52 protein-coding genes are annotated in these 57,671 nt (G+C 61.5%); 32 read left to right on the top strand and 20 right to left on the bottom strand.

The window, feature by feature from the left end; genetic code table 11:
* Nucleotides 1–86 precede the first annotated feature (86 nt).
* Nucleotides 87–284: a DUF6199 family natural product biosynthesis protein gene (locus tag HGSM_RS00965; protein ID WP_019146866.1), complete on the bottom strand. Its 198-nt coding sequence runs from the start codon at nt 282–284 to the stop codon at nt 87–89.
* A 264-nt stretch (nt 285–548) separates the two neighbouring features.
* Here HGSM_RS00965 and HGSM_RS00960 point away from each other — a divergent pair, with 264 nt between their 5' ends.
* The 3 genes from HGSM_RS00960 (at nt 549) to HGSM_RS00955 (ending at nt 2,974) form a co-directional block, all read left to right on the top strand.
* On the top strand, nt 549–1,829 hold the full coding sequence (locus HGSM_RS00960) for a glycoside hydrolase family 43 protein (protein WP_019146865.1): 1,281 nt from the start codon (nt 549–551) through the stop codon (nt 1,827–1,829).
* A gap of 111 nt (nt 1,830–1,940) precedes the next feature.
* Nucleotides 1,941–2,108, top strand: a complete 168-nt coding sequence (locus HGSM_RS15025) for a LacI family DNA-binding transcriptional regulator (RefSeq protein WP_407635101.1) — start codon at nt 1,941–1,943, stop codon at nt 2,106–2,108.
* Nucleotides 2,072–2,974 carry a LacI family DNA-binding transcriptional regulator gene (locus tag HGSM_RS00955; protein WP_019146864.1) on the top strand — a complete coding sequence of 301 codons (903 nt, stop codon included), beginning with the start codon at nt 2,072–2,074 and terminating at the stop codon, nt 2,972–2,974. The genes HGSM_RS15025 and HGSM_RS00955 overlap by 37 nt, the downstream gene beginning before the upstream one ends.
* An 87-nt stretch (nt 2,975–3,061) precedes the next feature.
* Here HGSM_RS00955 and HGSM_RS00950 read toward each other — a convergent pair whose 3' ends face one another.
* The 5 genes from HGSM_RS00950 to HGSM_RS00930 all read right to left on the bottom strand — a co-directional run bounded on the left by HGSM_RS00950 (nt 3,062) and on the right by HGSM_RS00930 (nt 8,606).
* On the bottom strand, nt 3,062–3,751 hold the full coding sequence (locus HGSM_RS00950; RefSeq protein ID WP_019146863.1) for a YesL family protein: 690 nt from the start codon (nt 3,749–3,751) through the stop codon (nt 3,062–3,064).
* The gene (locus tag HGSM_RS00945; protein ID WP_019146862.1) at nt 3,751–5,181 is read right to left on the bottom strand and encodes an arabinan endo-1,5-alpha-L-arabinosidase; all 1,431 of its coding nucleotides are present in this window, start codon (nt 5,179–5,181) and stop codon (nt 3,751–3,753) included. Before HGSM_RS00945 ends, HGSM_RS00950 begins: the two co-directional genes overlap by 1 nt.
* A 78-nt stretch (nt 5,182–5,259) precedes the next feature.
* Nucleotides 5,260–6,219 (bottom strand): carbohydrate ABC transporter permease, encoded by a 960-nt coding sequence (locus HGSM_RS00940; RefSeq protein ID WP_019146861.1) that lies wholly within the window; start codon nt 6,217–6,219, stop codon nt 5,260–5,262.
* 11 nt (nt 6,220–6,230) lie between these two features.
* On the bottom strand, nt 6,231–7,169 hold the full coding sequence (locus HGSM_RS00935) for a carbohydrate ABC transporter permease (RefSeq protein ID WP_019146860.1): 939 nt from the start codon (nt 7,167–7,169) through the stop codon (nt 6,231–6,233).
* Nucleotides 7,170–7,256: 87 nt separating this feature from the next.
* Nucleotides 7,257–8,606 carry an ABC transporter substrate-binding protein gene (locus tag HGSM_RS00930; protein WP_019146859.1) on the bottom strand — a complete coding sequence of 450 codons (1,350 nt, stop codon included), beginning with the start codon at nt 8,604–8,606 and terminating at the stop codon, nt 7,257–7,259.
* Nucleotides 8,607–8,961: 355 nt separating this feature from the next.
* Between HGSM_RS00930 and HGSM_RS00925 the strand changes: the two genes are divergently transcribed.
* Genes HGSM_RS00925 through HGSM_RS00915 form a run of 3 tightly spaced genes read left to right on the top strand, consistent with a single transcriptional unit; the run spans nt 8,962 to nt 13,849 of the window.
* Nucleotides 8,962–10,269, top strand: a complete 1,308-nt coding sequence (locus HGSM_RS00925; protein ID WP_326549999.1) for an alpha-galactosidase — start codon at nt 8,962–8,964, stop codon at nt 10,267–10,269.
* Entirely contained in the window at nt 10,266–11,408 is a 1,143-nt protein-coding gene (locus HGSM_RS00920) for an arabinan endo-1,5-alpha-L-arabinosidase (protein WP_019146857.1), read from the top strand. Before HGSM_RS00925 ends, HGSM_RS00920 begins: the two co-directional genes overlap by 4 nt.
* 29 nt (nt 11,409–11,437) lie before the next feature.
* The gene (locus HGSM_RS00915; RefSeq protein WP_019146856.1) at nt 11,438–13,849 is read left to right on the top strand and encodes a family 43 glycosylhydrolase; all 2,412 of its coding nucleotides are present in this window, start codon (nt 11,438–11,440) and stop codon (nt 13,847–13,849) included.
* A gap of 148 nt (nt 13,850–13,997) precedes the next feature.
* On the opposite strand, the gene HGSM_RS00910 is transcribed toward HGSM_RS00915, so the two are convergent.
* The 3 genes from HGSM_RS00910 to HGSM_RS13975 are packed head-to-tail and all read right to left on the bottom strand — an operon-like array spanning nt 13,998 to nt 17,807.
* A complete protein-coding gene (locus tag HGSM_RS00910) occupies nt 13,998–15,044 on the bottom strand; it encodes a LacI family DNA-binding transcriptional regulator (RefSeq protein WP_051009542.1) in 1,047 nt (348 codons plus the stop codon).
* A gap of 28 nt (nt 15,045–15,072) precedes the next feature.
* On the bottom strand, nt 15,073–15,432 hold the full coding sequence (locus tag HGSM_RS00905) for an EF-Tu/IF-2/RF-3 family GTPase (protein ID WP_019146854.1): 360 nt from the start codon (nt 15,430–15,432) through the stop codon (nt 15,073–15,075).
* Nucleotides 15,433–15,491: 59 nt separating this feature from the next.
* The gene (locus HGSM_RS13975) at nt 15,492–17,807 is read right to left on the bottom strand and encodes a beta-L-arabinofuranosidase domain-containing protein (RefSeq protein WP_230197458.1); all 2,316 of its coding nucleotides are present in this window, start codon (nt 17,805–17,807) and stop codon (nt 15,492–15,494) included.
* 214 nt (nt 17,808–18,021) lie between these two features.
* On the opposite strand from HGSM_RS13975, the gene HGSM_RS00895 reads away from it, so the two are divergent.
* The 5 genes from HGSM_RS00895 to mmsB all read left to right on the top strand — a co-directional run bounded on the left by HGSM_RS00895 (nt 18,022) and on the right by mmsB (nt 25,885).
* Entirely contained in the window at nt 18,022–19,560 is a 1,539-nt protein-coding gene (locus tag HGSM_RS00895; protein ID WP_019146852.1) for an alpha-N-arabinofuranosidase, read from the top strand.
* A 444-nt stretch (nt 19,561–20,004) separates the two neighbouring features.
* Nucleotides 20,005–21,141: a multiple monosaccharide ABC transporter substrate-binding protein gene (gene chvE / locus HGSM_RS00890; protein ID WP_019146851.1), complete on the top strand. Its 1,137-nt coding sequence runs from the start codon at nt 20,005–20,007 to the stop codon at nt 21,139–21,141.
* A 590-nt stretch (nt 21,142–21,731) separates the two neighbouring features.
* Complete coding sequence (chvE, locus tag HGSM_RS00885) at nt 21,732–22,877, top strand: multiple monosaccharide ABC transporter substrate-binding protein (protein ID WP_019146850.1); 1,146 nt, start codon at nt 21,732–21,734, stop codon at nt 22,875–22,877.
* A 297-nt stretch (nt 22,878–23,174) separates the two neighbouring features.
* Nucleotides 23,175–24,701 (top strand): multiple monosaccharide ABC transporter ATP-binding protein, encoded by a 1,527-nt coding sequence (gene mmsA, locus HGSM_RS00880; protein WP_019146849.1) that lies wholly within the window; start codon nt 23,175–23,177, stop codon nt 24,699–24,701.
* Nucleotides 24,702–24,706: 5 nt separating this feature from the next.
* Nucleotides 24,707–25,885, top strand: coding sequence for a multiple monosaccharide ABC transporter permease (mmsB, locus tag HGSM_RS00875; RefSeq protein WP_019146848.1), 1,179 nt, complete (start codon nt 24,707–24,709; stop codon nt 25,883–25,885).
* Between the two features lie 302 nt (nt 25,886–26,187).
* Here the strand turns inward: mmsB and HGSM_RS00870 are convergent, their stop codons facing one another.
* Together HGSM_RS00870 and HGSM_RS00865 are read right to left on the bottom strand one after the other, a co-directional pair.
* Entirely contained in the window at nt 26,188–26,868 is a 681-nt protein-coding gene (locus tag HGSM_RS00870) for a potassium channel family protein (protein WP_040594380.1), read from the bottom strand.
* 79 nt (nt 26,869–26,947) lie between these two features.
* Nucleotides 26,948–28,309 carry a TrkH family potassium uptake protein gene (locus tag HGSM_RS00865; protein WP_195891343.1) on the bottom strand — a complete coding sequence of 454 codons (1,362 nt, stop codon included), beginning with the start codon at nt 28,307–28,309 and terminating at the stop codon, nt 26,948–26,950.
* Between the two features lie 364 nt (nt 28,310–28,673).
* Between HGSM_RS00865 and HGSM_RS00860 the strand changes: the two genes are divergently transcribed.
* Both HGSM_RS00860 and HGSM_RS13970 read left to right on the top strand, forming a co-directional pair.
* Nucleotides 28,674–29,792, top strand: a complete 1,119-nt coding sequence (locus HGSM_RS00860; protein ID WP_326549997.1) for an acetoin utilization protein AcuC — start codon at nt 28,674–28,676, stop codon at nt 29,790–29,792.
* 206 nt (nt 29,793–29,998) lie between these two features.
* Nucleotides 29,999–30,097 (top strand): 30S ribosomal protein bS22, encoded by a 99-nt coding sequence (locus tag HGSM_RS13970; protein ID WP_003792170.1) that lies wholly within the window; start codon nt 29,999–30,001, stop codon nt 30,095–30,097.
* 69 nt (nt 30,098–30,166) lie between these two features.
* On the opposite strand, the gene HGSM_RS00855 is transcribed toward HGSM_RS13970, so the two are convergent.
* On the bottom strand, nt 30,167–31,000 hold the full coding sequence (locus tag HGSM_RS00855) for an HAD family hydrolase (protein WP_230197457.1): 834 nt from the start codon (nt 30,998–31,000) through the stop codon (nt 30,167–30,169).
* Nucleotides 31,001–31,036: 36 nt separating this feature from the next.
* Between HGSM_RS00855 and HGSM_RS00850 the strand changes: the two genes are divergently transcribed.
* The gene (locus tag HGSM_RS00850; protein ID WP_019146843.1) at nt 31,037–31,318 is read left to right on the top strand and encodes a glutaredoxin family protein; all 282 of its coding nucleotides are present in this window, start codon (nt 31,037–31,039) and stop codon (nt 31,316–31,318) included.
* Here HGSM_RS00850 and HGSM_RS00845 read toward each other — a convergent pair.
* Both HGSM_RS00845 and HGSM_RS00840 read right to left on the bottom strand, forming a co-directional pair.
* Nucleotides 31,315–32,583 carry an APC family permease gene (locus HGSM_RS00845; protein ID WP_019146842.1) on the bottom strand — a complete coding sequence of 423 codons (1,269 nt, stop codon included), beginning with the start codon at nt 32,581–32,583 and terminating at the stop codon, nt 31,315–31,317. The two genes, HGSM_RS00850 and HGSM_RS00845, sit on opposite strands and share 4 nt — an antisense overlap.
* Nucleotides 32,584–32,706: 123 nt before the next feature.
* Nucleotides 32,707–33,252, bottom strand: coding sequence for a YceI family protein (locus HGSM_RS00840; RefSeq protein WP_019146841.1), 546 nt, complete (start codon nt 33,250–33,252; stop codon nt 32,707–32,709).
* 435 nt (nt 33,253–33,687) lie between these two features.
* Between HGSM_RS00840 and HGSM_RS00835 the strand changes: the two genes are divergently transcribed.
* From HGSM_RS00835 to ccsB, 6 genes are all read left to right on the top strand, one after another.
* Nucleotides 33,688–34,167 carry a MarR family winged helix-turn-helix transcriptional regulator gene (locus tag HGSM_RS00835; protein ID WP_040594377.1) on the top strand — a complete coding sequence of 160 codons (480 nt, stop codon included), beginning with the start codon at nt 33,688–33,690 and terminating at the stop codon, nt 34,165–34,167.
* Nucleotides 34,168–34,345: 178 nt separating this feature from the next.
* On the top strand, nt 34,346–34,990 hold the full coding sequence (locus tag HGSM_RS00830; RefSeq protein WP_019146839.1) for a histidine phosphatase family protein: 645 nt from the start codon (nt 34,346–34,348) through the stop codon (nt 34,988–34,990).
* Nucleotides 34,991–35,138: 148 nt separating this feature from the next.
* A complete protein-coding gene (locus HGSM_RS00825) occupies nt 35,139–35,744 on the top strand; it encodes a TlpA family protein disulfide reductase (RefSeq protein ID WP_081581309.1) in 606 nt (201 codons plus the stop codon).
* 5 nt (nt 35,745–35,749) lie between these two features.
* Nucleotides 35,750–36,793: a cytochrome c biogenesis CcdA family protein gene (locus tag HGSM_RS00820; RefSeq protein WP_019146837.1), complete on the top strand. Its 1,044-nt coding sequence runs from the start codon at nt 35,750–35,752 to the stop codon at nt 36,791–36,793.
* Complete coding sequence (resB, locus tag HGSM_RS00815; RefSeq protein ID WP_081581244.1) at nt 36,794–38,494, top strand: cytochrome c biogenesis protein ResB; 1,701 nt, start codon at nt 36,794–36,796, stop codon at nt 38,492–38,494.
* A 131-nt stretch (nt 38,495–38,625) separates the two neighbouring features.
* Nucleotides 38,626–39,615, top strand: a complete 990-nt coding sequence (gene ccsB, locus HGSM_RS00810; protein ID WP_019146836.1) for a c-type cytochrome biogenesis protein CcsB — start codon at nt 38,626–38,628, stop codon at nt 39,613–39,615.
* Nucleotides 39,616–39,671: 56 nt separating this feature from the next.
* On the opposite strand, the gene HGSM_RS00805 is transcribed toward ccsB, so the two are convergent.
* Nucleotides 39,672–40,127 (bottom strand): PLD nuclease N-terminal domain-containing protein, encoded by a 456-nt coding sequence (locus HGSM_RS00805; protein WP_019146835.1) that lies wholly within the window; start codon nt 40,125–40,127, stop codon nt 39,672–39,674.
* 30 nt (nt 40,128–40,157) lie between these two features.
* On the opposite strand from HGSM_RS00805, the gene HGSM_RS00800 reads away from it, so the two are divergent.
* The gene (locus tag HGSM_RS00800) at nt 40,158–40,439 is read left to right on the top strand and encodes a DUF4229 domain-containing protein (protein WP_019146834.1); all 282 of its coding nucleotides are present in this window, start codon (nt 40,158–40,160) and stop codon (nt 40,437–40,439) included.
* A gap of 107 nt (nt 40,440–40,546) precedes the next feature.
* On the opposite strand, the gene HGSM_RS00795 is transcribed toward HGSM_RS00800, so the two are convergent.
* The 3 genes from HGSM_RS00795 to HGSM_RS14535 form a co-directional block, all read right to left on the bottom strand.
* A complete protein-coding gene (locus tag HGSM_RS00795) occupies nt 40,547–41,416 on the bottom strand; it encodes a 1,4-dihydroxy-2-naphthoate polyprenyltransferase (RefSeq protein ID WP_019146833.1) in 870 nt (289 codons plus the stop codon).
* A gap of 13 nt (nt 41,417–41,429) precedes the next feature.
* A complete protein-coding gene (locus HGSM_RS00790; RefSeq protein WP_195891315.1) occupies nt 41,430–42,578 on the bottom strand; it encodes an AMP-binding protein in 1,149 nt (382 codons plus the stop codon).
* Nucleotides 42,579–42,715: 137 nt separating this feature from the next.
* Nucleotides 42,716–42,934, bottom strand: a complete 219-nt coding sequence (locus HGSM_RS14535) for a hypothetical protein (protein ID WP_195891314.1) — start codon at nt 42,932–42,934, stop codon at nt 42,716–42,718.
* A gap of 40 nt (nt 42,935–42,974) precedes the next feature.
* Here HGSM_RS14535 and HGSM_RS00785 point away from each other — a divergent pair, with 40 nt between their 5' ends.
* Nucleotides 42,975–43,856, top strand: coding sequence for a DUF3048 domain-containing protein (locus tag HGSM_RS00785; RefSeq protein ID WP_019146831.1), 882 nt, complete (start codon nt 42,975–42,977; stop codon nt 43,854–43,856).
* Between the two features lie 622 nt (nt 43,857–44,478).
* Here HGSM_RS00785 and HGSM_RS00780 read toward each other — a convergent pair.
* Nucleotides 44,479–45,432, bottom strand: a complete 954-nt coding sequence (locus HGSM_RS00780; RefSeq protein ID WP_019146830.1) for a 1,4-dihydroxy-2-naphthoyl-CoA synthase — start codon at nt 45,430–45,432, stop codon at nt 44,479–44,481.
* A 94-nt stretch (nt 45,433–45,526) separates the two neighbouring features.
* On the opposite strand from HGSM_RS00780, the gene HGSM_RS00775 reads away from it, so the two are divergent.
* The 3 genes from HGSM_RS00775 (at nt 45,527) to HGSM_RS00765 (ending at nt 50,021) form a co-directional block, all read left to right on the top strand.
* On the top strand, nt 45,527–46,519 hold the full coding sequence (locus HGSM_RS00775; protein WP_019146829.1) for an o-succinylbenzoate synthase: 993 nt from the start codon (nt 45,527–45,529) through the stop codon (nt 46,517–46,519).
* A gap of 48 nt (nt 46,520–46,567) precedes the next feature.
* Nucleotides 46,568–48,397 (top strand): 2-succinyl-5-enolpyruvyl-6-hydroxy-3-cyclohexene-1-carboxylic-acid synthase, encoded by a 1,830-nt coding sequence (gene menD / locus HGSM_RS00770; RefSeq protein WP_019146828.1) that lies wholly within the window; start codon nt 46,568–46,570, stop codon nt 48,395–48,397.
* An 88-nt stretch (nt 48,398–48,485) separates the two neighbouring features.
* Nucleotides 48,486–50,021, top strand: a complete 1,536-nt coding sequence (locus tag HGSM_RS00765; RefSeq protein ID WP_019146827.1) for a S1C family serine protease — start codon at nt 48,486–48,488, stop codon at nt 50,019–50,021.
* A gap of 141 nt (nt 50,022–50,162) precedes the next feature.
* Here the strand turns inward: HGSM_RS00765 and HGSM_RS00760 are convergent, their stop codons facing one another.
* Complete coding sequence (locus HGSM_RS00760; RefSeq protein WP_019146826.1) at nt 50,163–51,518, bottom strand: isochorismate synthase; 1,356 nt, start codon at nt 51,516–51,518, stop codon at nt 50,163–50,165.
* A 53-nt stretch (nt 51,519–51,571) separates the two neighbouring features.
* Between HGSM_RS00760 and HGSM_RS00755 the strand changes: the two genes are divergently transcribed.
* From HGSM_RS00755 to HGSM_RS00725, 7 genes are all read left to right on the top strand, one after another.
* Complete coding sequence (locus HGSM_RS00755) at nt 51,572–52,270, top strand: demethylmenaquinone methyltransferase (RefSeq protein WP_081581243.1); 699 nt, start codon at nt 51,572–51,574, stop codon at nt 52,268–52,270.
* A gap of 828 nt (nt 52,271–53,098) precedes the next feature.
* Nucleotides 53,099–53,461, top strand: coding sequence for an NADH-quinone oxidoreductase subunit A (locus HGSM_RS00750; protein WP_019146824.1), 363 nt, complete (start codon nt 53,099–53,101; stop codon nt 53,459–53,461).
* 13 nt (nt 53,462–53,474) lie between these two features.
* Nucleotides 53,475–54,026, top strand: a complete 552-nt coding sequence (locus HGSM_RS00745) for an NADH-quinone oxidoreductase subunit B (protein ID WP_019146823.1) — start codon at nt 53,475–53,477, stop codon at nt 54,024–54,026.
* Nucleotides 54,027–54,073: 47 nt separating this feature from the next.
* On the top strand, nt 54,074–54,751 hold the full coding sequence (locus HGSM_RS00740; RefSeq protein ID WP_051009589.1) for an NADH-quinone oxidoreductase subunit C: 678 nt from the start codon (nt 54,074–54,076) through the stop codon (nt 54,749–54,751).
* Nucleotides 54,748–56,088, top strand: coding sequence for an NADH-quinone oxidoreductase subunit D (locus HGSM_RS00735; protein WP_019146821.1), 1,341 nt, complete (start codon nt 54,748–54,750; stop codon nt 56,086–56,088). The genes HGSM_RS00740 and HGSM_RS00735 overlap by 4 nt, the downstream gene beginning before the upstream one ends.
* Nucleotides 56,085–56,888, top strand: a complete 804-nt coding sequence (nuoE, locus tag HGSM_RS00730) for an NADH-quinone oxidoreductase subunit NuoE (protein WP_019146820.1) — start codon at nt 56,085–56,087, stop codon at nt 56,886–56,888. Before HGSM_RS00735 ends, nuoE begins: the two co-directional genes overlap by 4 nt.
* Nucleotides 56,885–57,671 (top strand): complex I 51 kDa subunit family protein (locus HGSM_RS00725; RefSeq protein WP_019146819.1); only part of this gene is annotated, 787 nt, incomplete at its 3' end. The genes nuoE and HGSM_RS00725, both read left to right, overlap by 4 nt.

Below are 57,671 nucleotides of genomic sequence, written 5' to 3'. Positions count from 1 at the left end.
GGGCCGGCTGTTTTGTTTTCCTGGGTGGGAGTGGAAGATGATTTTCGACGATTGTGCCCCGGCTTCCAGCCGCGCGTTTCGCCGATCTAGAGCCAGACAACCCACACCACGAGTCCTGCCAGAACAAGCAGGATGCCTTGGACTCGGTACAGGGCGAGCGAAAGGTTAGATGGTTCGGCTCGATCCTCAAACTTCCAGAAGTTCGAGAGCGTCCACGAGAAGTCGGGTCGGATCGTGAACAAGAGCCCAAACGTAACTAGGGCGATGGCGAGCGCAACTGTCATGGTTGATCTTTCACCTTTGCTGGGTGCGGAAGTTCCACGTTGATCGGATCGTACCAAGTGGAGGGCGCTTTGGGTCAGCGGGTAGAACTACCGATTTCTCGAGAGTGCCGGTGGAACGGGACAGGGGCAAAAGGTCCTTGCAACTCTTCTACATCGATGTAAAAATGGAGGCAGAAAGTGCAAGCAAACGCCCGTGTGCGCGCGGGCGTTATTTTTGGCCGATGATTACATCGATGTAGGAGGCCAGAAGGAAGGTAGGTCCCAGTGACTTCAAACGTCATTTCCCGCGTGGTTCCACGCAACCCGCTGGTGGAACAGCGTGCTGACCCGTGGATCCTCAAGGATGGAGGAACCTACTACTTCACCGGTTCGTATCCTCAGTTCGACCGAATTGTTGTCCGGGGATCATCAACCCTTGCCGGGCTCAGCGATGCCGAGGAAGTCACCATCTGGAACCGCCCACTGGTGGGGGAGATGGGCGGAAACATCTGGGCACCGGAACTCCACAAGATCAACGGCAAGTGGTACTTCTACTTCACTGCTGGGCACGCCGACAAACCGTTCCGAATCCGTATGTACGTGATCGAAGGCATTGGTGAGGACCCCCGCACCGCCGTGTGGGGAGAGCCTCGCAGGATCGCAACCAAGTGGGACGAGTTCTCGCTCGACGCCACCGTGTTTGAGCACCGCGGGGACCTGTACTACGTGTGGGCTCAGCGTCCCATCCAGGAACCGGGTCTCCCGGATGGCGTGGTCATCAACTCCGACATGTACATCTCCAAGATGGCAGACCCTTTCACACTGACCGGACCGACTGTTCTACTAACCCGCCCGGAAGCGGACTGGGAGATCGTGGGTTTCAAGGTCAACGAGGGGCCAGCGGTAGTGGTCCGCAATGGCCGCGTGTTCATCACCTTCTCTGCCAGCGCGACCGATCATCACCACGCAATGGGTCTGCTGTGGGCGGACGAGAACGCGGACCTGCTTGACCCTGCAAGCTGGAGCAAGTCCGACGTGCCTGTCTTTGAGTCGAACGATCTGACCAAGGCCTACGGGCCGGGACACAACTCGTTCACGGTGGACGAGGACGGACGTGACATCATCGTCTTCCATGCCCGTTCGTACCGCGATATCGTGGGAAATTCCCTCTTCGACTTCAACCGCCACGGGCGAGTTGCTCCTTACTACTGGAATGCGGAAGGTTTCCCAGTGTTCGGCTTCCCTCTCGGAGACGGCCCCATTGCTTACCGCATCGTGGGCACTAACGGTCTCTTGGCCGTCACCGAAGACTCGATCGCACCTCATAACCGCGGGGCTCACGTCAACGATGAGTCATGGGAACCAGTGATCGCCGAACCGGTACTCGAAGTCATCTCCGAGGATCAAGCGACGGCCAGCCCGCAGGACGTGTCGCGCACTCTGTTCCGAGTTCTCGCAGACAACGGGGCTGAGCTCGTGCTCGAGCCGATAGTGAGCCCCGGCCGTTCGATCAACGTGGCCCGCGAGGGTGACTTGTTGCTGGGAAGCGTACTGAGTCTTTCCTAAGTTCTTCTGGAACGATGTACATTTGCACCAGAGCGAACTGCGGAAGTCGGCCGGAGTGAAGTCTCCGGCCGACTTTTCCTGTTATCGGCACGAGCCGGTTCGCGCCACGCGATGAGTAGAACAGAGGCTGAGTTCATGTCTGCCACCATGCAGGACGTTGCCAAACTGGCGGGTGTTTCCGTCAAGACTGTCAGCAACGTAGTTACGGGTATCCCTATATCCGCGAGACCACCAAGGAAAAGGTGCTCTCGGCGATCTCTGAACTCGGCTACCAGATGAACGTGAACGCGCGCTCGCTCCGCTCGGGCAAGACCGGAATCATCGGCCTTGCGGTTCCTGAACTCTCACTGCCGTACTTTGCTGAGCTTGCTGACGCCGTGATCAAGTACGCCGAGTCGCTCGGACTAACGGTCCTCATTGAGCAGACTAACTCCGACCCGGAGCGCGAAAAGGAATCACTGCATGGCCAGCGCCGCAGCCTGACCGATGGACTCATCATTTCTCCGCTGGCGTTGGGCCCCAACGACATCGCTGAGTTTGACGTCAACTATCCGCTGGTGATCCTTGGTGAGCGAGTGTTCGGTGCCAAGGCGGACCACGTGACCATGGCAAATGTCGAGGCGTCCAAAGCCGCTACCAAGCACCTCATTGACCTTGGGTGCAAGCGCATTGCCGTGGTGGGAGACCACGCGGGCGAGGTTATCGGTTCGGCCCAGCTCCGTACCTCCGGCTACGTGAAGGCGATCCAAGAGGAGGGCTGGGAGGTTGACCCAGCGCTCATCCGCGAGGCGGGCCTGTGGCACCGTTCTACGGGTGCTCAGGCGACCTTTGACATGATCGCCGAGGGTGTGGAGTTCGACGCTGTGTTCGCGCTCAACGACGCCATGGCGCTCGGTGTCCTCTATGCGCTCCAGGCCTCTGGGCTTCGCGTCCCTGAAGACGTCAAAGTCATTGGATATGACGATGTTGACGACGCCCAGTACTCGTTCCCCACCTTGACCTCCGTGGAGCCAGGAAAGGCCCAGATTGCGCGCACGGCAGTGGACCTGCTCAAGGAGCGCATCGACGGCCTTGCCCAGGACCCCGGTCCGCGCAAGGTTGTGGCGGACTTCAGCATCTCGCAGCGCGAGTCCACTCGCGTCTGACCGGGCCGCAGCGCGCTGGACCAGCCTGATTGGACTGCTGCGCGCTGGACAGAAGGGTAGATCCTACAAGCCGCCCACGCACCGCACTCAGTCCGACGCGTGCTTGGCTTCCCACACCGCATTTGCCTCGACAAGGAGTACGTCCTCGCGCCTAAATCCAGGCGAGTATGCCCTGTCGATCGCGCTTCCCGCCACCACGATGGAGAACCCGAGTGGGATGGAGAATCCCACGAGCAGTGCCGCCAGCGGGAGCTGCCACGTGAGCATCAAGAACGCGACGTTGACTAGCAGGATCGCGATCGTGGCGGGCAGGAACGTGAGCGGCGCGGCAAAGGCGAACTTGAGGGTTGCTCCCCAGGAGTCACTGAACCTCAGCAGCGAGGCGTGGAAGTAGGCGTGCGCGATCAGGCAGAGCAGCGTGACCACAACGAACGCCGGGAGGAGCGCAGTGGCCCCACCCCAGCCGTTGATCGTTGAGATACGAAAGGCTGCGAGGTCCGCGACCGCGAGCAGCGCAAGGACCGTGAACGGCCAGGCCTTGCGGTTGGACTCCTTGAATCCGCGGGCATAGCCACGCCAGAACTCGGTCCACAGGTTAGGGGAGGGCGAGCCGAGCGTCAGCGCTGTAAACAGGCGCCCGAGCGAATGTGTCGCCGGGGCGATCCCCAGCACAATGCCGCCTGCGAGCGTCCCCAAAACCCACAGGAAGTTCAGCACGACGATGTGGGTTGCGTAGGTCAAAAAGACCATGACGCGCCCGGCCCAGCCCGTTTCCATTACGCCTCCAGGTCCCTTGCCGCGTCCGCGTGCTTCACACCGAACACGGCCACCGTGCGGGTGACTCCATCTCGTTCTACGCGAGCATAACCCGTGAAGGCCGGGACGGTCCGCGCGTCCGCGCCTTCGCCAGCGCCCGGGACAACCGCCTGGCACAGCACTCCCTCGAATGCGCCAAGTGCCGCGAGGGTGCCGTCGCCATGGATCGTTTGTGCAGGTACCACAGGCGCACCCGACTCGGGTAGGTGTTCATGGGCCAGATACGTGGGCTCCCAGCCAAAGTTCACCACGTCCCACGCGCCCTCAAGTTCCGGCCGCACGTCGTGCGCGCCGAGCTCATCGAACGCTGCGGGTTCGCCGCCATACGGCTGCGGGGAAACCACCGGCCAGCCAGACGAAAGCCAGAACATGCGGCGGATCTGGGCGGTGTGCGATCGGGGCTGATCCCCAAACCGAACGTGGTGGACCATGAAACTGGCACCATCGTCGTTAATAAAAACGGAGTTGTGGCCGGGCGCGATCAGCGGCCGTTGGCCGCCAAAGTGGTGACCGGCAAGCACCAGCGTGCCCACGTGGTCAGGATTTTCGACGATTGAGGTGCCGTCCAGCGTTGAACTCACCATGGGAGAGTGGTCGCGGTCCGTGTACGGCCCTTCGGGCCGTGGGGCGTGCGCTACGCGGACGTCGTAGGTGTTGATCAGGGAATCGAAGCTGACGAACAGCACGAGCGGGTTCTGGCTGGAGCCCGCGCAGCGGGCGGGCCGGGAGGTCAGGAACGGACCTTCGAGTGCGCCCTCAACCGAGCGCGGACGCGAGGCGATCCGGGTGCCGAGGTCACCTGGGATGGCCGTGAAACCGGTCTCGCGGTCGAGCGGCAGCACGTACAGACCGGAGAAGAATGAGCCGTAGGTGAACCAGGGCTGCCCCTGCTCGTCCCAGTGGACCTGGGCGTCGATCGCGTTATGGGTGTTGGTCTCATGCTCGGTGCGCACCACGATCCCGCGGTCGGTCCACGGGCCCTTCGCGGTGGGCGCGGTGGCCAGCCCGATGGCAGAGGTTTTGGAACCAAAGCTGGAGGCAGAGTAGTACATGCGCCAGCGCTGTTCGGACGACCCAACGGGCCAGCGCACGACCTCGGGAGCCCACAGCCCAACGGCGTTCGACCACTCGCGGACTGGGGCCGGGACTTCACCCAGCGCGGTTCCCGCCCATTCCCACGTGATCAGGTCCGTGGAGGTGCGCATGTGGGCACCGGCAGGGGCGGGGCCGTCCGCGTACGCGTCAGTGGTGAACATGACGTAGGTGCCGTCATCGTCCCTGACGATCGAGGGGTCGTGTGCGTGGTTCAGACCCCAGGTGGCGGGGTCCGCGGAGGTCGTGGGGGCAGTTGCAGGCGGGGAAGCAGGTGCGGAAGTTGGAGAGGCGTTCATGGAGGACATCCAAAGTGCGTGGGGATATGACAGCGGGCCGGGCCACGTGGCCCGGCCCGCTAGCGGAACAGAAGGTGATCAGCCCTTGGAGCCGGTCAGCGCAATCGACTCAATGATCTGGCGCTGGAAGATCAGGAAGATCGCGAGCACAGGGACCAGAGCGATGACGGAGGCCGTCATGATCAACGGGTAGTCAGTCTGGATCGCGTATTGCGCGTTGAAGGTCGCAATGACCAACTGCAGCGTCTGCTTCTCTGGCGAGTTCAAGTAAATGATCGGAGCGAGGTAGTCGTTCCAGATCGCCATGAACCACAGGATGAACTGAGCGGCAATAGCGGGTTTGATCAGCGGAACGATCATGGTGCTGAATGTCCGGAGATAGCCCGCGCCATCGATCTTGGCTGCCTCGAGCATAGAGTCGGGGACCGAGCTCAGGTACTGCCTCAGGAAGAAGATCATCATGATGTTTCCGAACAGTCCCGGAACGATCAAAGGCAGAAGGGTGTCCACCCAGCCCCAGTTCGAGAACATGATGAACTGCGGGATCATGAGGGTCGGGAACGGAATCATCAGGCCCGAGAGCAGGAGCAGGAAGAACCCGTTACGCCACGGCACGCGGAGCTTGGCAAAGGCGAACGCCGCAAGTGCCGAGAAGACCGTTCCAACGATCGTGACCGAGCAGGCCACGATGAGGGAGTTCTTGATACCGGAGAGAAGCGGTCCGGCAGTCCACACGCGGATGTAGTTCTCCCAGACAAACGGATCGGGGATCCACTGTGGTGGCAGGTCGAACACGCCTTGCTGAGTCTTAAGCGAGGTTGACACGGTCCATAGGAGCGGGCCAATCATGATGACCGAACCAAGTGTCAGCACAAGCCCAACAATGATGTTGCCGATCTTGTAGCGCTTCTTGGCGGAGCCGAGAGGACGCTGTGGGGCCTTGTCCAGCTTAGGTAGCTTGGAGTTGGTGAGAACGGGGCTCAGACCCGGGTCCTCGACGGTCTCGGAGGGGGTGGAAGAAGAGACTTGAGTAGACATTTTCCTATACCTCACTCAACCGAGAACGAGTTCTTGGAGTTCACGCGGAACTGGATGGCGGTCACGATGAACACGAGCAGACCGAGCACGATCGACATTGCGGTGGCGTAGCCCATCTGCAGGTTGTCAAATGCCTTTTGCCAGATGTACCAAACGATCGTGGCGGAGCTGAACTCGGGGCCACCGGTCGGGGTCATGATGTTGACCTCGATGAACACCTGGGCTCCACCGATGATGTTGGTGACCACAAGGAAGAACGTGACGGGGCGGACCATGGGCAGGGTGATGGCCTTGAACTTCTGGAACGCGTTCGCGCCGTCAAGGGAAGCCGCCTCGTACAGAGATGCGGGGACCGACTGGATGGCGGCCAAGTAGAGGAGCATCGAGTAGCCGACACCCTTCCAGACCGACATGATGATGATCGCCGGCTTGACGGTGGCCGTGTTTTGCAACCAGTTCGGGCCGTCGATGCCAACCAGGTCGAGGACCTGGTTCACCAGACCGAAGTCACCGTTGTAGGCCCACTGCCACATGATTGCGATAGCTGCGAGAGAGGACACCACGGGGATGTAGTAGATCGTGCGGAACACCGTGGTTCCACGCATCTTGCGGTTCATGGCGAGAGCAAGGAGAAGGGAGATGACCAGGCCTATTGGAATGCCGATCATCAGGTAGAGGGTGTTCCACATTGCCTTGTGGAAGTAGGGGTCGTTGATCAGCTTGATGTAGTTATCGATGCCCACAAAGTTCATGGGGCCGATGCCGTTCCAGCTTGTCAACGATGTGTAGATGGAAAAGCCCAACGGGTACAGCGTGAACACGAGGAACCCGATGACTGGCACCGCGATGAAGGCTAGGCCAACCTTGCGTTCGTGCGAGTGGAGCTTCGACTTCTTGCGCACATTCCCAGGTGCTTGTGTGGGTGGTGTGGCGACGTCGGTGGCTGCCATCCCCTTCTCCCTTGTCAGTTGTGTGGTTGGGGCCGCGAGGTGCTCGCGGCCCCAACCAGTGCGGTGTGTGGTACCTAACCCAGGAGGTTAGTTTCCAGCGGATGCCTGCTCGGCCTGCTGGTTTGCCTCGTCCAAGAAGGCTTGCATCTTGGGCTGAGCTTCCTTGAGGTACTCGGCGGCGGTTACCTTGCCGTCGAGGACTGGCTGAATGTTTGTGAAGAACTCGTCGTACCACTCGGCCGAGTAGGTCTTGTTGGCTGGCAGTGGGCGGCCGTAGGTCTCGGCGATGTCGATGAACTCTTGCTTGTTCTCTGGCTTGGTCGAGGTGTCCTTCGCCCATTCGGTGGCGACCGACTTGAGGTTTGGAATCTGGATTCCGGCGTCAACGAGGGCCTGCTGAGAGGTCTCGTTTGCGGTGAGGTAGGTGATCAGATCAACTGCCTCTTGTGGGTGCTTGGTCGATGCGGAGGCCGCAATGCCAAGTGTTCCGATCCAGGTCGCCGATTCGCCGGTCTTACCTGCCGGGTAAGGAATGAGGTCCCAGTCGAAGTCGAGTTGCGAGTAGGTGGAGACATCCCATGGTCCCACTGGGAAGAACCCGATCTCGCCCTTCATCCAGCGCTGATAGGTGTCGAGGGTCTGCGCCTCGGCGATGGATGGGGTGGTCTCGTACTTGTTGGACAGGTCCGCGAAGAACTGGAGGGCTTCTGCCATCTCCGGGGTGTCCACGGTGACGGTCTTGCCATCTTCTGAGATCCAGTCTGCGCCATTCGACCACGCGAGTGCCTGGATGTTCCAAGTGACGTTGAGGCCGGTGCCCCACTGGTCGAGTTTGCCGTCGCCGTCAGTGTCCTTGGTGAGTTCTTGGGCTACCTTGACGAACTCGTCCCAGGTGTATGGCTTGTCCTTGTCAGGAAGCGGAATGCCGGCTTCCTCGAACATGGTCTTGTTGTAGCCAAACGAGAATGGGCCGATGTCCTTTGGCAGTGCGTAGATGCCGCCCTGGCCTTGGACCTTGCCGTCGTATCTGTAGGAGTCAACGCCGTACTCCCAGATGTCCGCGATGTCGAAGCCGGACTTCTCTACGTAGTCGGTGATGTCCATGATGACGCCGCCATTGGCGTACGCCTGAACCGAGCCTGGGTCGATGTAGAACACATCAGGAACCTGGCGGCCGGTGATGGCTGCCTTGAGCTTGGTGGAGTACTCGTCCGGGGTGGTCGAGATGACCTTGACCTTGACGCCGGTTTCCTCCGTGTACTCAGCAATGGCGGTCTCGTAGGCCTTCCGTTCGTCCTCGTTACCTCGGAACATGAAGGTGATCTGCTTCTCGCCGTCCTTGCCGGACTCAGAGGAGGTGCCGCCGGAGCATGCGGAGAGCAGCATGGTTGCTGCCAGCACTCCGGTGGTTAGGGCTGTGAGACGTGACTTCCTCATCACGGTTCCTTCCGTATCTCGATCGACTCAGTCTGGCGGGAGAAGTGCGGTGCACGTCTTGCCCAGGTGGGTGTGTGCCTTAGTGCACACCTCGTAGCGACCGGCCGATGAATCGTCATCGATTCGAGTTTCTACATCGATGGAAATAGAGTTACATGCCCATTCACATCCGGTCAAGAGGTTCGACGCAACTATTTTACATCGATGGAGAATCGTAACAATCGATTTCGATAATCTTGCGGATGGCGGCCTTGACGGGCCGCCTCGGCTGACGCAATAATCAACTCTACATCGTTGTAGAAACGTGCGGGGTTCCCAAAGGTCCCGCATTCTCGCTGTGCAAAGGAGCCACGTGGTGAACCCACCAACTATCCCCGCTACACCGCCAATGGGCTGGAACTCGTGGGACTGCTACGGCACCACCGTGACTGAAGACGAGGTCCTCGCAAACGCCAAGTTCATGGCGCGCCACCTCCTGCCCTTCGGCTGGGACACCGTGGTCGTAGACATCCAGTGGTACGAACCCAATGCCCGCGCCGGTGGCTACAACGACAATGCTCACGTGCTTCTCGACGATTTTGGTCGCCAACTGCCCGTACCGTCCCGCTTCCCCTCGGCTGAGCTGGGAGACGCCGGCAATGCCGGCTTCACCCGACTGGCCTCCCAAGTCCATGAGCTCGGACTCAAGTTTGGCCTGCACGTGATGCGAGGAATCCCGCGCCGAGCAGTCGAGGCAAACCTGCCAGTGTTCGGTACGCAGTACACCGCGGGGGACATCGCCGACCAGGGCTCAACCTGCCCGTGGAACTCAGATAACTTTGGGCTGAACCACGAACACCCCGGCGCTCAGGCCTACTACGACTCCCAGGTGGCGCAGTTTGCCAGTTGGGGCGTCGACTTCATCAAGATCGACGACATGCTCGCGCCCTTCCATGCTGCGGAAATCGCAGCCTACGCCCGAGCCATCCAACGCAGTGGCCGCAGCATCGCGCTCAGTCTCTCGCCTGGCACGCACGTGTCGCTCGAGCGCCACGCCTACCTCGCCGAGCACGCCACCATGTGGCGGATCTCGGATGACCTGTGGGACCGCTGGGAGGATGTGCGCGACCAGTTCGACCGCCTCGCCCAGTGGGCTCCGCGCCAGCGTGCCGGATCCTGGGCGGATGCCGACATGCTTCCGCTCGGACGCATCGGTATTCGCGCCGAACGAGGGGAGCCGCGCGAAACACGCCTCACCTTGGATGAGCAGCGCACCCTCATGTCGCTATGGACTCTTGCCAAGTCCCCACTCATGTTTGGTGGCGATCTGCCCTCCTCCGGACCGCACACCATCGAGCTCCTCACCAACCCTGCGCTGATGGAGATGTTCCGATCCGCTCCTGGGGCCACCCAGCTCCTTGCGGAGCCGGGTAAGCGTCTGTGGGCGACCCCGTACCGTGAGGGTGAACTCCAGTACGTGGCCCTATTCAACATCTCCGACGATCCAGCCCAGTTAGTCCTCGACCTTGCGGACCTGGGCCGGCCGAGCTCCGTAAAGGTGTCGGCGCGGGACGTCTGGCATGACCTAGATGTTGAGGTGGCTGGGCGCAACAGCACTCACCCGTACCCGCACATTGTGACGAACGTTCCAGCTCACGGTGTGCGCCACCTGGTGATCTCATGAACCTTGAAACTCGGTGGGCTTGGTGCACCGCCAGGCCTGTCGTCGCAGCGCTGACTGCCGTGGTAGTGCTGTTCGGCCTGACAGCGTGCGGCACAGCGGCGCCAGCCGCTACGGAAATAGAGGTCAGCGGGTCGATAGATACCCACGATCCTGCGTTAATCGTCGATAATCTGGGCACGGACAGTGCCCAAGACGATGTCTGGTATGTCTATTCCACGGGCGACGGCGCGGTGGGGCTGGGGTCGCCGCTGGTGCGGCGGTCAACGGACCAGGGTAGGACCTGGGAGAAGATCGGCCCAGCGTGGACTGCGGCCGACGAGCCGTACTGGTCGCGCCAACTCATCGAGGGAGTCGACAACTTCTGGGCGCCCGAAGTTTACGAGCACGACGGCACGTTTTACATGTACTACTCGGCCTCCACATTCGGCTCCAACACGAGCCTGATCGGCCTGTACACCAACACTACGCTGGACGTGGACAGCCCGGACTACCGGTGGGTGGACCAGGGCGAGGTGCTGCGCTCCACGTGGAAGAGCCCCTTCAACGCGATTGACCCGGGTATCACCGAGGACGAGGAAGGTAACCCGTGGATGGTCTACGGATCGTTCTGGGACGGGCTGTACATGGTGCCGCTCGAGTGGCCTTCGGGGAAACTGCCGGGGCAAGACAAGGTGAGTGATGATCCGCTCGCGGCCTCGGGCGTGGAGCCCGTACAGGTGGCCGACCGTGGTTCATCTGTGAACCCAATCGAGGCCGGATTCATTTACAAGAAGGATGAGTACTACTACCTGTTCTTCTCCCGAGACTCGTGCTGCAAGGCGCTCGATTCCACCTACAACATGGCGGTTGGCCGCTCCACGAGCGCGAGCGGACCATACGTCGACGCGAACGGCGTCTCCCTGCTCGACGATGGTGGCACGCCCGTGTTGTCAGCCACCGGAAACATCGTGGGTCCGGGCGGGCAGTCCGTTGCGCGTGTGGGCGACAAAGACATCCTCGCGTTCCACTACTACGCCGTGGACCAGGGCGGGATGTTCCAACTTGGCCTGCGCGAACTTGCGTGGAACGAGGACGGCTGGCCCGTGGCATTCACGGCGGCCGAACTGGACACCGAAGAAACCGGTAGCCCAGAGCAGTAAAACAACTCAACAAAGCAACAGGAGTTCAGATGCAAAGACGCACCATACGAACCGCGCTCGGGAGTACTCTTGCGGGTGCCCTCACGCTCAGCGCTCTCGCGGTGGCGGCGCCTGCTGGGGCTAAGCCGCCCTCGCAGGACCTCGATACCCCAACCTTCACCAACGTGACGGTTCACGACCCGTCCGTTGTGACCAGCGGAGACGATATTTGGGTGTTCGGATCACACGGCGCGTCCGCGCACACCACTGATCTGCTGAACTGGACACAGAACACTGTGGACCTGTCTCAGGACCGCCAGAACCAACTGTTCGAGGACATCTACGAGGAACTCAAAGAAACGTTTGACTGGGCTCAGAGTGACACCCTGTGGGCTTCCGATGTCATCGAGCTCCCGAATGGCACCTTCGCCATGTACTACAACGCGTGCAAGGGCGATTCCCCGCGCTCCGCGCTCGGGCTCGCCATTGCAAAAACCGTGGACGGTCCGTACAAGGACCAAGGCATTCTGCTGAAGTCTGGCATGTGGGGCCAAGAGTCAGAGAACGAGGGCGAGGTTTACGACGCACTCAAGCACCCCAACGCGGTGGACCCCGACGCCTTCTTCGACGCCAATGGAAAACTCTGGATGGTGTACGGCTCGTACTCTGGCGGAATCTTCATTGTGGAGATGGACGCGGAGACGGGCCTACCAATTGAGGGCCAAGGCTATGGGAAGCACCTTCTTGGTGGAAACCACAGCCGTATCGAGGCACCAGTCATCCAGTACAACGCGGACACGGGCTACTACTACATGTACACATCGTTCGGCGGACTGGACTCGACTGGTGGATACAACATGCGCGTTGCCCGCTCAAAGTCTCCGGATGGGCCATACCTCGACGCAAACGGCGTGGACATGGCTACGGTCAAGTCCGACCCCACACTTCCGCTGTTTGATGACGCTTCGATCGAACCATTTGGAGTGAAGCTGATGGGAAGCTACCTGTTCACTCGGGAACTTGGGGATGAGCGTGCCTCTGCTGGCAGCACAAGCACTGAAAGCTCAGAACTTGGCGTTGGCTATGTTTCTCCCGGCCACAACTCGTGGTACGAAGATCCACAGACCGGCCAGGACTTCCTCATCTTCCACTCGCGTTTTCCGGGTCTTGGCGAGAACCACGAGGTACGCGCACAACAGATCTTCTATAACAAGGACGACTGGCCAGTAATTTCCCCGATGCGTTACGCGGGGGAGACCGCCGGCAAGGTGTTCCGTGCAGACGTCGAAGGCACCTGGCAGATGGTGGACATGGGTACCAGCATCAACCGGAGCGTCATCACCTCCCAAGACATCATTTTGGAGACGAACGGCAAGATCTCCGGTGCCGTTACTGGCAAGTGGAAACTCACCTCACAGCACGACGCCGAGCTTATTATCGATGGAACCTCCTACGAGGGTGTGTTCACGCCAATCTGGGATCCTCAGTTTGAGGAGTGGAGCACCGGGTTCTCGGTCCTCTCGGATGAGGGGCGAGCGCTGCTTGGGCGCCAGGTCGAGGTGCTCGGGGCGAAGGAAGCTGTGAACGCTGTGGCTGACGCCATCGATCTTGGCAACACCACTCAGGTCACCGGAAACCTGACCCTCCCCGTCACCGGAACGAGCGGAACCACGATCACGTGGGCCAGTTCCGATCCCGCCGCGGTGCGGACGGACGGTTCAGTCACTCGGCCGGCGGTGGGCGAGCCCTCCGCCACTGCCACGCTCACCGCGACCATCACGAATGGTTCGTACTCGGTGACTCGGACGTTCAGTCTTACCGTTCTCCCTCGTACTGCTGGGGTACTGGGCGCGCAGTGGTCATTCGAGGGAGACCTCGCAGAGGCAACAGGCACCCAGGCTGAGGGGGCGCCGACCGGAACGCGTCTCGACCAGGCCGGAGCGCCGGCACGGTTTGTAACGGATGGTGTGAAGGGGCAGGCACTATCTCTTGATGGTAAGAGCGGTGTGAAGTTGCCCGATGGCCTGATCTCCAGCGACACCTACTCCGTGGGCATGTGGCTCCGACCAGAAGAGCTAACAAGTTACACGTCCGCATTCTTTGGAGCAGCCACCACGGAATCGTGGGTAAGCATTGTGCCTCGCGGACACGATGGCGTGGGCGGCAACGCCATGGTGTGGTCGGGTACCACATGGTACGACGCCGGGTCCGGTGTAAACCTGCCGATTGGGGATTGGAGCCACTTCATGCTTGTCGTGGACAAGGGCACGATCGAGGTCTACGTCAACGGCGCTCTCGGGTTCAGCGGAAGCGGGTTCCCTGACGTGTTCACGGGCGCAACCAGTCAGTTCGGTATTGGCGTGAACTGGTGGGACGCGCCGTTCCAGGGCTCGGTGGACGAGCTAACCGTATGGGACAGCGCGCTCTCGCCACAGGATGTGGCGGCATTGGCTGCGCGCTAATCGCCACACCGCTTGCCCTGCGCTTGCGTGACTCCGTTGCGCCCGCGCAGTTACCCCCCGACCTTGTACCTTTCACCGCGAGATTGTGCCTTAGAGGGTCAGTCTCACCGTCAGAGGTACAAGGTCGCGTGGGTGGTGGGTGCGCGCGCTAGGCGCGAGTGCTCTCCCGGTGTACAAGACTCGTATTTACGACGATCTCCCTGGGTTCCAGCCGCAGGTCACCCGGGTTTGCGGCACGCTCGGAATCGATGCGTTCCATCAACAGGGAGAGCGCGGTGCGCGCGATTTCAGGTTTGTTGGGGTCGATGCTGGTGAGCGCAGGTGTTGAGTACGCGGACTCGGTGATGTTGTCGAAGCCAACCACCTGGACGTCCTCAGGGACGCGCAGACCAAGCTCGGAGAGCGCCCGGAGCGCACCCAGAGCAACTACGTCCGTCATGGCGAACACGGCGTCAAAGGGAACACCATCCGCTGCGAGGCTGTGGACCGCGCGGTGGCCCGATTCACGGTCGAACATCGGCATGGGCACGACGAGGCGTTCGTCCACCTCGAGCCCGCAGGCGCGAAGTTCCGCCACATATCCGGCGGTACGCAGCGTGGACATGTCGATTCCGCCGTGCAAGTCACCGCCAAGGAGCGCGATGCGCCGCGCGCCGTGCTCTACGAGGTGCCGCACGGCGGTGGCGGCTCCGCCCTGGTTGTCCATGGCAATGTGGTCGAACCGTTGCTCGCCCGAGCGCTCACCGATCAGGACCACGGGGGTGGAGAATCCCAAGCGTTCGAGTTCCTGCGGATCGAGCCCTACAACCGAGATGATGACGCCGTCATACATCCTCAAGCGCGCAAACGACGCCGCCGCAAGTTCCTGCTCCCTGCTGCCGCCCGAGCGCTGCACCACGAGGTGTTTACCCATTGGGCCCAGCTGGTCCGCGAGGTGCGTTGCGAGTTGGCCGAAGTAGGGCTGGTTGAGTTCTGGAACCACCAAACCTATTGCGTCGGTGCGCCCGGCCCGGAGCATCCTGGCCGTGGGGTTGATTTGGTAGCCCAACTCGTTGATAGCGGCGAGAATGCGTTCCTTGGTTGTTGCGCTCACCCGCGCCCGCCCGTTGATAACCGAGGACACCGAGGCCGTGGAGACACCAGCAGCCCGCGCCACGTCAGAGATAGTGACGGGCGATCTGTGTTCGTTATTCACGGGCGGTCCTTATTGGAGATATTGGCTGTTAGGCCTGCGTAATCTGAATGTTCTTGATGGCCGAGGCGTCGATGTAGTTATCGCTGCCCAGCGTGACGCGGGGAACTGCCTCGGGATCGAGGCCCTTCAGCAGCACGCCCACGACCTCGCCGGCGCTCGCGGCAGTGGCCTTCTCGGCAAACTTCTCCAGTCCCGAGACCACGGCGGGGAAGTTGTGTCCGGAGACGTTCACGTTGACGCGCTGGCCCACCGCGATCGTGCCAGACTCAACTTTCCCCGTGAACACTTGCCCCCGGCCGGTGATGATAAACAGGTCTTCAACTAGGAAGACAAAGGGAACGCCGGGCACTGTGGGTGCCTCGGCCTTGCGCCGTGTAAACCATCCCATGGTGAGAGTCCTTTCGATGCGAGGTGCACGGATGCTTTCCTGCAAGGTTATCTGCCGTGCTACCTCAACAGTCGGATCCCGTGGATTCGCGGCGTCAGACCTGAGCATCCGACCGACTGGAACCGGATTGAAAGTTCGGACGCGCCCGCCCACCTGGTGGCAACGTCCATAAGGTCAAAAGTGAACTCGCGGGCGGGCTCACTCTCCAGCGCGCGGGCTTCCATCGAGATCACTCCAACGTCGGCTCCGCCCTCGGTTTCGCTCCCGGCGACGCCCTGCGCGCCGCTCCCACCGAGCACAACGCGCACAGCGCTCGCGGTCTCCTGCTGCGACGCCACGATCACGAGCGACCCAGGGACCTGGCCGCCGGTGCGGAGCGTGTACTCGAAGTGACCGGTGGCCTCGCGCCACCTGATTGTGCCGTCAGTGCGGGCCGCCGAATCCGTGCCGTTGAAGCCGTGGTCTGACTCGGGCTGCTGCTCACCTGTGGCAATCTGGTCAATCAGATTGGCGGAAAGTTGCGGGGTTGCACGGTCCACTCGCTTGAGGACGTCCAGTACGTTGGCCGGAGTCTGGTCCGATGCGAGTGGGAAGTACATGGTGTAGCGCGCGTCATGGAGTTGCCAGAACGGCTCCAACTCGACTGTGCGCCCGTCGGCGGCTGTCACGGAAACCTCGTTCCCGTCCTCCGACAGCACAGCCGAGTCCACATCGAAAACAATCGGGGTTTCAGCAAGAGGGTGCAGCGGACCGGAGGCGACGTGGCCCATGCGTGAATCGTCGGAAATTAGGCCGTCCAGGTCTTGCTGGCCGCCGCGGGCGGCCAGCACGGCTGGGCCGTGCTGGAACGCAACCCACTCCAGATTTTCGACGATAGCGCTGGTCCCAGCCCCCTCCGCCGCCCGGTGGGAGGCTGGGGTCGTGTGGGTTGTCAGGCGCTTGGTCAGTGGGATCGAGACGCGGTCGCCGGGCTGCCAGGTGCGGGAAAAGGTGCGGACGGTGGAGGAGGAGCCGCCGGACTCCTCAGCCCACCACGGTATGCGCACGGCAATGTCCACGGGTGTGGCCGGCGCCCTGTGTATGACAATCTCAATCGAGTCCGAGGTCAGCGCCGTGGTGAGCTGTTCCAGCTCGAGGTCCAGATCGTCCGCGCGAAGACGGGAGGCCACCTGCAGGTTCACGGTAATCGCATCGCCCTCGCGGCCATAGATCAGCTCGCCATAGCGAGCGTGGTTTTCCATGCCGGTGCCCACGCAGCACCAGAAGCACTCCTGCGATTGTGAGTACACGCGGTAGTGGTCTGGGCGCACGGGAGTGAAGTACACGAGCCCACCGGTCTCTGGGTGGGTGGACGAGAGGATGTGGTTGAACATCGCGCGTTCGTAAAAGTCGAGTAATACGCCGTTGCCTGATGAGGGGGCACCGCCGGGTTGGGGTGCGGCCAAAAGTTCGGTGGTCAGGCGCAGCATGTTGTAGGTGTTGCAGGTCTCGGGACCCTGCTCGGACCCGAATGCCTCGCCGAGCGCGGCGGTGAAGTGCTCGCGCATCGAGTTGCCGCCGAACGCGAACGTGTGGCGGTTGGCCACGAGCGACCACGCGGCGCGCGCCGCACCCAAGTACGCGGGATCGTTGCTCGTGCGGGCCACCCGCGCATACCCAAAGGCCTTGGCTATCTGGGTGTTTGCGTGCATCCCGGGGAGCGGGTGCTCGCCCGCGGCCAACGGCGAGAACAGTGCCAGGTCCGTGAACCGCTTGGACATGACCGCGTACTCGGGGTTGCCCGTCAGCTCGAACAAGTCCGCGTAGGAGGCGTTCATGGCGCCGAACTCGGTCCGTAGCATCGCCTCGAACAGTTCATCGCTCATGGGGCGGGCTATGTCGACCCACCAGTCGGCGAGTCTGGTCACGACCTCGAGCGCCAGCGCAGAACCCGCGCTCCTGTTCGCGTCAATGAGTCCGGCGAACAGCTTGTGCAGGTTGTACCAAGGGACCCACGCGCCGTTCAGCCCAAACGAGTCCGGTTCCACTTTCCCGCCCGCGATTCGCTCCCAGAGCTCGACGCCGTGCGGGACGCCACCCACATACCCCGTGCCGAGGTGGGCTTGAGCGCGGGCGATCTCTGCCACCAGATAGGTGAGCCGCTCCAGCGCACGCTCGTCCCGGGTTGCTGCCCAGTGCGCGGAGAGGGCCGAAAGCACGTGCCCGAGGGTGTGCCCGTCGAGCCCCGAGTCCTCCCAGTTGCCGTAGCTGCGCGCCCGCGGTTGCAGGCCGGCCTCTCGCAGTACGGGGGAGAGGAGCCTGTCCGGGTCGAGGCTCAGGACGTAGGTGAGCCCCGTGTCCTGCGCCGCTCGGAACGGCCCGTCTGTGAGGGTCACTGCGGACAGTGGAAAAGCCAACATCAAAGCCCCTAGTGCTGTCAGGAATGTGGATCTGGTCAGGAGGTCGATCGTCGGAAATGAGGTGGGGCGCCAGCGCCCCACACGAAAAATTATCGACGACTCACTGGACATTGTAAATCGATTTACAGTAGCGTTGTAAATCGATTTACAAACCGGACCTAGTCCAGCAACTTCCAACGAAGGAAACCCCATGGCTACCGAGACCGCATCTGCAGTCATCAACCTCGATCTTCCGGGCGCGAAGATCTCCAAGCACCAGTACGGACACTTCGCCGAGCACCTCGGACGCTGTATCTACGGCGGCTTCTGGGTGGGCGAGGACTCCGAGATCCCGAACGAGCGCGGCATCCGCCTCGACGTTGTCGAGGCACTCAAGAAGCTCAACATCCCCAACCTGCGATGGCCGGGCGGCTGCTTTGCAGACGAGTACCACTGGCAGGATGGTATTGGCCCACGCGAGAACCGGCCGAAGATGGTCAACTCGCACTGGGGCAACGTGGTGGAGAACAACCACTTTGGCACCCACGAGTTCATGGACCTGTGCGAAATGCTGGGCGCCGACGCGTACATCGCCGGTAACGTGGGCTCGGGAACCGTGCAGGAAATGAGCCAGTGGGTTGAGTACATGACCCGCGACGACGACTCACCCATGGTTGAGCTGCGCCGCAAGAACGGCCGCGACAAGGCGTGGAAGGTTCCGTTCTGGGGCGTCGGCAACGAGAACTGGGGCTGCGGCGGAAACATGCGCGTGGAGCAGTTCGCTGACCTTGCCCGCCAGTACTCCACGTTCTGCCGCGACCACGGCGACAACAAGCTCTACCGTATTGCGGGCGGACCGAACGTGGATGACTTCCACTGGACCGAGACACTCATGAAGTCCGTGGGTTGTGTGTCCTGCAACTCCATGAACGTGATGAGCCCCTATCAGGCCATCTCTCTGCACTACTACACGATGACCCGCGAGTGGGAGAACAAGGGCAAGGCCCTCACCTTCACGGAGGACGAGTACTACCGCACCATGGCGAACTCGCAGCACGTGGACACCCTGCTGACCCGCCACTCCACGATCATGGACCACTATGACCCATGCAAGACCATCGGTCTGGTTCTGGACGAGTGGGGCACCTGGTGGCAGGTTGAAGAAGGTACCAACCCGGGCTTCTTGTACCAGCAGAACACGATGCGAGACGCTCTGGTTGCGTCCACACACTTCGACATCTTCACTCGTCACGCAGAGCGCCTAGTCATGGCGAACATTGCGCAGACCGTCAACGTTTTGCAGGCGATGATCCTCACGGACCCAGACACCGGCGCACTTGTGCTGACCCCGACCTACCACGTGTTCGAGATGAACACCGCACACCACGACGCCCTTGCACTCGATGTGTCGTTCCGCGGTCAGCGCGAGCGCATGGAGGCTGCGGACAAGCGCTTCAACGTGGTTTCGGCATCCGCCTCGGTTGCTGAGGATGGCGCAAGCTCGCTCCTGTCCCTATCCAACGTGCACCTCGATGAGGCCCGCACCATCCGCATTGACCTGCGCGGACGTGACTGGACTGTGGGCGAGGCGCGCCTGCTCACCTCGACAGAAATCGCGGACCACAACTCGCCAGCGCACCCAGAGGCAGTTGCTCCGGTAGCGTTCGAGGGCTTCACGGTGGACGGCGACGCGTTGGAGGTCACCCTCCCAGCACACTCCTACGTCACGATCGCACTCGACCTCGCGTGAGTGCCTGCGGCCTGCGGCGGGTCTGATCTCGCTGCCTAGGGGAAGGCGCTGGCGGCACCAGATCCCGGTTGGCAGGTAGGACGTAACCACCCACCCGCAGGGAGGGGCATGGTGGGTGAGTCAATCGTGGTAAATGAGCGCCCCGCAGGGGCGAAAGACACATGGCCTGTGTCCTGCCGTTGGCAGGGCGCAGGCCATGTGTGTGTCCAGATTGTCGACGATTCACGCTAGTCATCCCACTCGTGATGGTGCGCGGTGGGCGCGCTGAGATGGCCGTGCGGCGCCGCGGAGTTCGTTCTCCGAGCGCAGGAAACCGGCCGTCGAGGGGTAATAGTTCAAGTGCTTGACAAATATACACGGCATGTCGCGATAATGAAGCATCAGGGTCGTGGCTGACGGGAGCCGGACCGTGAAATCAAACGAAACTCAACGTGGAGGATTCTCATGAGAAAGCTTTTTGCAACAGCATCCATCGCCGCACTGGCCCTATCCCTGGCGGCATGCGGAGGCTCCGGTGCAGGTGGCGGAACCGACGAGGGTGCGGGGTCTGGTGGCTCGGATGAGCAGAAGACAGTTGGTGTTGCAATGCCGGAGCAGACGCTGCAGCGTTGGATCAACGACGGCAAGGCCGTGCGTGAAGGCCTCGAGGAAGCGGGCTACAAGGTCGAGCTCCAGTACGCCGGAAACGACATCCCGACCCAGCAGGAACAGATCGACCAAATGATCACCAAGGGCGTGGACGTCCTGATCCTCGCATCGATTGACGGCGCGGCTCTGTCCACGCAGCTCGACGCGGCTGAAGCCGCAAACATCCCGGTCATCGCCTACGACCGCTTGCTGACCGGAAACAAGAACGTGGACTTCTACGTCACCTTTGACAACTTCAACGTGGGCGTTCAGCAAGGCACCTCACTCCTGACCGCGCTGGGCATCGTGGATGCCGACGGCAAGGAGACGGGGGAGAAGGGGCCATTCAACATTGAAATGTTCGCTGGCTCGCCCGATGACAACAACGCAGGCTTCTTCTTCAACGGTGCGATGAGCGTGCTCAAGCCGCACATCGACGCCGGCACGCTCGTGGTGAAGTCGGGGCAGTCTGAGTTCGGTCAGGTGGCAACCCAGGGATGGGACCAGGCCAAGGCCCAGTCCCGCATGGACGACCTGATTGCCAAGAGCTACCAGAATGACAAGATCCACGGTGTGCTCGCCTCAAACGACGCCCTGGCTCGCGGCGCAATCACCGCAATGCAGAATGGTGGCTACGACGCAGCTTCGATGCCTCCGGTCACCGGACAGGACGCTGAGATCGCCTCGGTCAAGATGATCAACGAGGGACTGCAGTACTCCACCATCTTCAAGGACACCCGCAAACTGGCTGCACAGTCGGTACAGGCGGCCAAGGACCTGCTTGAGGGCAAGGCTCCGGAGACGAACGACACCGAGACCTACGACAATGGCGTGGTCACCGTTCCATCGTTCCTGCTTGAGTCCGATGTGGTCACCAAGGACAACTACAGCTCGCTGCTGATTGACTCTGGTTACTACACGCAGGCTAACGTAGACAAGGGTTCGGTCGACTAGGTTTCCTAGTTGGTAGAACCACCAATAGCCCCAGGGTGGTGAGACGCTTTGGGCTCGGGACGCCCCGCTCTGTGAGCGGGGCGTCCTTCTTGGTGCGGGAGAAAACCTGGCACGGGCCTCGGCGATGGATCGCCGGGCGCGGGAAATGTCCAATTCTGAGCGGCGCGAAGGGCTTGAGTTTAGGCAACCTGAATTCAGCCCTTAAATCTATGAACGCAACGCCGAGGGTGGTAGAAAACGGTCCGGCTTGTTGACCTTTGGGCCAACTATCTGCGTAAATGCGCAAGCGCGCGCTGGAAAGTGCGCAGGATCGTCGAAAATCTGCCCTGAATCCATAGGTGTGTATACGGTGTATAACGGGCGCGTAGAAGTGCGTTATCGAACCGTAATCATTTATTGAGTTCAAGAAGTTGACTCAAGGGTGTGAAGCAGGGCACGCTATAGGTGTCTCAAAGAAGAGTTCGTCTTCGAGGAAAGCACAGTCGCTCCACACTCGATTCCCGTATCGAAACCGAACGGCTGCGCGCCAACAAGCGCACTCCTCACCACCCTGCACTACTGATCGCACCCCAGATTCTCAAGGAGGAGAAATGATCAGCAAGAAGCTTTCCGCAATTGCCGCGGGACTTACCCTCTCCCTAACCCTCGCAGCGTGCTCCGGCGGCGGCGCCGGATCCGGCTCCAACGAAGGCTCGAACGGAGGCGCAACCGGAGATGGCGAGCAGAAGACCGTCGGTGTTGCAATGCCAACTCAGACCTCCGAGCGTTGGATCGCAGACGGCGACGCCGTCAAGAAGGGCCTCGAAGAGGCTGGCTACAAGGTTGAGCTCCAGTTCGCTGGCGACGACATTCCAAAGCAGCAGCAGCAGATCGACCAGATGGTCGCACAGGGTGTTGACGCCCTGATCATTGCCTCGATCGACGGAACCGCACTCTCCACGCAGCTCGACGCAGCGGGAGCTGCAAACATCCCCGTCATTGCCTACGACCGCCTCATCAACGGCAACGAGAACGTCGACTTCTACGTCACCTTTGACAACTACAGCGTAGGTGTCCAGCAGGCAACCGCTCTCCTCCGTGGCCTTGGCCTGGTAGACGCAGACGGCAAGGAGACCGGCGAAAAGGGACCATTCAACATCGAGCTCTTCGCTGGTTCGCCAGACGACAACAACGCAACGTTCTTCTTCAACGGCGCGGTTGACACACTCAAGCCATTCATTGACGCCGGCACCCTCAAGGTTGCATCCGGTCAGACCGAGTTCGGCCAGGTTGCAATCCAGCGTTGGAGCCAGGACGAGGCACAGAAGCGCATGGACAACCTCCTCGCTTCGACCTACCAGTCCGAGAAGGTCCACGGAGTTCTCTCTCCGTTTGACGGCATCTCCCGCGGAATCATCACCGCACTCCGCGGCGTAGGCTACGCAGACAATGCAATGCCAGTCATCACCGGACAGGACGCAGAGATTGCATCCGTCAAGCTCATCAACGACGGCATCCAGTCCTCGACCATCTTCAAGGACACCCGCAAGCTCGCCGCACAGTCCGTACTCGCAGCTACCGACTACCTCAACGGTAAGGAGCCAGAGGCGAACGACACCAAGACCTACGACAACGGCGTGAAGGTAGTACCTTCGTTCCTCCTCGAATCCGACATCGTGTTCAAGGACGACATCAAGCCACTGCTCATTGACTCGGGTTACTTCACCCAGGAGCAGGTCGACAAGGGCGGCAACTGAGCCAACTAGTTTCGACTGGCTCATCTAGCAGTTGAACACTCAGGGTGGGGCGCGCGTCGCCCCACCCTGACCCACACGGGCCCCTCAATGGGGTCGCCCCACGGGGTCTAGACCCCGCAAGGCAAACGATCCCGCAAGGGATCGAGATCCCAGAGACGGGATCACCACCCCCTCTACTAGAAGGGGGGGAAACGCGGATCCAGTCCTGGATCTCGGGCCGGGCGCAAAGTTGCAGCCAGACCTTTAGTCACACTTGGACCACAGCTGGCCTACCAAATTGAAGGAGGGACAGGCAGCATGAGTGAGAACATCCTAGAGATGCGCTCCATCACCAAGACCTTTCCTGGCGTGAAAGCGCTGGAGGACGTGACGCTCAACGTTAAGCGAGGAGAAATCCACGCGATCTGTGGCGAAAACGGTGCGGGAAAATCCACCTTGATGAAGGTGCTCTCGGGCGTTTATCCACACGGTACCTACACGGGCGACATTTACTTCGATGGACAGATCGAGTCATTCGGATCAATCAACGATTCGGAAGAGCGCGGCATCGTCATCATTCACCAAGAACTGGCACTCGTTCCATTCCTTTCCGTAGCCGAGAACATCTTCCTAGGCAACGAGCAAAAGACGAATGGACTTATTGACTGGCACAAGACCAACGCTGAAGCCGCAAAGCTGCTGGCTCGTGTGGGACTCGACGAAAACCCAGTAACGCCAGTTGGACAACTTGGTGTTGGCAAGCAGCAGCTCATCGAAATCGCAAAGGCGCTCTCCAAGCGCGTGAAGCTCCTCATCCTGGACGAGCCCACCGCTGCGCTGAACGACCAAGACTCGGCTCACCTGCTCGACCTGATCCGCCACCTCAAGGGCCAGGGAATCACGTGCATCATGATTTCCCACAAGCTCAACGAGATCGTAGACATCGCAGACTCGACCACCATCATCCGTGACGGACTGACCATCGAGACCCTGCACATGGATGAGAGCGTCACCCAGGACCACATCATCCGTGGCATGGTGGGACGCTCGCTCGAGAACCGCTACCCGGACCACAGCCCAACCATCGGCGAAGAGATCTTCTCCATCAAGGACTGGACCGTCTACCACCCCACGCAGCAGGATCGCGTAATCGTGGACAACGCCGCTCTCAATGTCCGCCGCGGTGAGATCGTCGGAATCGCTGGCCTCATGGGTGCCGGACGCACCGAACTCGCCATGAGCGTTTTTGGACGCTCCTACGGCTCCAAGATCACTGGCCAAGTGGCCATGCACGGCAAACCAGTCCAGCTCAAGCAGGTTGCGGACGCCATCAACGCGGGAATCGCATACGTATCCGAGGACCGCAAGCACTATGGCTTGAACCTCATCCAAGACATCAAGACGAACACCACTTCTGCGGCGCTGGGCAAGATCTCCAAGCGCGGAATGGTCAACGCCAACGAGGAACTCAAGGTCGCGGAAGACTACCGCAGGCAGTTGCGCACCAAGACCCCGAACGTGCACGCGCTCGTAGGTAAACTGTCTGGTGGAAACCAGCAGAAGGTCGTTCTGTCGAAGTGGATGTTCACCGACCCAGAACTGCTGATCCTTGACGAACCAACCCGTGGTATCGATGTCGGCGCGAAGTACGAGATCTACACGATCATCAACGCGCTCGCCGACCAGGGCAAGGCCGTCCTCGTGATTTCGTCCGAGCTCCCTGAACTGCTCGGCATCTGCGACCGCATTTACACGCTCTCAGCAGGACGCATCACCGGCTGCATCGACCGTGACGATGCAACGCAAGAAAATCTTATGGAACTCATGACTAAGGTAAAGGACTGACAACGATGTCTGAAACCAGCGGGCTCGTTAGCCTACTCACGCGCAACTTGCGTCAGAGCGGTATCTACATCGCTTTTGCCGCGATCGTAATCCTCTTTACGATCCTGACCGGCGGCACCCTGCTGCAGCCGAACAACCTGACCAACCTGGTCCTGCAGTACTCCTACATCCTGATCCTCGCGATCGGAATGGTCATCGTGATCATCGCCGGTCACATTGACCTCTCGGTCGGATCCGTGGTGGCACTGACGGGTGCAGTCGCGGCTGTGCTCATCCAAACCCACGGTATGCCTTGGTGGGTCGGTGTAGCAGCAGCACTCGCAACCGGTATCCTCATCGGTGCGTGGCACGGATACTGGGTCGCGTTCGTTGGAATCCCAGCGTTCATCACAACCCTGGCCGGAATGCTCCTGTTCCGCGGTCTGACCCTCCTGGTCCTCCAGAACATCTCGATCTCCGTCTACGACCAGTCGTACAAGAACATCGCAGGTGGTTTCCTGAACGGCCTCCTTGGCGGAAACGGCTACGACGCGTTCACCCTGATCGTCTTCGCAATTGGCGCAGCAGCCTTCGCCGTCATGCAGTGGCGTTCACGCCAGGCACGCATTGCATACCAGCAGACCGTAGAGTCCATGCCGCTGTTCATCGCCAAGATCGCCGCAGTCGCCGTCATCACCATGGCGTTCGCTTGGCAGATCGCACATGCACGTGGCCTCCCCATCGTGCTGATCATCCTCGCGATCCTCATCGTCACGTACTCCGTAGTCACCCAGCGCACCGTGTTCGGTCGCCACGTCTACGCAATCGGTGGAAACCTCGCAGCAGCACAGCTCTCCGGTGTGAAGGTCAAGTGGGTCAACTTCTTCATCTTCGTCAACATGAGCTTCCTCGCCGCAGTCGCCGGTGTCGTGTTCTCATCGCGTTCCGGTGGCGCGCAGCCAGCAGCCGGTAACATGTTCGAGCTCGACGCCATCGCCGCCTGCTTCATCGGTGGAGCAGCAGTCACCGGTGGTATCGGAACCGTCATCGGCGCCATGGTTGGTGGTCTGATCATGGGTGTCATGTCGAACGGTATGTCCATCCTCGGCATCGACCAGTCCGTCCAGCAGATCGTCAAGGGTCTCATCCTGCTCCTCGCAGTCGCCTTCGACGTCTACAACAAGCGTCGCGCCGGCACCCGCTGATCCACGCAGTACACAACGAGGCGGGCCCCACGCAGTGCGTGGGGCCCGCCTCGTTTTTGATTATTCTCGACGATCGAGCTGAGTTCCAGCGGCTGGTTGCGCGGGGTGGGGGGCTTCGTCCTACTCTCGAGTGTCCTATGGTCTTGCAGCTGTTCTTATTGTCGCTGCACGTCCTGCGGACAAATCTCCGCTAGGACTCCGTCCTGCTGCGATTTGCCCTACGGACGTGCAGCTGTACTTATTGTCGCTGCACGTCCTGCGGCTCGAAAATCACTAGGACTCCGTCCTGCGATTTCTCGAGCCTACGGACGTGCAGCGAAGCGCTCGAGCAACTCCGAGTGCCCACTCACCACAATCAAGTCATTCGCCGAAATACGCGTGTTTGCGTCCGCGTACACGAAGTCCATGCCCGGCGATTTCACACCAATGATCGTCACACCGTACTTCTCACGCACGCGCGACTGCTCAATGGTGAAGCCCTGGGTCTCCTTAGGCGGACGCATCTTCACAATGGTGAAGCCGTCCTCAACCTCGATATAGTCCATGAGTTTGCCCGACACCAGGTGCGCCACGCGGTTACCCGCGTCAAACTCGGGGAAGACCACGTGGTGCACGCCGATACGCTGCAGAATCCGTCCGTGCTCCGCTGAGATCGCCTTAGCCCAGATCTGCGGGGTTCCAACGTCCACGAGGTTGCCGGTGATCAATACCGACGCCTCAAGCGCTGTACCCACACCAACAACGACCACCGAGTAGTCCCGCACACCCAGCTGCTCGAGCGCGTCCGGGTTAGTGCAGTCCGCCTCCACGATGGGCAGCCTGTCAGAGTACTGTGCAACCAGTTGGGGGTTCTTCTCCACGGCCAAAACTTCTTGGCCGAGGCGGTCCAGGGTCAGTGCGATGGAACTACCGAAACGTCCGAGCCCAATGACCAGAACACCGGCATCCTTCTTGGTATCCGCACCACGGCGTGAGCGCGCCACCCCACGGGCCGCCCTGTTCAGGTAGGCGCTACTGGTGAAAGCGTGTTGCTCCTGCTTCAGGATTTCTTCGACGTCGTCACTAGCCAATGACAGGCCTTTCTTCAGGGAGTCGAATGACCCGGCGGCGGCTGCGCAATGCGAGTGCCGCGCCCAAAGTCATCGTACCTACACGGCCCACAAACATCAGAACAACCAGAACGTACTGACCTGTGGTGGGAATACTTGCTGTAATGCCGGTGGACAATCCTACGGTGGCAAAGGCAGAGATGACCTCGAATAGGATCACGTCCAGCGTGAACCCGGTGATCTCCAGCAGGATCAGGGATGCCACTAACACGATCGTCGCCCCTACGAAAGTCACGGCAACTGCCTGGCGCAGGGTGTCGCGAGGGATACGCCGGCCAAAGCTGTCCACGTCCTTGTCTCCGCGTGCCTCCGCGAGAATCGCGAGCATGAGGACGGCGAGAGTGGACACCTTGATACCGCCAGCAGTTGACGCAGATCCGCCACCCACAAACATCATGGCGTCAGTGATGAGCCAACTGGCCTCGTGCAGCCCATTGATGTCAATCGTCGAGAGTCCGCCAGAACGGGGCATAACACCAAGGAATGCCGCGGACAAAACCTTCTCGGGCCACGCCATCGGGCCAAGTGTGAGCGGGTTCGTCCACTCCGCGGCGAGGTACCACACCCACGCAATTGCAACCAGGAGCGCACTCGTAACTACGGTGAGCTTGGCGTGCAGGTTCCAACGTGAAAAGCGCCGCCGCTGGCGCGCGATGTTCAGGATGACCGGGAAACCAAGGGCACCAATAAACATCCCGAGCATGATTGGAACGAGCAGCATCCAGTCGTTGTAGTGGGGAACAAGGCCCTCTGCGGTGGGAATGAAACCGGCGTTGTTAAAGGCTGAAATTGCGTAGAACACAGAATGCCAGACCGCCTGGCCGATCGACTCGTTCAAGTACACAAACCGAGGAAAAAGCAGTAGCGCGAGTGCGAGCTCGATGGAGGTGGACGCAATGACGACAACTCGAACCAGACTTCCGACCTCACCCAGCCGGGTGGTCTTGGTTTCCGATGCAGTGAGTAGTTTGGCGGTCAAGCCAATGCGGCGGGATACGGCGAGCCCAAGGATCGAGGCGAGCGTCATGACACCTAGGCCACCGACCTTAATGCCTATCAAGATCACGGCCTGCCCGAACGGCGACCAGAAAGTTCCCGTGGGCACAGTGGTCAGACCCGTCACGCACACCGCCGAGGTGGCAGTGAAGAGCGCGTCAATAAATGGGGCCCTTTCACCGCTCGCGGTTGCGGCGGGGAGGGACAGCAGCCCTGTGAAGATCCAGATGACGCCAGCAAAAACGCCGAGCGCGAGGCGAGCAGGCGAGTGCCGGGCGACCCGGTCAATGAACTCGCGCCCAGACCAGAGCCGCAGCATGAGGCTCGACGCCACGTCCCGTCCCTTCGTTGCCCACTAATGGCGCGTGTTCCGCGCTGATCTAGCCTAAACCTTTTGGCGCCTATTCCCGCGCTTTCGTGTGTGGTTGGGGCCGCTTTTGTCATTTTCCGCCGCCCAGTTGCTGAGCGGACCTTATTTTCGACGATAGAGCAGGTTCCAGCCCCGGCTCACGGCGGTTGCGGGCCGGTTGGGTACGGGCGGGGCCTTCGGCCTCTCCCGCTCAGTGGGTGGTCCCGGTTTGATAAGCCTGCACGGAAAGTTGATAGTTTGAACTATGCCGTCTCGCGCGTTCCTTTCATGGTCGAAAGATTTGCTCAACTACGACTTCGGGTTTGGACACCCGATGTCGCCCATTCGGCTCGATCTGACCATGCGTCTCGCGCAGGAGCTGGGCCTCCTAGATGGCGCGGATATTACGGTGGCCTCGTCCGGGCTTATTCCTGATGAAACGCTTGCGCTCGTACACTCCGCCGAGTACATCGCGGCCGTGCATGCGGCGTCCGATGACGATACGCCGGACGAGACCCGCGGGCTTGGCACGGAGGATAACCCGAGCTTCCCGGGCATGCACGAGGCGTCGTCCCGCATGGTTGCAAGCACCGTTGATGCGGCCATGGCGGTGTGGCGAGGCGAGGCCGAACACGCGATCAACCTAGCCGGCGGAATGCATCACGCGATGCCCGAGGGGGCCGCGGGCTTCTGTATCTACAATGACGCCGCAGTGGCTATCAAGCTCTTGCAGCAGGCGGGCGCAAGGCGCGTGTTGTACGTCGATCTCGACGCCCACCATGGGGACGGCGTTGAACGGGCGTTCTGGAACGACCCGGACGTCCTGACTCTCTCCATCCACCAGTCAGGGGCAACCCTGTTCCCGGGGACGGGATATCCCACGGATATTGGGGGACCCGATGCGCAGGGCACGGCGGTCAATATAGCCCTCCCGGCACGCACCGAATCTGGCGAGTGGCTCCGCGCACTGCACGCGGTCTTGCCCGAGGTCGCCCGGGCCTTCCAGCCGGACATTATCGTGTCGCAGCACGGCTGTGATGCCCACTCGCTGGATACACTCTCAGACCTGCGCGTGTCGATCGACGCGCAGAGGCAGGGCGCCGCACTCGTGCACGACCTCGCGCACGAGCTGTGTGGCGGGAAGTGGCTTGCCCTGGGCGGTGGCGGCTACTCGGTCGTGGACGTAGTGCCAATCATGTGGACACATGTGCTGTCACTGGTAGTCCACCAAGAGGTCGAATGCGCCGTGCACACGCCAACGCAGTGGCGCCAGTACATCCGGCAATACCTCGACCACTCGCCTCCCGAGACCATGGGGGACGACTGGGGGCCAGCGAGCTACAGGGACTGGGGCCGAGGCTACGATCCGCAGTCAGATATCGACCGTGCCGTGCGGGCGACTCGGACGGCAGTGTTCCCTCACCTGGGCGTGGATCTGAGTTATGAAATCTAGCCAAATTTGGCGGGCAGCCCGATGAGTCCGAGCGCACTGAACCGCAGGTGAGGGCCACGAGTTCGTGCATGAGGTCTTCACTGGTAAAATGGCGCATTGTGGCGAATGTCTTTGCTGTTTTGGTGTTTAGCACAACCCGATACCATGTACGCTAGTAGATGGACTTTTCCACGCGTAGATCAGAACAACAACAGTGAGGAACCGCAATGGGCTCCGTCATTAAGAAGCGCCGCAAGCGTATGGCAAAGAAGAAGCACCGTAAGCTGCTTCGTAAGACGCGTCACCAGCGTCGCAACAAGAAGTAACATCTTCTTAAGTATCTTCTATCAGGCTCGGTCAGCAATGACCGGGCCTGAGTTGTTTCTCGGGTTAGCTCAGTTGCCCTTGTTGCGCAGGCGGCGAATGACCATGCTCGCAACCCAGACCGCGCCCGAAAGGCTCGCGGTGGCGGCAGACCGCCGAACTGCTCGGCGCTTGCTCCGGAAATCGCGCGTTGGCCAACCCACTTCTTGGGCGAGGCGGCGCAGCTTCTTGTCGGGGTTGATCGCACAGGGGTTTCCCACGATGGATAGCAGCGGCCTGTCGTTCAGAGAGTCCCCGTAGGCGTAGCTCGACTCGAGATCAATGCCGTGTTCCTCAGCGAGTTGCCGTGCGCTCGAGGCCTTGACTGGACCGTGCATCATTGGGCCTTCGAGATTCCCGGTGTAGAAGCCCTGGTGGTCGTGTTCGGCCATCGTGGCCAGTGCGCCGGTGGCTCCGAGGCGGTGCGCGATGAGGTCGCCGATCTCGGCTGGAGTCGCGGTCACGAGCCACACCTCGTGCCCCTTGGCCAGGTGATGATTGAGGAGAGCCTGCGTGCCCGGGTAGATCCGGTTCTGCAGAACCTCGTCCCAGACATCCTCCCCGATCGCCACAACTTGCGCGACCGAGTGGCCCTTCATGATGGACAGGGCGCGGTTTCGGAGGCTGTCGATGTCCCGTGCGTTCTCTCCAACCATCATGTACTTCAGCTGCTTGAGCCCGAAGTTTACGATGTCGAGAGTGCTGAAGAATCCGTCGCGGTAGAGCGCCTTGGCCAGGAAGAATGCACTAGCTCCACGGATAATCGTGTTGTCCACGTCAAAGAATGCCGCGACCTTGGTGTCGCTGTGGAGCGGCACCGATTCTGAGGTTGCAGGCATGATTGTGGAGGTATCTTCCGGGGGCACCCGACCAGTCTAGTCTTCAGACATAGAATTGTCGGCATGGCTGATGGACTCATCTCACCCGCGCACGAAGCGGACGTACGAATCACTGTTTACACACGTGTCGGCTGCCACCTGTGCACGGACGCGCTCGAGGTCGTCCAAAGGGTGGCGGGGGAACTCGGCGTGAACTACAGCGAGGTGGACATCGATTCTGAACCCGGACTGGTTGCTCAGTTCTCCGAGTACGTCCCGGTGGTTGAGGTAGATGGCGTCCAGCAGGGGTTCTGGCGCATTGATGAGACGCGCCTGCGCAGGGCGCTCGCCGCAGGCAAGAACTAACGCCTAGACTGCTCGCGCCGCGGTCGGGCCAGCATGAGCCAGCCAATAACTCCCACGCCGACCAGCGCCGCGCCCACAAGGAGCGAAGTGCGAGGAACGCTCAGCGCGAGAACGCCGCAGCCCAACGCGCCCACGAGCGAGAGCGTGCGCGGAAGGACACGGCGATCCAGGATCTGCTTGGCTGCCGAAAGGTTCGCCACCAGGTAGTACAACAGGACGGCAAGCGACGAGACCCCGATCAGATGCACCGGGTCAAGCAGAAGCACAAGCACGCACGCAACCGCAGTCACCGCCACCTCCGCTCGGGCTGGCGTGTGGAACCGCGAGTCGACGTGTGCAAACCAGTGGGGCAGGTCCCGGTTTCGGGCCATGGCCAGGGCTGTCCGGCTCACTCCCGCGAGTAGTGAAAGCAGCGCGCCGCCCGTTGCAAGGGCTGCGGCAATGCGCAGCGCGGGGGAGAGCCAACTGTGCCCGGTAGCCTCGGCCAGTTCAGTCAGCGGCGCGCTGGACACAGTGAGGCCCCCAATGGAGAGGCCGCGGACGAGCAGCCACCCGAGCGCAATGTAGAGAGCCAGAACGATACCTAGAGCAGTGAGAACTGCCCGCGGAATAGTTCGGCGTGGCTCAGCGACCTCTTCGCCCAGGGTGGCCACGCGCGCATATCCAGCAAAGGCAAAAAACAGCAGGCTCGCCCCACCAAGCACCCCGGTAGGGGAGAAGGGGCTGGAAAGTGAGTCGATCGTCGATAATGTTGACGCGCTGGGTCCCGAGAAAGACACGACGGCGATCAACACAATGAGAACTGCAAGCACGGGGAGGACGAGGAGGCGCGTAGCGCCAGCCGTCCGCGTGATCCCCACGAGGTTGATGCAGCAGGCGGCGACCAGCGCCACGAGGGCCACAAGTTTGCTGTGGCCAGGGGCCACGTAGGTGGCGAACACGAGCGCAATCGCCGCGGTGGAAGCAGTCTTCCCCGCAACGAACCCCCAACCGGCGGCGAAGCCGGGGAGCGGGCCCAGCATCGTGCGGCCAAACACGTAGGCCCCACCCGAGGTGGGGTAGGCCATGGCGAGTTGCGCGGTAGAGAGCGCGTTGAGGCTCGCGAGGACCGCTGCAACGGCGATCGCGACGGGCAGCCACGAACCGGCCACAGCAGCAGCCGGGGCAAAGACAGAAAAGACGCCGGCGCCCAGCATTGAACCGAGTCCAATGAATACGGCGTCGGCCAGAGTGAGGCGGCGCTCAAGCACCGAAGAAGTTGCCACGAATCATAGATACAGCGGCCAGGTGAATGGCTGGTGAACGACACGGCGGATCAGTAAGGCGGCACAAAGAAGCCCGGGTCCCCAACCACAATGGGTGGGGACCCGGACTTATGAACTGGGGGATCAGGCGGAGATTGCCGAAACCTCAATGTTGATCTTGACCTTGTCGGAGACGAGGACGCCACCGGTCTCGAGAGCTGCGTTCCAGACCAGGCCGAACTCCTTGCGGGAGATCTCGAGCTGGCCCTCGAAGGCTGCGCGCTTGTTGCCGAATGGATCGGTAGCTGTTCCGGTGAACTCAACCTCAAGTGGGACGGACTTGGTTACGCCGTTGATGGTGAGGTCGCCGTTAACAACGAACTCGTTGGAGCCGGAAGCGGTGATCGAGGTGGATTTGAAGGTCCAGGTCGGGTGGACGTCAACGTTGAAGAAGTCTGCGGACTGGAGGTGGCCGTCACGGTCAGCGGAACCGGTGTTCACGCCACGTGCGTCGAGCTCAGCGGTGACCTTGGAGTCGAGGAAGTTCTCGGCTACGTCAATGGACGCAGAGACAACTGGGACGGTTCCCCGGACCTTGGAGATTCCAGCGTGACGCACGGTGAATCCTGCGGAGGTGTGGGTGGTGTCGGCGGTGTAGGTACCTGCGGTGAGGCCTGCTGGCATGTTCATGTGTAAGTTCCTTGTCTGTGTCTGTCGGTGACAGGTGAGGCGTTGCGGGTGGACCGTGCACGATCAAGGTTGGTCTTGCGTGGCCGCTAGGCTGGTGCGGCCGCCAGGTTCGCGGGAACCGGGCGGATCACGTGTTGCGTTGTGGTCGCAACCAAGAACTCAACCAAGCTGCCTGTTGCCGGTATGGTGACCGGACTGCAGCATAACCGCATTAGTTGACGCTTCAAGTTTGCTTACTTGAAACTTTAACTAATCTGCGGAACGAGCGCAAGTACTTTCCGGAACTTGATTTCGCACTTAGGGGATCCAGAATCCCCAACCCGTGGGATTCCCAGCCAAAACGCGACCAAAAACTGATCAAGAAATTCTTCCCAAGAGGGCGATCCGTCGATATTGTTCTGTCAACCAATGACGGTCACAACCTGGGGGGGGTCCATGCCGACCGAAGAGTTCGACAGATGGCTCACTGCCAGTCAGCAGGCTGATTGGCGTGCCTACCTAGAGGGAAACTCCATCCTCTGGGGCGCCCTGAACGTCGACCTCATTGAGGCGTGTGGCCTGTCCATGAGTGAGTACGAAATTCTCGTCCGGCTATCTGAGGCGCCCGAACACACGTTGCGCATGTCCGTGCTCGCGGACTATCTGGCGCAATCACGGTCGCGCATCTCGCACACCGTCCAGAGGCTCGAACGCCGCCAACTGGTGGTGCGGCGCCCGTCCGCAAGAGACCGGCGCGGCATTGACTGCATTATGAGTACGGCCGGATACGCGCTCCTCAAGCACGCGGCACCCATGCACGTGGAATCTGTTCGCCAGCGCCTTGTGGACGTGTTGACCGCGGAGGAACTGGCGCAACTGGCGCAGTTCTTCCGCCGTATCGCTGTGGCCTCGGGCCGGACGACCTCGGATATGTAGGTGCTGCGGTGAGCTGAGGGCTGGTGCTGGCGGCGGGGCGGGGGCGTGGGAGCGCGCTGGGCGCTGGGTGTGGGCGCATAGTTCAGGGACGCTCGGCACAGAGGTACCCGCCAAAAAGACGCCAAAATCACGCACTTTGCCATCCCCGTAGCCCTGATTCTTTGACACACTTAGAGCCATGGCCAAAACGATCGTTCACCTCATGCGGCACGGCGAAGTCTACAACCCCGAAAAGGTCCTCTATGGGCGCCTTCCGGGCTACCGTCTCTCGGACCTCGGTCAAGAGATGGCACGCCGAGTAGCTGTGCACCTTAAGGAACAAGACCGTGACATCACGGTGGTAACCGCGTCCCCGTTGCAGCGGGCGCAGGAGACCGCAACCCCGTCCGCTCAGGCGTACGGTCTCGAGCTCGGAACTGACGAGCGACTCATCGAGGCCGCCAACTACTTTGAGGGTAAGACCTTTGGTGTGGGGGACGGCTCGCTCCGCCACCCTCAGCACTGGCCTCACCTCATTAACCCGTTCAAGCCGTCCTGGGGTGAGCCCTACAAGGTCCAGGTCGAGCGCATGAAGGGCGCTATCGAGACCGCCCGGCAGCAGGCAGAGGGCCATGAGGCTCTCCTCGTCAGCCACCAGCTGCCTGTGTGGATTGTTCGTTCCGCACTGGAGGGCCGTCGCCTCTGGCACGATCCGCGCAAGCGCGAATGCAACCTCGCCTCCCTGACCTCGCTGACCTTCGATGGCGACACCCTTGTTTCCGTCAAGTACACCGAGCCGGTGGCAGATCTCTACCCGGGTGCCTCCAAGGTGGCCGGCGCCTAGTCCGTAGGACCAACCCGCTCCACCGAGTGGTGATGTTTTTAGGTGCGGCGGGTAGTGCAATAGCACTGCCCGCCGTTCCAGTTCATACGGGAGCCACGCTCCCAGCGTGTTCCCAGAACGATACGTAACAGTAAGGCTTGTGATTTTCGTGTTCAGATCCAGTGACGGTCGACGCACCCCTAGGTTCATTGCCGCGGCAGTGAGCGCCCTGGCGGTGCTCTCTCTTGCTGCGTGCGCAGAGGACTCAGGGAACAACGGCGACGTGGTCAATCAGGGTTACCAGTCCGGTGACGGTTCTGTGCGTACCTGGACTGTGGACGAGCGTAAAGGAAACGTGGAACTGAGTGGCGTCGACTACGCCGGGGACCCCGTGAACTGGTCTGACTACGAGGGCAACGTCGTGGTCATCAACACCTGGTATGCGGCGTGCCCGCCGTGCCGCGTGGAGGCTCCCGCCTTGGCGGCGGTCGAGGCGGCATATGCGGACCAGGGCGTGAAGTTCTTGGGTATCAACCGCACCGATGACTCGGGGGCGGCCCAGGCGTTTGAGCGTGAGTTCGATGTGAACTGGCCTTCTATTAACGACGAGTCTGGTTCCGCAATTGCATCGCTCGCCGGTGTCGTTCCGGTCAAGGCCGTCCCCACTACCATCGTGCTTGACCGCCAGAGCCGGGTCACCGCACGCGTTCTGGGGCAGGTCGACCAGTCGACCCTGGACACGCTTGTGCGCGAAGCACTCGCTGAAGAGGGCTGAGAGTCATGTCTTCCTTGGTCCTGGCCGATCTCGCACACGCGGTGACTCACGGTGGCGTTGACGCCTCCGTGGCCCTGCTGGGTGAGGCCGCGCCGGTCCAGTTCACCGCGAGCGTTGGTGACTTCTTTGCGAGCACGGCGTTCTCGGGATCCATGCTGCTCGCAATCCCAATTGCACTCATTGCTGGCCTAGTCTCGTTTGCGTCACCGTGCGTGGTGCCGCTCGTGCCCGGCTACATTGGGTTCCTCGGTGGGCTTGCGGGTTCACAGGCCGAAGCCCAAGAAGCACAGAGCGCCAGTTCTGCGGCTGCTTCCTCGACCGCTGCTGTGGACGGCGCCGCTGGGCCAGATGCAACTGCGTCCGCAAACTCCGCGATCTTTGCGCGTTCCGCGCTCGCGGTGGGGGAGGGTGCGTCCAAGTATGCTCGCAGGCGTCGCGCCGCAGCAGCACAGGACAGTAGCCCACGTGCTGGCAAGCGTCAGGTCATCCTCGGGATGCTCTTGTTCGTGCTGGGCTTTACCACTGTCTTTGTTGCCGCCGGAGTACTGACGGGCGCCGTTGGTGCCGCGCTCACGCAGTGGTCGGACACAATCACTCGAGTGCTCGGAGTAGTGGTGATCCTCATGGGTGTCGCATTCATGGGGGCAATTCCCGCGCTCCAGAACGAACGGCGCATCCACAACGTCCCGCGCACTGCTCTGTGGGGCGCCCCGCTCCTAGGTGTCGTGTTCGGCTTGGGCTGGACCCCATGCCTTGGCCCCACTCTTGTGGCTATCAACGCGCTTGCACTTAACGAAGGTTCAACCGCCCGTGGCGCGATTCTCGCGGTGAGTTACTCCATCGGTTTGGGTCTTCCCTTCATCCTCATTGCGCTCGGTATCGAGCGCTCAACCAAGATTCTTGGCTTCCTCAAGACGCACCGCCGCGCGGTCATGCGACTTGGTGGAGGTCTGCTCGTACTGCTCGGCATCGCCCTCGTGACGGGGCTGTGGGGGCAGTTGAGTTCGTTGATGTCTACGTGGATTAGCTCCACTGGAACGGTGGTGTAAATGTCCACGGACGACAAGTCCACGCAGAGCACGGACGCCAAGGCGTACCGACCCGAGGGTATTGAGGACGCGTTTCTTACCTCGGATGAGAAGCCTGCCCCCAAGCAAGCTGTCGCCCCATCCTTAGGCTGGCGGGCACTGGCACGCTTCATGTGGCGCCAACTCACCTCGATGCGTGTTGCGCTGATGCTCCTCATGCTGCTTGCGATCGCGGCAGTCCCGGGATCGCTCTTCCCGCAACGCTCGCAGGACCCAGCTGCGGTGGAGCAATATCTCGTGGACAACCCCACGCTCGGTGAGTGGCTGGACCGTTTCAGCTTCTTCGCGGTGTATGCCTCACCGTGGTTCGCAGCGATCTACATTCTGCTGTTCATCTCGCTGGTGGGATGCATCCTGCCACGCATCAAGGCGCATTGGCACGACCTCAAGTCTGCCCCTCCTCGTACGCCACGCATCTTTAAGCGCTTCCCAGCGCAGGCTGCGCGGACCGTGGAGTCGGGATCTGCTCAGGACGTGGCGCAACGTGCAGCCGAGCGCCTGCGTGGCCCGATCAAGTTCCTCCCACTGTTCCGCACGACGGTTGGTGAGGAACAGCCCGGTGTGTGGACGGTCAGTGCTGAGCGCGGCTACCTCAAGGAGACCGGCAACCTGATCTTCCACGTGGCGCTGGTTGGTATTCTCCTTTCGTTCGGTGCGGGCCAACTGCTGGAGTATCGCGGCCAGTCGATCGTGGTTGAGGGGCGCGGGTTTGCGAACGCGCAGGTCGCCTACGATTCGTTTGAGCATGGCGCTTGGTTCACGGAGGACTCGATGTCGCCGTTCACCATGACGCTCGACAAGTTTGAGTCTGTGTTCCGCGCGAACGACTCTGCCGCCCAGGACTTCACCGCCACGGTTACCTTGACCGAGAAGAACGGCGAATCGCGCCAGGAGGACATCAAGGTCAACCACCCGGCAAAGCAGGACGGTGCCAAGATCTACTTGATGGGTAACGGTCACGCACCGACGATCACAGTGCGGGACGAGAACGGCGATGTCACGTTCTCCGGTTCGGTTCCGTTCCTTGCGGAAGACGACCAGTACACGTCCAAGGGCGTTGTGAAGGTTCCGGACGTGGTCTCGGGCGAGCAGATTGGCCTCGTTGGGTACCTGCTGCCCACTGCTGACTTTGAGAACGGCGGGATGCGCTCGATCTATCCGGAGGCGCTCAACCCGTTCCTTGTCCTGGACATGTACGAGGGAGACCTTGGCCTGGACAGTGGCATTCCACAGAACGTGTACCGCCTGGACACGGATGCAATGACCAAGGTGACGGGAACCATGGAGAACCCCGATCCACTCATCATCGGCCTCGGCCAGACGGTCGACCTGCCTAACGGGCGGGGAACCGTCGAATTCAGCGAGATTCCGCGCTTCGCCGCGTTCGACCTGCGCTACGACCCGACCCTCGGTTGGCTCCTAGGGTCATCGCTCGCGGCACTTGGTGGACTCGCGATCTCGCTGTTCACTCCTCGACGCCGGGTGTGGGTCCGTGCGACTCAGTCTGGCGATCAGGTGGAGGTCGCTCTTGCGGGACTGGCCCGCGGGGACGATTCTGGACTACAGGGAGAAGTGGATCGCGTTGCCGCGATCTTTGACTCCCACCTTGACTTGACCGATCAGGAAAAGCTGAACAAGAAGCTTTCCCGCCGGGAGATCTAACCGCAAGACATCGTGGCTTCGGGTCCCGCACTCGCTGCCACACGCATGAGCACTGAAGACACGTCGAAGGTCCGCACCGGACCGGGACACAGTTTATGGCCCTGCGGGGCCGACATATAGAGGGAAGAGTCATGGGACAAATCAGCGATTATCTCGTGTGGGGCGCAGCAACGGCCTACGCAATCGCTCTCGTCTGCTTCGCGATCGACCTGGGCAGGGTCTCCGAGGCGATTGGTGCACGAAAGGCCGCTCGAACGAAGGCGCTCGCGCAGGCAGAAGGCTCGGGAGCGGTCTCGGGTGGCGCGATCGCTACTGCCCTTGGCGGCGAATCCGCGTCGGCCGATGAACCCATCTCGTACGTGGGGCGTTCCTCCAAGGCACTCGGAATCGCGATGGCCGTCACCACGGTCGGCTTCCTGTTGCACGCAGGCGCGGTTGTCACGCGAGGCTTTGCTGCTGGCCGGGTTCCGTGGGCAAACATGTACGAGTTCTGCCTCGTCGGTACCTTCGTTGCCGTAGGCGCGTTCTTAGCGATCCAGATCTTCAAGGAGATTCGCTACCTCGGCGGGTTCATCACGTTCGTGGTTCTGCTCTTCCTCGTTGTGGGCATGAATGTTTTCCACATCCAGGCCGATTCCGTGCAGCCTGCACTCCAGCGCTACTGGTTGGTCATTCACGTGGGTATCGCCGTGATCGCCACGGGCATCTTCACCGTTGCGTTCGTGGTTTCGCTTCTGCAGCTGCTCCGCGATTCTCGCGACAACGGTTCGCCGCTCGTCACCTGGAACTGGCTTGAGGTCCTGCCAAACGCCGATCGCCTCGAGGCGCTGAGCTTCCGCATCAACGCTGTGGGCTTTGTCCTGTGGACATTCACGCTCATCTCTGGTGCGATCTGGGCCGAGGACGCCTGGGGCCGCGCGTGGGGCTGGGACCCCAAGGAGGTCTGGTCCTTCATCGTGTGGGTTGTCTACGCCGCGTACCTGCACGCGCGCACGACCCGCGGTTGGTCCGGCCGCCGCGCCGCCTACTTCGTGATGATTGGTTACGCCACGGTGCTGTTCAACTTCACCGGCGTGAACATCTTGTTCAGCGGTAAGCACTCGTATGGTGGCTTGAACTAGTCACATAACAAAGCGGGCGAGGGAAGATTCCCTCGCCCGCTTTGTTGTTTCAATGACTATTTTTCGGCTTCGTCTTCGTTATTGCTTTCCGACGATTCAACGGGCCCATCTGCAGAATCTTCCGTTCCGCTGGACTTCTTTTCTTGGGCCTCGCGAGCAGCCCTTTCCGCGGCCTCGCGCTTCCGGCGCTGCTCTGCGGCGAGCTTCCAGAGGAACTCCGGGTCGTCGTCCGGGGCGACCTGTCCGGTGTTGTTACGTCCCGTGCGTCCGGAGTAGGTACTGTGACCCGCGGAAGGTGATCCTGGGGCACCGGGGGTGCCTGCTGGAACTCCTCGTCGTCCGTTGACGAACACGAGCCAGATGATTGGTCCAAGTATGGGCAAGAACACCACGACGAGGATCCACATGAACTTTGGAGCGTTTCCACGGCGCTCATCCGTGCTGGTGAGCACGTCAGTAGCGCAGTAGAGGGCAAGTGCAACAACGAATAGACCAAGGAGAGCTCTAGGCATGTTCCAAGCCTAACGGTTTACTCTTAGAACGTGGCATTTCTTAAGTACTCACTCCTGCGCATCGCATTCATTGTGGTTTGCGCACTCGGTCTCTATTTCGCCGGCGCTCGAGGCGCCCTGCTGTGGATCCTCGCGATCATCTTTGGCATGTTGCTGTCTTTCCTGCTGCTCCGCAAGGAGCGCGACGCCGTGACCTCGTCCTTTGCCGGACGCAAGGTTGAGCGTGATGCTCAGTTTGGCAAGGAAGCAAAGCAGGACGCCCAGTACGAGGACTCCCTACTGGAGGAAGGCGGACCTGAGGCAAGGTCCTAGTTTCGTAGGTGTTCCGCGCGTAGCGGAAAGCACCTCACACGCACGTCGAGGGCGCGATAACCGGTAGGTTATCGCGCCCTCGACGTGCGTGTGAGGCTGAGGCGAGACTAGATAGCTAGTCCGATGCCCAGCAAGATGCCGAACCCGAGCTCGTACATGCCGGTTCCTGCAAGCACTGGCACGAGCAACTTGCCCTTGGCGCCCGCAAGGATGGGGATGCTCAGCAGCACAGCTGGAAGCAGCATGAACAGGGTCAGCAGAGCCCACGGGTTGAAGAACGCGCAGACAACGGCAAGCAGAAGCGGGACCCAGATCATCGCTACGTACATCCGGCGGGCTTTGAAGTCTCCAACCCGAACGGCGAGGGTCTTCTTCCCCGAGACAAAGTCGGTCGGGATATCGCGGATGTTGTTGGCCATGAGGATCGCACAGGCGATGAGCCCGATAGCAACGGCGCCCAGAGCCGATGGCCACGTCACACGGCCGGCTTGGAGATAGGTCGTACCCATTGTGGCCACGAGACCAAAGAACACGAACACGCCCACTTCGCCGAGGCCCGCATACCCGTAAGGCTTCTTGCCGCCCGTGTAGTACCAACCTGCGAGGATGCACAGCACTCCCACGGCGAGGAGCCACCAGTGGCCCGTCATCGCGATGAGGATGATGCCGAGGACCGAACCCAGGCCGAACGCACCGAACGCCGCGTACTTGACGTGCTGTGGTGCGGCAAGGCCAGATGCGGTTAGGCGCACAGGCCCGACTCGATCAACATCGGTGCCGCGGACGCCGTCCGAATAGTCATTGGCGTAGTTCACGCCAACCTGGAGGGCGATCGCCAGGAGCATTGCGAGCGCAGCCTTGAGGAGGGAGAAGGAGTCCACGAGGGCGGCCGCTCCGGACCCTACAAATACGGGTGCTGCCGCTGCGGGCAGAGTGCGCGGACGAGCGCCAGCGATCCATTCGCCAACTGAAGCCATTGTTGTGCTCTCTTTACTGTGACTGCGATGTACGGGCGAGCGCCAAGATTGCCTGGCGATCAGGTTTGCCCGAAGACGTGTGTGGGAGTGTGTCCACCTCGATGACAGCGCGCGGCGCAAATCCCTTTCCAAGCCTACTGGTTAGCGTTTGACGAATCTGCGCTAACGGAGCGATCTCGCTCTCAGCACAGCGGGTGACAACTGCGACCACCCGTGATCCCCACTCCGGGTCTGGCACCCCGACAACCACCGCTTGGTCGATACCGAACTCAGAACCCAGCTCGGACTCGATCGTATGCGGTGAGATGTTGAGCCCTCCCGAGAGGATCACGTCGTCCGCCCGGCCAAGGACGGTCAGATGACCGGCTTCGGAACTTAATGTGCCGAGATCGTTGGTGCGGTGCCACTGGACTGAATCGTCGTCAATCACAAACGCGTCCAGGCCCGACAGGTCATGCTGGGCCACACAGTGCGGATCGTGCTCGGCTGCTGGCGTAGCCAAGTAGCCGTCCGCGAGCATGGGGCCGGCAAGGTAGATGCGCGACTCTGCGTCCAGACGGACGCGCGCGACGTCGAGAGGGACGCCGCTGTACACGCACCCGCCAGCGGTCTCGGACATTCCGTAGGTGGTGACCACGTGGATGCCAGCGGCGGAGGCCGCGCGCAGGAGCGTTGCGGAGCTGGCCGCGCCGCCAAGCAGAATCGCGTCAAAGGTGCGTAGCGCAGCGACTGCTTGGCTGCGTAGCTCGGCGGGCTGGTCGTTCGTGAGCAGCCTGTGGAGCTGGGTCGGAACCAAAGAGGTGTATCGGGTGCGGGCGGTCAGCTGGTCCGCCGCGGAGATGAACGACTGGGCCGAGAAGTGGCCCTCCGGCATCTCGACGCAGGTCTGGCCCGCAAGGACTGAGCGAGCGAGCACCTGGATCCCGGCGATGTGGCTGGACGGAAGTGCAAGCAGCCACTGACCTGGGCCGTTCAACGCGCGAAAGGTTGCCTCGCCCGAGGCACGAAGCGCATCGGCTGACACCACAACCAGTTTTGGGGCGCCAGTCGAACCCGAGGTTGGGACGACGACATGGCCACCCGGCGCACGCAGGATCGCCTCCAACTCGGTCTGGGTGTACGAATGAGGAGAGAAACGCGGTGTTGTGCGGGAAGGACTCACCCATCCAGAGTACGCGGCCCGCAGAGTAGGTTCCGCAGCGTGGCTCTTGGGCGCTCCACGAGTGCAGGACGGAGTGTCAATCGCAGCGGCCTCGAGTGCTGGCGTTTTTGCGCCAAACTGCAGGCGATCGGGGCTGCTCAGGAGTAGTGTGCACAGTATCGGGACGTGTCCCACCATGGCCGGTTCGCAGGGCCCAGTACAAAGGGGAGCGCAGTGGTCACCACTCGACGCAGGGACAGGACGCTTGCCGCGTTGGCGGTAGCCGCAGCGCTCATGAGCGCTGCTTGCTCTCCGCAACCCCAGCCGTCGCCCTCGCCCACAGCAACGCAGACGCCCACCCAAATACCTTCGCCCACGCCCACTCCCACCGTAGAGCCCGCATGGCCACTGACGGGAGTGGCAGGGGACGTGAAGGACCGCCCGGCGGTCGCGGTCAAGATAGAGAACACACACGCGGCGCGCCCCCAGAGTGGCCTCGAGGACGCCGACGTGGTGTGGGAGACGATCGTGGAGTTTGACGTATCCAGGTTCATCGCGATCTATCATTCTCACTACCCGGAAGAGGTGGGACCGATCAGGTCAGTGCGCCCAGTGGACATGAATGTCCTAGCGCCACTCGAGGGGGTATTCGTGTACTCCGGGGGACAATCCGGAATCCTGCGGCTCGTGCGCGATACACATCAGATCTTTGCCCTCGACGAAAACACGGGGTCTTCTGCCATGTGGCGGTCAAGGCAGCGTTTTGCTCCGCACAACCTGTACGGCTCGGTGAAGGGATTTGCAGAGCTAGCGCCAGAATCCCACTCGTCGTCGCCTGACCCCGGCCTTGCATTTGCCATCGAGGGGGCGACGCCCACTGCCGTTGCGGAGGGAGAAAAGGTATCGCGTATCTCCCTCAACATGTCCGTTGCCGCGCAGCCCACGTGGACGTGGTCCAAGGATAAGAAGATGTGGATGCGCTCCGAGGGGTCGGAGCCGTTCATGTCAGCAACAGCGGGGCAGATCGGAACGCAGAACGTGGTGGTGATCGAGGCCAAGCAGTTTGACTCGGGGTTCAACGCGCAGAACAACGCCCCAGTTCCCGACTATGACCTGGACGGTATGGGGGTAGCGCACGTCCTGTCTGGTGGAAAGATGATCACGGGTCTATGGGAGAAGAGTGCTCTAACCTCGGCTTTAACCCTTTACGATAAAAACGGTAAAGAAGTACTTTTAGAGCCCGGACGAACCTGGGTGGAACTTTTACCCAAGAGTCAAGGAAGTTTCTCAACCAAGTAATGCTTTGGTGATGTACTACTTTGGTATGACCCTGGCCGGCGTGTTGGGGATACCTCGGTATCAGTCTTTCACCCGCTAAAATCAGCCACTTGTGCCTCGCAGAAATGCCAAGCCTTTGAAAGAATCTAGGTATGGCAGCGGTAACGGGTTTTCAAAGTGGTCAGCGGATCTCATCAGCTCCGGTGACCGGTTATCGTTACGTCGACGGTGAAGTCGCAAGTGAAGCGCCTCAACTGAACACTCCTGTAGAGGACCGAAAGAAGTTCAGCCCATCGTCGCTCTTGGCAGTTGGCATTGCGTTTCTTGCAGGTGGGGGACTACTTGCTAGGGGCGCGGTCATCATGTCCAAACTGATAAGTGTGGGATCAGGATTCTTTGGGGGGCTATGACGAGCGGACACATGAAGCGATGACGATGTAATTCGTAACCATCGCACAACATAGACCAGGTGTAGTTGGACGAGTCCAGGCGATCAACTACACGTAACGCACAGGCGGTTGGCCGCTTCCCCTTGGGAAGTGACCAACCGCTTTGGTGTTTCTTGGACACAGTCTCCTCCCCAGCATGAGAAAGGGCGCGCCCTGCGCAAGAGCAGGGCGCGCCCAGTTGGTGCGTGTGTGGCCTAGAAATAGTGCGGGAACTGCGACCAGTCTGCGTCCCTGCGTTCGAGGAAGGAATCGCGTCCCTCCACGGCCTCGTCAGTCATGTAAGCCAGCCGGGTCGCCTCGCCGGCAAACACCTGCTGCCCCATGAGCCCATCGTCGGGGAGGTTGAACGCGAACTTGAGCATCCGGATCGCCTGAGGGGACTTGGTTGCGATGATGCGCGCGTACTCGATGGCGAGGTTCTCGAGGTCTGCGTGGTCAGCAACCTCGTTGACCGCACCCCACTCGTAGGCGTCCTGTGCCGAGTATTCGCGGGCGAGGAAGAAGATTTCCCTGGCGCGCTTCTGCCCGATCTGGCGGGCCAAGTAAGCGGAGCCGTAGCCGCCGTCAAAGGACCCCACGTTTGCGTCCGTCTGCTTGAACCGGGCGTGCTCGCGTGAGGCGATAGACAGGTCGGCAACCACGTGCAGCGAGTGCCCGCCGCCTGCAGCCCATCCGTTAACAACCGCGATGACGACCTTGGGCATCGTGCGGATCAGGCGCTGGACCTCAAGAATGTGCAGTCGGCCTGCCTGGGCGGGGTCGATGCCGTCCCGTGTCTCGATCGCATTATCGGTCACGTAGTGGTAGCCGTCGCGGCCGCGGATACGCTGGTCGCCGCCGGAGCAGAACGCCCAGCCGCCGTCCTTCGCGCTCGGGCCGTTACCCGTCAGCAGGACGGTGCCCACGGAGGAGGTCATGCGCGCGTGGTCGAGCGCCCGGTACAGCTCGTCCACAGTGTGCGGCCGGAAGGCGTTACGTACTTCCGGGCGGTGGAAGGCAATGCGCACCACGGGAAGGTCGCGTTCCTGCTCACCGGAGCGGTCAACGCCGCGGTGGTACGTAATGTCTGTCAGGTCGGTGAATCCCTCGATCGTGCGCCACTTGGTGGGGTCGAAGGTCTCGGAAACTTGGGTTGGAATCTCACTCACCCCTTCACTCTAGGGCACGAGGACGTAGATGGGCTGGTTCGTGCCCTAGTGCCCACGCGCTCGCCACCCACACCACCCGGCGTAACCTTGAGGGGTGTTTGTCTATAGCGCTGACCTGACCCTGAAGTTCCGTGGATTGACCGTCCGAGAGGGCGTGCTCATGCAAGGGCCGGCGGGCTGGGGGGAGTTTTCCCCTTTCGTCGAGTACGACGACCGGGAGAGTTCATCGTGGCTACGGGCCGCCCACGAGGCCGCCTACCTCGGGTTTCCGGACCCGGTCCGCAGCTCCATCCCGGTCAACGTAACCGTCCCCGCCGTGGGCGCCGAAACTGCGCACGGCGTTGTCACCCGCTCGGGTGGGTGCATGACGGCCAAGGTTAAGGTTGCCGAACCGGGGCAGAACCTCGCTGACGAGATCGCGCGGCTTGAGGCCGTGCGGGATGCTATCGGTCCCATGGGCAAGATCCGCATCGACGTCAACGGCAAGTGGGACGTAGACACTGCGCTGGCGAACATCCCCGTCCTTGACCGCGCAGCAGGCGGGCTCGAGTACGTGGAGCAGCCCTGCGCCACCGTTCCTGAACTTGCTCTGGTGCGTAGGCGCACCAGCGTCCTCATCGCCGCGGACGAATCCATCCGCAGGGCGGAGGACCCGTATGCCGTTGTGGCCGCCGACGCAGCCGACGTCATGGTCCTGAAGGTCCAGCCCATCGGTGGCGTGCGCACGTGCCTTGAACTCGCACAGGAGCTGGGTAAACCAGTCGTAGTGTCTTCCGCGCTTGAGAGCTCGGTGGGTCTAGCCGCCGGGATTGCGCTCGCGGCCGCCCTTCCCGAGCTCCCGTTCGCGTGCGGACTCGCCACCTCCCAACTGTTTAAGCGGGACGTGGTTTCAGATCCTCTGCTTCCCGTCAACGGGGAGATTCCGGTGCGCAGGCCCGTTCCGGTCCTGCAGGAGCTCACTGGCGAGCCAACTACCAGCGGCGCCAACCTAGCCGCAAGCCCGGAGCGCGTCAGCTGGTGGCTTCGCCGCGTCCAGCGAATCTCGAGCCAGTTCGACATTGAAGTACCGCCCACGCAGGTACCCTGATCCCAAGACCATTCGTCAGCTTCACCGCCGCATACTCCTAGGAATACCGTGTCGAACCCATCCGGCCCCCACCCCGAACCATCCGTGGCAGCGCGCGAGCAGCAGTTGCCTCCGGCGCTCGCGGCTGCCGGGAACCTGCTTGCCCAGCTGATTGCTCAGGGCCTGCGCGACGTGGTGCTGTGTCCGGGGTCGCGCTCAGCTCCCGTTGCCTACGCGGCCTACCGCGCGGCTGACCGGGGCTTCATCCGCCTGCACGTCCGGATTGACGAGCGCACCGCCGGTTTTCTTGCCTCGGGCCTCGCCAAGGCCACGGGCACCCCAGCGGTCGTGGTGACGACCTCGGGCACCGCGGTGGCCAACCTGCATCCCTCCGTGCTCGAGGCTTCGCACTCGAGCGTGCCGCTCATAGTGTTGAGCGCGGACCGCCCGCACGAGCTGCGTGGCACCGGCGCGAACCAGACCACGACTCAGCCGGGCATCTTTGGCAGTGCGGCTCGCCTCCTCATCGACGTCCCGGCTCCGGCCGGGATCGCATCGGAGGCCACGGACATCCGCGCGGTTGCAGTGCGGGCATGGGCGGCGGCCACGGGCGCGAGCGCCCAGGCCGGTCCGGCGCACGTGAACCTGGCGCTTCGGGAGCCGCTCGCCCCTAACGCTCAGGAGCTTGCGCTCCTTGACCTGATTTTCGACGATATTCCTAGCCCCGTCATCACCTCACGCCCTGCTCTGACCGGCACCGTCGGCGCCGATGTTGAGGTTGCAGCCGAGGTCGCGCGCGTGGGTAAGACGCTGGTTGTGGCGGGTGATGGTTCGGCGCCGGTCGCCACGCGCGTGGCGGAAGCACAGGGCTGGCCCATCATCTCCGAGCCCACGAGCGGGATCGTGTCGAGCCTCAACGTGGTGCCCGCCGGGGTGAACATTCTTGCTCACTCCGCGCTGGGCGGTAAGCCGCTCGGGCGCTGGGCGGACCTGGTCTCCGAGGTGGAGCAGGTGCTCGTGTTTGGGCACGCCACGCTGACGCGGCCGGTCCAGCGCCTCATCGCAGCCCCGGGGGTGCGAACCGTTGTGGTGCCCACACGCGTTGAGCCGTGGAACGACGCGAGCCGCACCGCACAGATCGTGCTCTACGGCGTAGACCCGAGTCTGTTCACGCCCGAGGAGGGCACAGTGACACAGTCCCGGGCCGAGTGGCTCGACCGATGGACGTCCGCGGGACATGACCTTGCAGAGGTTCTCGCCCGCACGGTGGGGGAGGGAGACCTCGCGGACGGGCTGGCCCCGATGAGGACCGTCCGTTCTGTAGTCGCGGCGAGCGAGCCGGGCGACGCGCTGGTACTTGGTTCATCGTCGGCAATCAGGGACGCGGACGCGTACGTGACCGACTGGCCCCGCGGCCTGGCCGTGTACGGCCAGCGGGGGCTCGCCGGCATCGACGGCACCCTCTCCACGGCGCTGGGAATCGCGATTGCCACGGGGAGTCGGACACGCGTGGTCGTGGGCGACCTGACGTTCCTGCACGATGCGGGCGCACTTCTGCGGACGGCGTCGGACCCCGTGGGGCCACTCGATATTGTGGTCCTCAACGATCGCGGGGGAGCGATCTTTTCCGGGCTCGAGCACTCCGGGGCGGGGGATCCGCAACTGTTCGAGCGGGTCTTTGGGACGCCGCATACGGCCCACCTCGACCTTCTGTGCGCAGCCTATGGAATCGACTACCAGGCGGTGCGCTCCACGCAGGAACTCGAGATGCTGCTGCGGGAACCAAACAGCGCAATCAGAGTGTTTGAAGTGAGGTTCGATCGGGATGACCGTGGATCTGCCTCCACCGAAATTGCTCGGGCAGTGGGTGAAACACCGGTTTCTGACCAGCGCACATAGTCGTTTTAAGGAAACTTTCAGACATCTCCAAGCACCGTTTCAGAGCGGCAGTGTTCCCTTGTAGTTAAGAACTTCAAGGAGGAGCACCATGACGCAGAACAATGAATTCGATGCACAACCGAACACTGGGGGCAACGAGGACCTGAACAAGACCCAGGCGCTCCCACGGTTCACGGCACCAGCGGGTGGCCAGAGCGTCCCGCCGGCCCCACCAGCTCCACCGGTCCCACCAACTCCGCAGGCAGTGCAGTACCCCGCAGCTGCACACAGCACTGCCAACTGGTCGGACCAGTCAGCAATGCACTCCGCAGGGCCCACCCAGTCCGGTGTGGCAGTGGAAACGCCGGTCAAGAAGCAACGCGTTCTCGGACCGGTTGTGGCAACTGCCGCAATTACAGCAATTCTCGCGAGTGCCGGGACAGCAGCTCTGACCGGTCAGTTCTCGGCGGACCAGTCGAACTCACCCACCACCCAGACTGCGCCGACTCTCGGCGGGGCGGGCGAGGGCGCTGTCAACGTACCCGTGGCAAGCTCCACCAACGAGAACCCGGACTGGCAGAAGGTCTCTGCGGCAGTCGCACCCTCTGTGGTTGCGATTAGCGTGAACACGCAGCAGGGCTCTGCACAAGGCTCGGGCGTCATCATCGACGCCAAGGGCCACATCATCACGAACAACCACGTTGTCGAGGGTGCCTCCAACAACACAGTTCAGGTGACGCTCAATGACGGTCGCATCTACGATGCAAAGATCACCGGCCTCGACGCTGCAACCGACCTCGCGGTCATCCAGATCGAGAACCCACCAAGCGACCTGCGCTCCGCGGTCTTTGCACAGTCGGACAGTGTGACCGTGGGTTCCTCGGTCATGGCGATGGGTAACCCACTTGGTCTCTCCCAAACCGCGACAACCGGCATCGTCTCCGCAGTCAACCGACCCGTCACCACGGCTCAGACGTCCGATGGAACGCTCGTTGTCACCAACGCGATCCAGATCGACGCCGCGATCAACCCCGGAAACTCCGGTGGGCCACTGTTCAACGCACAGGGTGAGGTCATCGGAATCACGAGCTCGATTGCCACGATGTCCGGGTCGTCATCGAGCCAGAGCGGTTCAATCGGCCTCGGCTTTGCAATCCCATCGGACCTTGCAAAGAACATTGGTGCGCAGCTCATTGACTCCGGAACGGCCAAGCACGCGTTCCTCGGCGTGACCATGCAGGACGGCACTGGAACAGCGGACGGCTCTACCCGCCAGGGTGCGGTCGTCGCCTCGACGAGTACTGATTCCCCCGCGGCCAAGGCCGGTATTCAGGCCAAGGACGTCATCGTCTCGGTGGACGGCAAGTCCGTGACGGGTACGGAATCTCTGACCGGGTTTGTTCGTGAGCACAACGCCGGCGATACGGTGGAGCTTGGCGTCATCCGCGATGGCAAGTTGATCACCGTCAAGGTGACGCTCGCCGAGCGCACGGAGACCGCGACCACGACACCGGACTCAGGATCGGGAAATAGTGACTCAAACCAGGGTGGTTCTGGACAGGGCGGCTCGAGCGACCAGACCAACCCAAACAACCTGCCTAACCTCGGCGACCTCTTCCCAGGTCTCCCAGGCGGCAACGGCTGACCCAAGTAGTCCAGCCCACTGACGTCGGCGGCCGATCTGCCGCACGGACTGGAACACACGAGTAGAAAGGCCGGTGGCCGACCAACGCGGTCGGCCACCGGCCTTGTTCGCGCGTGCACGCGCTAAATGTAGGGCGCTGGGCTACTCTGCGGCTACCCGCTCACCGAGCGCGGACTGCATGGGGCGCAGCTTGGCAAACGTCTCTGCCAATTCAGAGGCTGGGTCAGAGGCGGCAACGATTCCGCAGCCAGCGAAGAGCCTGATCTGATGTGGGTCGGTGGCCGAGAGCTCTGCGGAGCGTAGTCCAATGCCCCACTCGCCGTCGCCGTCCGCGCCGAGCCACCCTACGGGGCCGGCGTACCGAGAGCGGTCCATGCCCTCGATCTCGAGGATCGTCTGGGCTGCCTCCACGGTGGGAGTTCCGCACACTGCGGCGGTGGGGTGCAGGGCCTTGGCCAACGACAAACTCGTGGCACCCGCGGAGCTGTCCACGACCGCTGCTACGTCTGACGCGAGGTGTAGGACGTTGGGCAGGTGCAGCACAAACGGGGTTTCGGGGACATTGAGTGAGGAACAGTAGGGTCGCAGTGCGTCCGCAACCGAGCGCACGGCGTACTCGTGTTCCTCGAGGTCCTTGGACGAGTGCGCGAGGATCGCGGCGTGTGCAGTGTCGGTTTCATCATCGCCGGTGCGTTGGATTGTTCCGGCGAGCACGCGGCTGGTCACGAGGCCCTTTTCTGTTCGGACTAGGAGCTCAGGCGTAGCCCCGACCATTGTGTCCACCGAAAACGTCCAGCAGTTCTGGTAAGCCACTGCGAGGTTCCCTAGGAGGTGGCGCACGTCGATTGGATTGTCGGTGCGCCCCACCACGTCGCGGGCGAGCACGATCTTGTCGAGCTGCCCTGCCTTGATGAGCTCAATGCCGCGAGCGACGACGCCCTTCCACTCATCTTCTGAGCGTGAGCCAGCGCTAAAGGCCACGGCACCCGGGATCGAGACGGGCTCGAGGTCCTGGGCGAGGTCGTCCAAGTTCATCTGGTGCGCAAATGGTTCATCGGCAGTCGTGATCGTGGTGAGCCACCAGGTGTCTCCGCGCCGCCCCACAACAACCTGCGGGATGATCAGCACTGACGGGTTCTTGGTGGCGTACGAGAAGCCGAACGTGCCGAACGCCACTGCGCCGGTTCCGGGCAGCTTCACCTCGTCGCGAATAATGACGTGCTCTCGGATGTGGTTCCATGCGCTGATTGCCTCGTCGAACCGGTCGGCGCCGGTGAACTCGAGTCGGGCGACTTCACCCCAACCCACGATTCCCTCGCCGCGTCGTACCCAGGCCAGGGGAGCGGTTGCGGGAAGAAGGTCAATGAGAGCCGTCAGGTTCGTGCCGCGCGCGGGGATTTCGACCGTGCGGGCAACGAGGCGTGAGAGCTCGTGTGCGCTCTGTGAGGTGGCGTGCTCCTTGTGGGTGCTCGCTGCCTGTGTCGGATTGGTAGTCATCACTTCTAAGGATAAGTCCCTAAGCATGTAGTTCTTGCTGAGATAATGGCTACATGTCTCGTGCCTCCCTTGATAAGAAACCGCAGGATGTCGCCTCGATGTTTGACGGCATCGCGTCAAAGTACGACATCACCAACGATGTGATCTCGCTCGGCCAGGACCGTGCGTGGCGCCGCGCTACTGTCGCGGCGGTGAACCCTCAGCCTGGCGATCGTATTCTCGATCTAGCTGCAGGAACGGGCACGTCCTCGGAACCGTTCGATGCAGCTGGCGCTCTTGTAGTGCCATGCGACTTCTCCTTCGGCATGCTCAAAGTGGGCAAGGTGCGCCGTCCTGACCTGCCGTTCACTGCCGGCGACGCAACCCAGCTGCCCTTCGCTGACAATTCCTTCAACGCCGCCACGATCTCGTTTGGTCTGCGCAACGTCGTGGATACGGTGGGCGCGCTCTCCGAGTTGTTCCGCGTGGTGAAGCCGGGTGGACACGTGGTGATCTGCGAGTTCTCCACCCCAACGTGGAAGCCGTTCCGTACCGTTTACTCGAACTACCTCATGAAGGCGCTGCCCAAGGTCGCTGGCCTGGTCACGCGTGACTCCGGCTCGTACGACTACCTTGCCGAGTCCATCTCGCAGTGGCCGAACCAGGAAAGCCTCGCTGAGCTCATGCAGGAGGCAGGCTGGCGCAACGTCGCCTACCGAAACCTCACAGGCGGGATCGTGGCACTGCACCGCGCCACCAAGCCACTGGTTTGATCTGGCTTCCAGCCGAATAGCCGGCAGCTTCGCTGCCTGCACCAACTGATTTTCGACGATGGTGCCCGACCTACGTAGGTCGGGCACCATCGTCGCTTATCTGGTTGTGTAGGTGGGCCTGCGCGCAACGTGGCGCGAGAAGGTGGCGCAGGCGGGCTAGGTTTTGCGGCCGTGTGCACGCTGGTGCAGTGGCGCTTAGGAATACGTGCACGAAGTGGGACCGTTCTCCCACGGGGCTAATTCGGCGACACCCCGAACCGCCCTAACAGTGCACGGCGGACATGCCTGATTTCATGATTCCCGGGTGTTTGGGGCGTGACGCTGCGCAAGGCCCCGGAATCGCGTCCACATCATGAAAGAATTTGTATCAAAACTGAAAGAATGTGGAGATCTGTCAGGTTGAGGCGCTGCGCGCAAACGGCTTGAGGCCGCGGTTCTGACCAGTCCACACGCACGTAAGTTAGGTTCACCTTAGCGGAAGTGAAAAGTGATCGTGACTACAGTGACTATGAGGTCTTGTGATGGTCTTCACAGGTGTCCTGCCCCACTGAAGGAGCAGGGCGAAATGGGGCTGCGGGCGTACTTCCAAAGGGGCGCCCCATGGGACTTGGGTCCTAGCCTTTTTGGTACGGACTAACAAAGTATTAGGTAGAACAACTCACGTCACAGGCAATGTTGCCCGTGACCGCCCCGATCCTCGGTGTGGTCCGGTCGCCTAAGGAAACCCAAGGGCGACGAGACGCGAGCAAAGCACCACCGTTTCACTGAAACAAACCAACTGAAAATCGTCGCTCGTAAAGACGCTTCACACTGCGAGGTAGTTCCGGTATGGACAACCCATATGTTCCGCTCCTAGTGCTCATGGGAGTAGCCCTTGTGCTCGCCCTAGGTGGCGTGGTGGCCAGTGCCCTGATTGGCCCCAAGCGATACAACAAGGCAAAGCTCGAAGCCTACGAGTGCGGTATTCAGCCGACCCCACACGCCGTGGATGGTGGAAAGTTCCCGATCAAGTACTACCTGATCGCGATGACATTCATCATCTTCGATATCGAAGTCGTATTCCTCTACCCATGGGCAGTCGACTTCCAGTACTTGGCCGGATTCGGTTTGGTAGCAATGCTCTCGTTCCTCGCCCTCATTACAGTTCCATTCATCTACGAATGGCGCCGTGGCGGATTCGAGTGGGTCTAGGCGGAAGGTCACCATGTCACACGACGAACAGAACCCAGGATTTATCCTCACTTCAGTTGAGGAACTGGCCGGAACGATACGTAAGAGCTCAATGTGGCCCGTAACGTTCGGCCTTGCTTGCTGTGCAATCGAAATGATGGCAACGGCATCGTCACGCTTCGACATCTCTCGATTCGGCATGGAGGTCTTCCGCGCGTCTCCACGACAGGCCGACCTCATGATCGTGGCAGGCCGCGTGAGCCAAAAGATGGCTCCGGTTGTGCGCCAGGTCTACGACCAGATGGCTGAACCCAAGTGGGTACTCTCCATGGGCGTATGCGCTTCCTCCGGCGGAATGTTCAACAACTACGCGGTCGTGCAGGGCGTTGACCACATTGTGCCCGTCGACATCTACCTGCCGGGCTGCCCTCCACGCCCCGAAATGCTCATCAACGCAATCCTCGAGCTGCACAAGCAGGTCAAGGCCGAGCCACTCTTCACGAACCGCAAGAACATTGTGGCCGCGGTAGAGAAGGCGGCCCTCGAGGCCACGCCTGTGTCGAACATGAAAGGCCTCCTGAAGTGAGTGAGAACCAGAGCGGCGGCGAACTCGAGCCGCAGACCTCGGACTCCATCTTCGCAACAGCGAAGGATGAGGTAATCGGTACCCGATCGGGAATGTTCGGAGCCAGCGGCGGATCGGACACCTCCGGATTCGGCGGACTCGTCACGAACGTTGTCATCGCGCAGTCGAGCCCTCGCCCCTACGGTGGTTGGTTCGACGATGCAGTGGACTTCCTCGCTGAGGTCCTGACCGAGCAGGGCATCAACCCCGCTGAGGCCATCGAGTCCGTGGCAGTTGACCGCGGCGAACTGACCCTGTTTATCAACCGCAAGCACCTGGTGCCCGTATGCCAGATCCTGCGCGATGACCAGGACCTCCGCTTCGAGCTGAGCCTCGGCGTCTCGGGCGTCCACTACCCAGGCGACACCGGACGCGAACTTCACGCTGTCTACCACCTCACCTCGGTAACTCACGGACGTAGCCTGCGCCTCGACGTAGCTGCACCAGAGGAAGACCCAACGATCCCAACCACGGTGGACATCTACCCAGCTAACGACTGGCACGAGCGCGAAACCTGGGACTTCTTCGGCATCATCTTTACCGGCCGCGACGATCTGACCCGCATCGAAATGCCCGATGACTGGCCAGGCCACCCGCAGCGCAAGGACTACCCACTCGGTGGAATCCCAGTCGAATACAAGGGCGCCACCATCCCACCAGCAGACCAGAGGAGGAAGTACTCGTGACCAGCGCACCGCACGCAACACGCGGAGATTTCGCAGACGAGTCCGCCCCACAGTTCGAAGCTACGGGTGGAGACTGGGACAAGATCACCGAGGAGATCCGCCAGCTCGGAGAAGAGCGCATCATCGTCAACATGGGGCCTCAGCACCCATCGACCCATGGTGTGCTCCGCCTCATGATCGAGATGGACGGCGAGCACGTCACCGAGGCCCGTGCGGGTATCGGTTACCTGCACACCGGCATCGAAAAGAACATGGAGTACCGCACCTGGGTTCAGGGCGTCACCTATGTCACCCGTATGGACTACCTGGCCTCGATCTTCCAGGAGACCGCCTACTGCCTTGGAGTTGAGAAGCTCCTCGGCATCACTGACGACATCCCAGAGCGCGCAACGATCATTCGTGTCATGATGATGGAGCTCCAGCGCATTGGCTCCCACTTCGTCTGCCTCGGCACCGGCGGTAACGAGCTCGGCGCAACTACGGTCATGACCGCCGGATTCACCGGACGTGAAGAAGTCCTGCGACTCTTCGAAATGGCCAGCGGACTGCGCATGAACAACGCGTACATCCGCCCAGGTGGCGTCGCTCAGGACCTTCCAGCAGGCTTCGTCGAGGCAGCGCGCGAGGCACTCGTGCTCATCCTCAAGTACGCCCGCGAACTCGAGAACCTCTGCCTTGCAAACCCGATCTTCAAGCTCCGTACGGTCGGGATCGGGCACATCAACCTCGCTGGCGCCATGGCGCTCGGAATCACGGGTCCAATCCTGCGTTCCGCTGGCCTGCCATACGACGTCCGCAAGGCTAACCCGTACTGCGGCTACGAGACCTACGACTTTGACGTACCCGTCTCGGACGGTGCGGACGCCTACGACCGAGTCCTCCTCCGCTTTGAGGAGATCCGCCAGTCCGTCAAGATCGTCGAGCAGACTCTTGACCGCCTCGAGCGCACCGCCGGACAGCCGGTCATGGTCGAGGACAAGAAGATTGCATGGCCAGCCCAACTCGCCATCGGTTCTGACGGCCAGGGCAACTCGTTCGAGCACATCCGAAACATCATGGGTACCTCGATGGAAGCGCTCATCCACCACTTCAAGCTGGTCACCGAAGGCTTTCGTGTACCAGCCGGACAGGTCTGGCAAACGGTTGAGCACCCACGCGGCGAACTCGGCGTACACCTCGTCTCCGACGGCGGTACCCGACCATTCCGTGCGCACTTCCGCGATCCATCCTTTAACAACCTTCAAGCAACCTCGATTATGTGCGAGGGCGGCCAAGTCGCCGATGTCGTCGTCGCAGTTGCATCTATCGACCCCGTGATGGGAGGAGTGGACCGATGACGGCCAACATTGAATCGTCGGACACCGCAGCGCAAGGGACGGGCTACGACGCCGAAACCTACGCACGCCTAGCCAAGGATGCACAGGAGATCATCTCCCGGTACCCCGTCAAGCGTTCGGCGCTGCTGCCCATGCTGCACCTCGTACAGTCCGAGGACTCGTACATTACGCGCAATGGCATCACGTTCTGCGCGGAGCAGCTTGACCTGACCACCGCAGAGGTTTCCGCTGTTGCCACGTTCTACACCCAGTACAAGCGCAAGCCGAATGGCGAGTACACGATTGGTGTCTGCACGAACACGCTCTGCGCCATCATGGGTGGAGACGAAATCTTCGACGAGCTCTCCGAGCACCTCGGCATTGGGCACGACGAGACCACCGAAGACGGCAAGATTACGCTCGAGCGCGTTGAATGCAACGCAGGATGCGACTTTGCACCTGTCGTCATGGCCAACTGGGAGTTCATGGACAACCAGACGCCAGAGTCCGCCACGCAGCTCGTCGATGACCTGCGAGCGGGCAAGGACGTCAAGCCTAGCCGTGGACCGGACAAGATCTGCAGCTTCAAGCACGTCTCCCGAGTCCTCGCAGGTTTTAGCGATGGCCTCGCTGATGAAGGACCAGGCGCAGGCCAGGCTTCCATCGAGGGTACAAAGCTTGCACGCGAGAAGGGGTGGAGCGTGGATGGCGCAGTTACTGTTGACGCACCAGTCGAACCAGTCCTCGACGAGGTAGCACCAAACACCGGTGACGAAGGCTCATCCGCCGACCGCCCAGCAGTGGAAGGGGACGCAAAGTGACCGAGTACAACACCGTGCTGGCACCCGTCCTCAGCGCGTTTTGGGACCAGCCAAACTCTTGGACCCTTGAGACCTACCTCAAGAATGGTGGCTACGAGGGCCTCAAGAAGGCCTTCGCTCAGAAGCCAGAAGACCTCATCCAGACCATCAAGGACTCCGGTCTGCGTGGGCGCGGTGGCGCAGGCTTCCCAACCGGAATGAAGTGGGGATTCCTACCCCCAGCTGACGGTGGCCCCCGCTACCTCGTGGTGAACGCGGACGAGTCCGAGCCGGGAACCTGCAAGGACATCCCACTCATGATGGCTGCACCGCAGTTCCTCGTAGAGGGCGTCATCATCACGTCGTACGCAATCGGATCGAACCACGCGTTCATCTACCTGCGCGGCGAGGTCGTTCACGTCTACCGTCGACTGCTTCGTGCAGTTGAGGAAGCGTACGCCGCCGGGTATCTGGGCAAGAACATCCAGGGCACCGGATTCGACCTCGATGTCACCGTCCACGCGGGTGCTGGAGCCTACATTTGTGGTGAAGAGACCGCGCTCCTCGATTCCCTTGAGGGACGCCGAGGCCAGCCACGCCTCAAGCCGCCATTCCCAGCAACGGCTGGACTGTACGCACGCCCCACGGTCGTGAACAACGTCGAGTCCGTCGCATCCGTGCCTCAGATCATCAACCGAGGCGCCGACTGGTTCACCTCGATGGGAACGGAACGCTCGAGCGGAAACGGCCTGTTCTCTCTCTCCGGACACGTAACCCGCCCGGGACAGTATGAGGCGCCTCTTG

The sequence above is a fragment of the Timonella senegalensis JC301 genome (assembly GCF_000312125.1).
GTDB lineage: Bacteria > Actinomycetota > Actinomycetes > Actinomycetales > Cellulomonadaceae > Timonella > Timonella senegalensis.
This window is presented reverse-complemented; position numbering and strand designations above follow the sequence as displayed.

Coding starts and splice junctions, on each gene's coding strand:
- HGSM_RS00965 (WP_019146866.1), bottom strand. CDS start 284: ATGACAGTTGCGCTCGCCATCGCCCTAGTTACGTTTGGGCTCTTGTTC.
- HGSM_RS15025 (WP_407635101.1), top strand. CDS start 1,941: ATGAGTAGAACAGAGGCTGAGTTCATGTCTGCCACCATGCAGGACGTT.
- HGSM_RS00950 (WP_019146863.1), bottom strand. CDS start 3,751: ATGGAAACGGGCTGGGCCGGGCGCGTCATGGTCTTTTTGACCTACGCA.
- HGSM_RS00945 (WP_019146862.1), bottom strand. CDS start 5,181: ATGAACGCCTCTCCAACTTCCGCACCTGCTTCCCCGCCTGCAACTGCC.
- HGSM_RS00940 (WP_019146861.1), bottom strand. CDS start 6,219: ATGTCTACTCAAGTCTCTTCTTCCACCCCCTCCGAGACCGTCGAGGAC.
- HGSM_RS00935 (WP_019146860.1), bottom strand. CDS start 7,169: ATGGCAGCCACCGACGTCGCCACACCACCCACACAAGCACCTGGGAAT.
- HGSM_RS00930 (WP_019146859.1), bottom strand. CDS start 8,606: ATGAGGAAGTCACGTCTCACAGCCCTAACCACCGGAGTGCTGGCAGCA.
- HGSM_RS00920 (WP_019146857.1), top strand. CDS start 10,266: ATGAACCTTGAAACTCGGTGGGCTTGGTGCACCGCCAGGCCTGTCGTC.
- HGSM_RS00915 (WP_019146856.1), top strand. CDS start 11,438: ATGCAAAGACGCACCATACGAACCGCGCTCGGGAGTACTCTTGCGGGT.
- HGSM_RS00905 (WP_019146854.1), bottom strand. CDS start 15,432: ATGGGATGGTTTACACGGCGCAAGGCCGAGGCACCCACAGTGCCCGGC.
- HGSM_RS00895 (WP_019146852.1), top strand. CDS start 18,022: ATGGCTACCGAGACCGCATCTGCAGTCATCAACCTCGATCTTCCGGGC.
- chvE (WP_019146851.1), top strand. CDS start 20,005: ATGAGAAAGCTTTTTGCAACAGCATCCATCGCCGCACTGGCCCTATCC.
- chvE (WP_019146850.1), top strand. CDS start 21,732: ATGATCAGCAAGAAGCTTTCCGCAATTGCCGCGGGACTTACCCTCTCC.
- mmsA (WP_019146849.1), top strand. CDS start 23,175: ATGAGTGAGAACATCCTAGAGATGCGCTCCATCACCAAGACCTTTCCT.
- mmsB (WP_019146848.1), top strand. CDS start 24,707: ATGTCTGAAACCAGCGGGCTCGTTAGCCTACTCACGCGCAACTTGCGT.
- HGSM_RS00865 (WP_195891343.1), bottom strand. CDS start 28,309: ATGCTGCGGCTCTGGTCTGGGCGCGAGTTCATTGACCGGGTCGCCCGG.
- HGSM_RS00860 (WP_326549997.1), top strand. CDS start 28,674: ATGTCGCCCATTCGGCTCGATCTGACCATGCGTCTCGCGCAGGAGCTG.
- HGSM_RS13970 (WP_003792170.1), top strand. CDS start 29,999: ATGGGCTCCGTCATTAAGAAGCGCCGCAAGCGTATGGCAAAGAAGAAG.
- HGSM_RS00850 (WP_019146843.1), top strand. CDS start 31,037: ATGGCTGATGGACTCATCTCACCCGCGCACGAAGCGGACGTACGAATC.
- HGSM_RS00840 (WP_019146841.1), bottom strand. CDS start 33,252: ATGAACATGCCAGCAGGCCTCACCGCAGGTACCTACACCGCCGACACC.
- HGSM_RS00835 (WP_040594377.1), top strand. CDS start 33,688: ATGCCGACCGAAGAGTTCGACAGATGGCTCACTGCCAGTCAGCAGGCT.
- HGSM_RS00830 (WP_019146839.1), top strand. CDS start 34,346: ATGGCCAAAACGATCGTTCACCTCATGCGGCACGGCGAAGTCTACAAC.
- HGSM_RS00820 (WP_019146837.1), top strand. CDS start 35,750: ATGTCTTCCTTGGTCCTGGCCGATCTCGCACACGCGGTGACTCACGGT.
- resB (WP_081581244.1), top strand. CDS start 36,794: ATGTCCACGGACGACAAGTCCACGCAGAGCACGGACGCCAAGGCGTAC.
- ccsB (WP_019146836.1), top strand. CDS start 38,626: ATGGGACAAATCAGCGATTATCTCGTGTGGGGCGCAGCAACGGCCTAC.
- HGSM_RS00805 (WP_019146835.1), bottom strand. CDS start 40,127: ATGCCTAGAGCTCTCCTTGGTCTATTCGTTGTTGCACTTGCCCTCTAC.
- HGSM_RS00795 (WP_019146833.1), bottom strand. CDS start 41,416: ATGGCTTCAGTTGGCGAATGGATCGCTGGCGCTCGTCCGCGCACTCTG.
- HGSM_RS00765 (WP_019146827.1), top strand. CDS start 48,486: ATGACGCAGAACAATGAATTCGATGCACAACCGAACACTGGGGGCAAC.
- HGSM_RS00760 (WP_019146826.1), bottom strand. CDS start 51,518: ATGACTACCAATCCGACACAGGCAGCGAGCACCCACAAGGAGCACGCC.
- HGSM_RS00755 (WP_081581243.1), top strand. CDS start 51,572: ATGTCTCGTGCCTCCCTTGATAAGAAACCGCAGGATGTCGCCTCGATG.
- HGSM_RS00750 (WP_019146824.1), top strand. CDS start 53,099: ATGGACAACCCATATGTTCCGCTCCTAGTGCTCATGGGAGTAGCCCTT.
- HGSM_RS00745 (WP_019146823.1), top strand. CDS start 53,475: ATGTCACACGACGAACAGAACCCAGGATTTATCCTCACTTCAGTTGAG.
- nuoE (WP_019146820.1), top strand. CDS start 56,085: ATGACGGCCAACATTGAATCGTCGGACACCGCAGCGCAAGGGACGGGC.